At 70.5% G+C, this 57,671-nt stretch carries 46 protein-coding genes and 1 tRNA gene (1 of these 47 running past the window's edge); 26 read left to right on the plus strand and 21 right to left on the minus strand.

From position 1 onward, the window contains the following. The first annotated feature begins 396 nt into the window (after positions 1-396). The gene (locus tag KDK95_RS07705; protein WP_212517337.1) at positions 397-888 is read left to right on the plus strand and encodes a YajQ family cyclic di-GMP-binding protein; all 492 of its coding nucleotides are present in this window, start codon (positions 397-399) and stop codon (positions 886-888) included. Positions 889-956: 68 nt separating this feature from the next. Here the strand turns inward: KDK95_RS07705 and KDK95_RS07710 are convergent, their stop codons facing one another. Next, positions 957-2,591 carry a hypothetical protein gene (locus tag KDK95_RS07710; protein ID WP_212517338.1) on the minus strand — a complete coding sequence of 545 codons (1,635 nt, stop codon included), beginning with the start codon at positions 2,589-2,591 and terminating at the stop codon, positions 957-959. Between the two features lie 128 nt (positions 2,592-2,719). Here KDK95_RS07710 and KDK95_RS07715 point away from each other — a divergent pair, with 128 nt between their 5' ends. Genes KDK95_RS07715 through KDK95_RS07725 form a run of 3 tightly spaced genes read left to right on the plus strand, consistent with a single transcriptional unit; the run spans position 2,720 to position 5,740 of the window. Then, on the plus strand, positions 2,720-3,949 hold the full coding sequence (locus KDK95_RS07715; RefSeq protein ID WP_212517339.1) for a LolA family protein: 1,230 nt from the start codon (positions 2,720-2,722) through the stop codon (positions 3,947-3,949). Then, on the plus strand, positions 3,946-4,890 hold the full coding sequence (locus tag KDK95_RS07720; protein ID WP_212517340.1) for an ABC transporter ATP-binding protein: 945 nt from the start codon (positions 3,946-3,948) through the stop codon (positions 4,888-4,890). Before KDK95_RS07715 ends, KDK95_RS07720 begins: the two co-directional genes overlap by 4 nt. Next, the gene (locus KDK95_RS07725; protein ID WP_212517341.1) at positions 4,877-5,740 is read left to right on the plus strand and encodes a DUF2705 family protein; all 864 of its coding nucleotides are present in this window, start codon (positions 4,877-4,879) and stop codon (positions 5,738-5,740) included. The genes KDK95_RS07720 and KDK95_RS07725 overlap by 14 nt, the downstream gene beginning before the upstream one ends. 19 nt (positions 5,741-5,759) lie before the next feature. Here the strand turns inward: KDK95_RS07725 and KDK95_RS07730 are convergent, their stop codons facing one another. The 3 genes from KDK95_RS07730 to KDK95_RS07740 form a co-directional block, all read right to left on the minus strand. Further along, the gene (locus tag KDK95_RS07730; RefSeq protein ID WP_372463282.1) at positions 5,760-6,674 is read right to left on the minus strand and encodes a M48 family metalloprotease; all 915 of its coding nucleotides are present in this window, start codon (positions 6,672-6,674) and stop codon (positions 5,760-5,762) included. Positions 6,675-6,800: 126 nt separating this feature from the next. Continuing rightward, on the minus strand, positions 6,801-7,727 hold the full coding sequence (locus KDK95_RS07735; protein WP_212517343.1) for a hypothetical protein: 927 nt from the start codon (positions 7,725-7,727) through the stop codon (positions 6,801-6,803). 69 nt (positions 7,728-7,796) lie between these two features. Beyond that, entirely contained in the window at positions 7,797-9,479 is a 1,683-nt protein-coding gene (locus KDK95_RS07740) for a serine/threonine-protein kinase (protein WP_307844251.1), read from the minus strand. Between the two features lie 163 nt (positions 9,480-9,642). Here KDK95_RS07740 and KDK95_RS07745 point away from each other — a divergent pair, with 163 nt between their 5' ends. Continuing rightward, the gene (locus tag KDK95_RS07745) at positions 9,643-10,437 is read left to right on the plus strand and encodes an FHA domain-containing protein (protein WP_212517344.1); all 795 of its coding nucleotides are present in this window, start codon (positions 9,643-9,645) and stop codon (positions 10,435-10,437) included. Between the two features lie 120 nt (positions 10,438-10,557). On the opposite strand, the gene KDK95_RS07750 is transcribed toward KDK95_RS07745, so the two are convergent. Together KDK95_RS07750 and KDK95_RS07755 are read right to left on the minus strand one after the other, a co-directional pair. Next, positions 10,558-11,508, minus strand: a complete 951-nt coding sequence (locus KDK95_RS07750; RefSeq protein ID WP_212517345.1) for a protein phosphatase 2C domain-containing protein — start codon at positions 11,506-11,508, stop codon at positions 10,558-10,560. A gap of 1 nt (position 11,509) precedes the next feature. Further along, the gene (locus tag KDK95_RS07755) at positions 11,510-12,187 is read right to left on the minus strand and encodes a vWA domain-containing protein (RefSeq protein ID WP_212517346.1); all 678 of its coding nucleotides are present in this window, start codon (positions 12,185-12,187) and stop codon (positions 11,510-11,512) included. 148 nt (positions 12,188-12,335) lie between these two features. Here KDK95_RS07755 and KDK95_RS07760 point away from each other — a divergent pair, with 148 nt between their 5' ends. Further along, positions 12,336-13,460 carry an RAD23 family protein gene (locus KDK95_RS07760; protein ID WP_212517347.1) on the plus strand — a complete coding sequence of 375 codons (1,125 nt, stop codon included), beginning with the start codon at positions 12,336-12,338 and terminating at the stop codon, positions 13,458-13,460. Here the strand turns inward: KDK95_RS07760 and KDK95_RS07765 are convergent, their stop codons facing one another. Both KDK95_RS07765 and KDK95_RS07770 read right to left on the minus strand, forming a co-directional pair. Continuing rightward, positions 13,461-14,507, minus strand: coding sequence for an aldo/keto reductase (locus KDK95_RS07765; protein ID WP_249160609.1), 1,047 nt, complete (start codon positions 14,505-14,507; stop codon positions 13,461-13,463). It abuts the gene before it with no gap. Next, positions 14,504-15,406: a helix-turn-helix domain-containing protein gene (locus KDK95_RS07770; RefSeq protein ID WP_212517348.1), complete on the minus strand. Its 903-nt coding sequence runs from the start codon at positions 15,404-15,406 to the stop codon at positions 14,504-14,506. The genes KDK95_RS07765 and KDK95_RS07770 overlap by 4 nt, the downstream gene beginning before the upstream one ends. 218 nt (positions 15,407-15,624) lie before the next feature. Between KDK95_RS07770 and KDK95_RS07775 the strand changes: the two genes are divergently transcribed. Continuing rightward, a complete protein-coding gene (locus KDK95_RS07775; RefSeq protein ID WP_212517349.1) occupies positions 15,625-15,843 on the plus strand; it encodes a hypothetical protein in 219 nt (72 codons plus the stop codon). A 183-nt stretch (positions 15,844-16,026) separates the two neighbouring features. Beyond that, positions 16,027-19,293, plus strand: a complete 3,267-nt coding sequence (locus KDK95_RS07780) for a tectonin domain-containing protein (RefSeq protein ID WP_212517350.1) — start codon at positions 16,027-16,029, stop codon at positions 19,291-19,293. A 110-nt stretch (positions 19,294-19,403) separates the two neighbouring features. Here the strand turns inward: KDK95_RS07780 and KDK95_RS07785 are convergent. After that, positions 19,404-19,479: transfer RNA gene (locus KDK95_RS07785), tRNA-Arg, on the minus strand. A gap of 218 nt (positions 19,480-19,697) precedes the next feature. Here KDK95_RS07785 and KDK95_RS07790 point away from each other — a divergent pair. From KDK95_RS07790 to KDK95_RS07810, 5 genes are all read left to right on the plus strand, one after another. Continuing rightward, positions 19,698-21,398 carry a GTPase family protein gene (locus tag KDK95_RS07790; protein WP_212517351.1) on the plus strand — a complete coding sequence of 567 codons (1,701 nt, stop codon included), beginning with the start codon at positions 19,698-19,700 and terminating at the stop codon, positions 21,396-21,398. Positions 21,399-21,461: 63 nt separating this feature from the next. After that, complete coding sequence (locus KDK95_RS36760) at positions 21,462-23,078, plus strand: GTPase (protein ID WP_212517352.1); 1,617 nt, start codon at positions 21,462-21,464, stop codon at positions 23,076-23,078. Between the two features lie 102 nt (positions 23,079-23,180). Next, positions 23,181-24,845 carry an energy-dependent translational throttle protein EttA gene (ettA, locus tag KDK95_RS07800; protein WP_212517353.1) on the plus strand — a complete coding sequence of 555 codons (1,665 nt, stop codon included), beginning with the start codon at positions 23,181-23,183 and terminating at the stop codon, positions 24,843-24,845. Beyond that, positions 24,838-25,281, plus strand: coding sequence for an acyl-CoA thioesterase (locus KDK95_RS07805; RefSeq protein WP_307844254.1), 444 nt, complete (start codon positions 24,838-24,840; stop codon positions 25,279-25,281). Before ettA ends, KDK95_RS07805 begins: the two co-directional genes overlap by 8 nt. Positions 25,282-25,296: 15 nt before the next feature. Further along, positions 25,297-25,938, plus strand: coding sequence for a DUF8185 domain-containing protein (locus KDK95_RS07810; protein WP_212517354.1), 642 nt, complete (start codon positions 25,297-25,299; stop codon positions 25,936-25,938). Between the two features lie 89 nt (positions 25,939-26,027). Here KDK95_RS07810 and KDK95_RS07815 read toward each other — a convergent pair whose 3' ends face one another. After that, positions 26,028-27,830, minus strand: a complete 1,803-nt coding sequence (locus KDK95_RS07815) for a glycosyl hydrolase family 28-related protein (RefSeq protein WP_212517355.1) — start codon at positions 27,828-27,830, stop codon at positions 26,028-26,030. A gap of 49 nt (positions 27,831-27,879) precedes the next feature. Next, entirely contained in the window at positions 27,880-29,517 is a 1,638-nt protein-coding gene (locus KDK95_RS07820; RefSeq protein ID WP_307844255.1) for a glycoside hydrolase family 13 protein, read from the minus strand. Positions 29,518-29,854: 337 nt separating this feature from the next. On the opposite strand from KDK95_RS07820, the gene KDK95_RS07825 reads away from it, so the two are divergent. The 3 genes from KDK95_RS07825 to KDK95_RS07835 all read left to right on the plus strand — a co-directional run bounded on the left by KDK95_RS07825 (position 29,855) and on the right by KDK95_RS07835 (position 33,214). After that, positions 29,855-31,255 (plus strand): ABC transporter substrate-binding protein, encoded by a 1,401-nt coding sequence (locus tag KDK95_RS07825; RefSeq protein ID WP_212517357.1) that lies wholly within the window; start codon positions 29,855-29,857, stop codon positions 31,253-31,255. 91 nt (positions 31,256-31,346) lie between these two features. Then, entirely contained in the window at positions 31,347-32,312 is a 966-nt protein-coding gene (locus tag KDK95_RS07830) for a carbohydrate ABC transporter permease (RefSeq protein ID WP_212517358.1), read from the plus strand. 8 nt (positions 32,313-32,320) lie between these two features. Then, positions 32,321-33,214, plus strand: a complete 894-nt coding sequence (locus KDK95_RS07835) for a carbohydrate ABC transporter permease (RefSeq protein ID WP_212517359.1) — start codon at positions 32,321-32,323, stop codon at positions 33,212-33,214. Positions 33,215-33,307: 93 nt separating this feature from the next. Here the strand turns inward: KDK95_RS07835 and KDK95_RS07840 are convergent, their stop codons facing one another. Next, positions 33,308-34,321 (minus strand): LacI family DNA-binding transcriptional regulator, encoded by a 1,014-nt coding sequence (locus KDK95_RS07840; protein ID WP_212517360.1) that lies wholly within the window; start codon positions 34,319-34,321, stop codon positions 33,308-33,310. Positions 34,322-34,629: 308 nt separating this feature from the next. Between KDK95_RS07840 and KDK95_RS07845 the strand changes: the two genes are divergently transcribed. The 7 genes from KDK95_RS07845 (at position 34,630) to KDK95_RS07875 (ending at position 42,892) form a co-directional block, all read left to right on the plus strand. Continuing rightward, positions 34,630-35,661 carry a LacI family DNA-binding transcriptional regulator gene (locus KDK95_RS07845; RefSeq protein WP_212517361.1) on the plus strand — a complete coding sequence of 344 codons (1,032 nt, stop codon included), beginning with the start codon at positions 34,630-34,632 and terminating at the stop codon, positions 35,659-35,661. A 122-nt stretch (positions 35,662-35,783) separates the two neighbouring features. Then, positions 35,784-37,451 carry an ABC transporter substrate-binding protein gene (locus KDK95_RS07850; protein WP_212517362.1) on the plus strand — a complete coding sequence of 556 codons (1,668 nt, stop codon included), beginning with the start codon at positions 35,784-35,786 and terminating at the stop codon, positions 37,449-37,451. Continuing rightward, positions 37,451-38,491, plus strand: a complete 1,041-nt coding sequence (locus tag KDK95_RS07855; RefSeq protein WP_212517363.1) for an ABC transporter ATP-binding protein — start codon at positions 37,451-37,453, stop codon at positions 38,489-38,491. Before KDK95_RS07850 ends, KDK95_RS07855 begins: the two co-directional genes overlap by 1 nt. Beyond that, complete coding sequence (locus KDK95_RS07860; protein WP_212517364.1) at positions 38,488-39,468, plus strand: ABC transporter permease; 981 nt, start codon at positions 38,488-38,490, stop codon at positions 39,466-39,468. The genes KDK95_RS07855 and KDK95_RS07860 overlap by 4 nt, the downstream gene beginning before the upstream one ends. 3 nt (positions 39,469-39,471) lie before the next feature. Continuing rightward, positions 39,472-40,407, plus strand: coding sequence for an ABC transporter permease (locus tag KDK95_RS07865; protein ID WP_212517365.1), 936 nt, complete (start codon positions 39,472-39,474; stop codon positions 40,405-40,407). Then, the gene (locus KDK95_RS07870; RefSeq protein ID WP_307844258.1) at positions 40,404-41,399 is read left to right on the plus strand and encodes an ABC transporter ATP-binding protein; all 996 of its coding nucleotides are present in this window, start codon (positions 40,404-40,406) and stop codon (positions 41,397-41,399) included. Before KDK95_RS07865 ends, KDK95_RS07870 begins: the two co-directional genes overlap by 4 nt. A 122-nt stretch (positions 41,400-41,521) precedes the next feature. After that, positions 41,522-42,892 carry a GH1 family beta-glucosidase gene (locus KDK95_RS07875; protein WP_372463283.1) on the plus strand — a complete coding sequence of 457 codons (1,371 nt, stop codon included), beginning with the start codon at positions 41,522-41,524 and terminating at the stop codon, positions 42,890-42,892. A 304-nt stretch (positions 42,893-43,196) separates the two neighbouring features. Here the strand turns inward: KDK95_RS07875 and KDK95_RS07880 are convergent, their stop codons facing one another. From KDK95_RS07880 to KDK95_RS07890, 3 genes are all read right to left on the minus strand, one after another. Then, the gene (locus KDK95_RS07880; protein WP_212517366.1) at positions 43,197-43,442 is read right to left on the minus strand and encodes a hypothetical protein; all 246 of its coding nucleotides are present in this window, start codon (positions 43,440-43,442) and stop codon (positions 43,197-43,199) included. A gap of 76 nt (positions 43,443-43,518) precedes the next feature. Beyond that, positions 43,519-43,881, minus strand: a complete 363-nt coding sequence (locus tag KDK95_RS07885) for a chorismate mutase (RefSeq protein WP_212517367.1) — start codon at positions 43,879-43,881, stop codon at positions 43,519-43,521. 129 nt (positions 43,882-44,010) lie between these two features. After that, positions 44,011-44,586 carry a TetR/AcrR family transcriptional regulator gene (locus KDK95_RS07890; RefSeq protein ID WP_212517368.1) on the minus strand — a complete coding sequence of 192 codons (576 nt, stop codon included), beginning with the start codon at positions 44,584-44,586 and terminating at the stop codon, positions 44,011-44,013. 89 nt (positions 44,587-44,675) lie between these two features. Here KDK95_RS07890 and KDK95_RS07895 point away from each other — a divergent pair, with 89 nt between their 5' ends. Next, positions 44,676-45,560 (plus strand): SDR family oxidoreductase, encoded by an 885-nt coding sequence (locus tag KDK95_RS07895; protein ID WP_212517369.1) that lies wholly within the window; start codon positions 44,676-44,678, stop codon positions 45,558-45,560. 33 nt (positions 45,561-45,593) lie between these two features. Here KDK95_RS07895 and KDK95_RS07900 read toward each other — a convergent pair whose 3' ends face one another. The 6 genes from KDK95_RS07900 to KDK95_RS07925 form a co-directional block, all read right to left on the minus strand. Next, the gene (locus KDK95_RS07900) at positions 45,594-47,537 is read right to left on the minus strand and encodes a tetratricopeptide repeat protein (protein WP_212517370.1); all 1,944 of its coding nucleotides are present in this window, start codon (positions 47,535-47,537) and stop codon (positions 45,594-45,596) included. 92 nt (positions 47,538-47,629) lie between these two features. Next, positions 47,630-48,625 (minus strand): ribonucleotide-diphosphate reductase subunit beta, encoded by a 996-nt coding sequence (locus KDK95_RS07905; RefSeq protein WP_212517371.1) that lies wholly within the window; start codon positions 48,623-48,625, stop codon positions 47,630-47,632. A 38-nt stretch (positions 48,626-48,663) separates the two neighbouring features. Beyond that, the gene (locus KDK95_RS07910; RefSeq protein WP_372463284.1) at positions 48,664-50,988 is read right to left on the minus strand and encodes a ribonucleoside-diphosphate reductase subunit alpha; all 2,325 of its coding nucleotides are present in this window, start codon (positions 50,986-50,988) and stop codon (positions 48,664-48,666) included. Positions 50,989-51,105: 117 nt separating this feature from the next. After that, complete coding sequence (locus tag KDK95_RS07915) at positions 51,106-52,467, minus strand: NsdA family TPR-like regulatory protein (RefSeq protein WP_212517372.1); 1,362 nt, start codon at positions 52,465-52,467, stop codon at positions 51,106-51,108. A 99-nt stretch (positions 52,468-52,566) separates the two neighbouring features. Continuing rightward, entirely contained in the window at positions 52,567-53,643 is a 1,077-nt protein-coding gene (locus KDK95_RS07920; protein ID WP_212517373.1) for a family 2 encapsulin nanocompartment cargo protein terpene cyclase, read from the minus strand. Then, entirely contained in the window at positions 53,640-55,034 is a 1,395-nt protein-coding gene (locus tag KDK95_RS07925; protein WP_212517374.1) for a family 2B encapsulin nanocompartment shell protein, read from the minus strand. Before KDK95_RS07925 ends, KDK95_RS07920 begins: the two co-directional genes overlap by 4 nt. Positions 55,035-55,335: 301 nt before the next feature. On the opposite strand from KDK95_RS07925, the gene KDK95_RS07930 reads away from it, so the two are divergent. After that, the gene (locus KDK95_RS07930; RefSeq protein ID WP_212517375.1) at positions 55,336-56,196 is read left to right on the plus strand and encodes a geranyl diphosphate 2-C-methyltransferase; all 861 of its coding nucleotides are present in this window, start codon (positions 55,336-55,338) and stop codon (positions 56,194-56,196) included. Between the two features lie 220 nt (positions 56,197-56,416). Next, positions 56,417-57,671, plus strand: the 5' portion of a protein-coding gene (locus KDK95_RS07935; protein WP_212517376.1) for a discoidin domain-containing protein. It continues 536 nt past the right edge of the window; 1,255 of the gene's 1,791 nt are visible here — the first part of the coding sequence; it begins with the start codon at positions 56,417-56,419; its stop codon lies off the right edge, out of view.

The following is a 57,671-nucleotide window of genomic DNA, read 5'->3' on the forward strand; positions in this document are numbered from 1 at the left end:
GAACGTGGTTGCGGGGATCGGCGCTGCATGACGTGACCGGGTATGACGACGCCACGGGGCGGGGTACGTCGGGAGGGGTTTGTTGATGAGCCGCGGCTGCGCGCTAACGGCCGGAGGCGAGAGATGCGGGGAGGGCGGCGACGGGCCGGCGGCGACTATTGAGTGCGGCAAGTGAGTGAGGCGAGCGAGCCGAATGCGTAGCAGGGCGAGCCAGCCGAACGTATAGGACCAAATACGTCGCGCGCGCCGAGTCCGTCGACGAGCGCGTAGCGGGGCGTAGCAGGCGCGGCTAGGCGGGTGGGAAGTCAGCGGTTGCTCCGAGGGTTCCGTCAGGGATAGTCGATAGAGTTCGGTGGATAACGGACGTGACTTCGGACGGGAACGAGGAGGGTCGAGATGGCGAGCGAGTCCAGTTTCGACGTGGTCAGCAAGGTTGACCGGCAGGAGGTGGACAACGCGCTGGGCCAGACCGGCCGGGAGCTGTCCCAGCGCTTCGACTTCAAGAACACCGGCGCGACGATCGCCTGGAGCGGCGAGAAGATCGAGATGCGCGCGGGCACCGAGGAGCGGGTCAAGGCCGTGCTCGACGTGTTCAAGGACAAGCTGATCAAGCGCGGCATCTCGCTCAAGACGCTGGAGGCGTCGGAGCCGGCTGCATCGGGCAAGGAGTACAAGATCAGCGCCGAGGTGACCGAGGGCATCTCGCAGGACAACGCGAAGAAGGTCGCCAAGCTGATCCGGGACGAGGGCCCGAAGGGCGTCAAGGCCCAGATCCAGGGCGACGAGCTGCGGGTGTCCTCGAAGTCGCGGGACGACCTGCAGGCGGTCATCGCGCTGCTCAAGGGGCAGGACTTCGACTTCGCGGTGCAGTTCACCAACTACCGGTGAGCGGACACGGTCGGAGCTGACCGGTCACCGCGGTAGCGGGCATCGCCCCGGCCCGTCCCCCTCACCTCTCAGAGAGCGGAGGGGGACGGGCCGTCCATGTAGGCGGAGCAGAGGGCTGAGACCAGGCCGATGGCCAGGACGATGCCCTGCTGCAGCCGCGGACGGTCGTCGAGCTTGCGCAGCCAGATCGCGGGGGCGACGCTGAGGGCGACGCAGGGGATCAGGAAGCGCGGCTTACTGCCCCAGGGGCCGGAGTTCGTGAGGATGACGGCGAAGGTCACAAGGCTGAAGACGGTCAGCTCCCAGGGGACCGGGGGGCGGTCGGCCGCGAGCAGCGGTTGGCTGGAGGGCGACGGCGAGGACCTGTTGGGGGCGACTGGCGCGGCGGACCGCGCCAAGGCATCCAGGGGCGGCCGCAACGCCGAGGCGGCCGGCGACGGGGACGGCGACTGCGACTGCGACTGCGACGGCGAGGGGGACGGCTGCAGCGCCGGCGTGCGGTGGTAGCGCGCAAGCCACGACGAGGACCTGCCGGGGCCGAATGGCGCGGCGGACCCGGGTGGCGCGGCGGACCCGAGCGCCTCGGCGGACCGCGCTGAGGCGTCCGGCAACGGGGACAGCTGCGGCACCGAGGCGTCCAGGGACGGCTGCAACGCCGAGGCGTCCAGGGCGTCCGGCGACTGCGACTGGGACTGCGACGGAGACGGCGACTGCGACTGGGACTGCGACGGAGACGGCAACGGAGACGGAGACGGCGCCGGCGACGGCCGCAGCGCCGCCAACTTACGGCGGTAGCGTTCGGGCCACCAGCCCTGGTCGCGTAGGAGCCAGAGGGTGATGCCGAGGCCGGGGACGATCCAGAGGCTGGCCACGAGGTGCGGCACGCCGTTGGCCGCGAACCAGTCGGTGGTGTCCAGCTGGCCGAGCAGGGTGCGGAGGGTGTACTTGCCGAAGTCGAACTCGGAGCTCCAGCCGGGCGCGGATTCGGCGAGGAACCAGGCGTCCAGGCGGTGGAAGCGGAGTGCCAGGAAGGCGATGTAGCCCAGAAGGCCCATCGGGGCCAGGACGAAGGCGGCGGCGGGGGCCAGTGCGGCTCGCCATTCCTTCTTGCGGGCGGCTTCGCGGATGAGGAGTGCGGACCCTGCCATCGCAACGACGACCATGCCTAGGCCGGTCGAGTGGCTCAGGCCGGCTCCGATGGCGCAGGCGGCAGCTAGGAGCGGTCTGCGCCTGCGCACGGCGATCGCGCCCCAGACGGCGAACGCGGCGATCAGCGGCTGCGCGTACAGCATCGACTGGACGATGGCCTCGACGCCCACGGCCCAGATCGTGACCGTCAGCATTGCCGTACGGCGGCCGAAGAGCGGTTCGAGGAGCACGCCGATGCCCACGGCTGTTGCGAGCGAGGCGGCGAGCGAGAGGACTAGGCCGCAGATCTCCATCGGCATTCGGGTGACCGCGTGCAGGGCGGCCATCAGCATCGGGTATAGCGGGTAGAACGCGATGTTCATCCGCTCGGGCTTGCCGTCCGGGAGGAACGTCAGCTTGTGGACGTAGCCCGAGGAGGCGATCTGGATGTAGTGCTGCCCGTCGAAGCGCGCGAGCGCCTGACCGGGCGTCAGCCCGTACCAGGCGAGCAGCGAGAGCACGACGGCCAGGTAGGCGCCGTGGACCAGCAGGTAACGCCGAATGTATGCGCTCATACTCGCGCAGACGGTAGAGGGCTTCGATGTACTAAGCATGAGGATCTTCACAGTCCGCCGTGAGGATGAGCCGAAGTCCCGTCCGTGGACGGATACCGGAAGCGCCGATCGGTGATGGAATCGAAGGTATGAACGAGCAGCCGAGCAAGTCGAACAAGCCGTGGTACCGCCGGGGTGCCGTACGCGCACTCGTGCCGCTGTCCGTGGTCGCCGTGATCGCCGGCGGCGCCGCGCTCGCGCCGGGCCTGGCCTCGGCCACCCCGAGCCTGCCCGCGGTCACCGCGCAGCAACTGCTGGCGAAGATCGCCGATTCGAAGGTCGACGCCTTCTCGGGCACCATGAGCCTGAGCACCAATCTCGGTCTGTCGGGGCTGACCGAGCTGTCGAGCACCGCGAGCCCCATCTCTCTGCTGAGTGGCACGCACACGCTGGAGGTGGCGGCCAACGGGCCGGCCCAGCAGCGTATCGCGTTGCTCGATCAACTCTCGGAATACGACTTTATCCACAACGGCACCAAATACTGGACTTACGACAGCGAGACGAACGCGGTCGAGGAGGGGACGGCTGTCGCGCATGACGACGCCAAGTCGAAGTCCGGTTCCACGGGGCACGCGCAGAAGCAGTACCCCGAGCTGACCCCGCAGGCGGCCGCGCAGCAGCTGCTCGACGGCCTGTCGCCGACCACGAAGGTCAGCGTCGGCACGCCGCGCACGGTGGCCGGCCGGTCCGCATACCTGCTGGTCCTGGAGCCGAAGCAGTCGGGCTCGCTGATCGGGCAGGCGGAGATCTCCGTCGACTCGGCGACGGGGACGGTGCTCGGTGTGGCGGCCTATCCGGTCGGTTCGAGCACGCCGCTGTTCGACGTCTCCTTCACTTCGGTGTCGCTGACCGCGCCGGATGCCTCGCGCTTCGATTTCACCGCGCCGAAGGGCGCGACGGTCACTCCGTTCTCGGGCAACGAGAAGAGCGGCGGCACGGCCAAGGGCAACGAGCCGACGCGGCAGAGCCTGAACCCCGAGGTGCTCGGCAGCAGCTGGCTCTCGGTCCTCGAGCTGCACGGCGTGAGCCTCGCCGAGCTCCAGCAGACGCTGAGCGGCGCCGGCTCGGCCGCGGCGAAGGACTCCGGGAACTCGGCGAGTTCCGACGGCGGCAGCTCGCAGCTGCTCAGTGGCGGCGTCAGCGGGTACCTGAACAGCCTGCTCGGCGGCGGGACGGCGGTGAGCGGCAGGTTCGGCAGCGGCAAGGTCTACACGACCGACTTCGTCTCCCTGCTGATCACGAACGACGGCCGGGTCTTCCTCGGCGCGGTCACGCCGTCCGTGCTGGAGAACGACGCGAACGCGCAAGGCGCGAAGTGACCGGCGAGACGCCGGCGATCGCCACCAGCGGGCTGTCCAAGCGCTATCGCGGCGGACAGCTCGCGGTGGACGGCCTGGACCTGCGGGTGCCGCAGGGCTCGGTGTTCGGCTTCCTCGGGCCGAACGGCTCGGGCAAGACGACCACGATCCGGATGCTGCTCGGCCTGATCTCGCCGAGCGCGGGCGGGTCCGAGCTGTTCGGCGAGCCGGTGGACGCCGGGCACGTCGGCACGCTGACCCGGGTCGGCGCGCTGATCGAGGGCCCGGCGCACTATCCGTACCTGAGCGGCCGGGCCAACCTGGCCAGGTACGACGCGGCCGACCGGACCGCGGATCCGCGCACCAGGGCGGCCCGGATCGAGCACGCGCTCGAGCAGGTCGGCCTGTCGAACGCGGCGGAGAAGAAGGCGAAGGCCTACTCGCTCGGCATGAAGCAGCGGCTCGGTCTGGCCTGCGCGCTGCTCCAGCCGCGCGACCTGCTGATCCTGGACGAGCCGACGAACGGCCTCGACCCGCAGGGCATGCGGGAGATCCGCGGGCTGATCACCTCGCTCGCGTCGCAGGGCACCACGATCTTCCTCTCCTCGCACCTGCTCGACGAGATCGAGCAGGTCTGCACGGACGTGGCGATCATGAGCCGCGGCCGGCTGGTGAGCGAGGGCACGGTCGCCGGGCTGCGCGAAGGGCTCAAGGCGCGGCTGGTGGTGACGACGCCGGATCCCGCCGAGGCCGCGACCGTGCTGAAGGAGCAGGGCGGGCAGGACGTGCGGGCCGAGGGCCGGCGCGTGGACTGCGACGCGCACGAGGACCTGGCACCCGACGCGGTGTGCGCGGCCCTCGTCGGCGCGGGCGTGCGGGTGCTGTCTTTCGGAGTCGAGCGGCCCTCGCTGGAGGACGCGTTCGTGGCGCTGACCGGGGAGGGTTTCGATGTCGCAGAGTAGCGTGGCGCTGCCGGCGCTCCGGCCGCGCGCACGGCGCACGCTGGGCGGTTCGCTGTTGGTCAACGAGCTGGTGACGATGTTCCGGAGGAACCGGAACCTGGCGCTGCTGGCCGCGCTGGCGCTGATCCCAGTCGCGCTCGGCGTGGCGATCAAGCTCAGCACCCATCGCGGCCGCAACGGCGGCGGCTTCATCGCCGAGGTCTCGAACAACGGGCTCTTCCTGGTGTTCGCGGCGCTCTCGCTGACGCTGCCGATCTTCCTGCCGATGGCGCTCGGCGTGGTGTCGGGGGACGCGATCTCCGGGGAGGCCGCGCAGGGCACACTGCGCTACCTTCTGGTGGCCCCGGCCGGGCGGGTGCGGCTGCTGGCGGTCAAGGGCTTCTCGCTCGTGGTCTTCTCGCTGGTGTCCACCGCCGTGGTCTCGGCCGCGGCGCTGCTGACCGGCCTCGCGCTGTTTCCGGGCGGCCAGGTGACGCTGCTGTCCGGCGATTCGATCGGGATGGGCGCGGCGCTGGTCAAGGCGGTGTGGATCACGCTGCTGGTGGCCGCCTCGCTGCTCGGCCTGGCCGCGCTCGGGCTGTTCGTCTCCACGCTCACCGACACGCCGATCGCCGCGATGGCGGTGGCGACGGGACTGACGATCGCGGCCGGGATCATGCAGGCGATCCCGCAGCTCTCGGCGATCCAGCCCTGGCTCTACACCTACCAGTGGTCCTCGTACGCGGACCTGCTGCGGGATCCGGTCTACCTGAGCAACATCGAGCACAACCTGCTGATCCAGCTCGGCTACGTGGTCGTGTTCGCCAGCGCGGCCTGGGCCAGGCTCACCACCCGGGACGTGACGAGCTGAGTGACCGGTCGACCCGGGCTCACTCCCCCGCGCGGTCCGCGGCGGTGTCCCTGAGGCCGGCGAGGCGCTCGAGGCGCTCGATCCGCTCGTGCACCGGCGGGTGGGTCGAGCAGAGCCGGCCGGCCCAGCCGGGGCGCTCCTCGTCCCCGGCGAAGGGGTTGACGATCATCAGGTGGCCGATGCCGGCGAGGCCGCGCCCGCCGCGCAGCGGCCTGCGCCGGGAGCCGGCGTCGATCTTGCGCAGCGCGGTGGCCAGCGAGAGCGGGTCGCCGGTGAGCCGGGAGGCGCAGGCGTCCGCCTGGTACTCGCGGGAGCGGCTGACCGCGCTGCGGACCAGGATCGCCGCGAGCGGGCCGAGCAGCACCGCGCCGAGCAGGCCGGCCAGGCCCTCGTCGTCGTCGCCGCCGTCGTCCAGGCCGGGCAGCAGCCACAGCAGGCTGGCCGACCACATGACCACGGCGGCGAGCGCTCCGGCGACCGAGGAGACCAGCACGTCGCGGTTGTAGACGTGCGCCAGCTCGTGCGCGATCACCGCGCGCAGCTCGTGCTCGTCGAGGGTGCGCAGCAGGCCTACCGTGCAGCACACGGAGGCGGTGCGCGGGTCCCGGCCGGCCGCGAAGGCGTTCGGCGACTCGGTGGGCGATACGTAGATCCGCGGCATCGGGCGGCGCGCCTCGTAGGACAGCTCGCGCACGATGCGGTAGAGCACCGGGGCGCCGGCCTCGCCGATCGGCTGCGCGTTCATCGCCCGCAGCGCGAGGGTGTCCGCGCTGTAGTAGGCGTAGCCGAGGACCACCAGCAGCACGATCGCCGCGAGCAGCAGCCCCTCGCGGCCGCCGCACAGTTCGCCGACGACGAGCACGAGTACGCCGAACGCCGAGATCAGCACCGCGGTCCGCACCCGTGCCGATTTGAGGTGTCCAGTGCGCCGCATAGTTACGTCCCGCTCGCCTTTCTCAGCTCGACCCCGCGCCCGCAGCGGCGCCGTTCGCCCGACACTTCATCCAACGATCACAATCCCGGCCGGGTTCCCCCGTTTTCCCGGGCGGCCGCGGCCGGCTCAGAAGGGCAGCAGGGCCGCGAGGTCGACGTCGCCGGTGCCGGCGGCCACCGTCGAGGTGCCGGGCGGCACCGAGGCGGTGCCGGTGGGTGTCGGCGAGGGCGAGGGGGTGGCGCTGCTGAAGCCCGACATGTCCACCTCGTAGCCGGCCGAGCTCTTGGCGGTGGCCGTGGCGTCGATCTGCACCGGCAGCCCGAACTTGTACGTCACGCGCACCAGGTCGCCGCTGCCCATCGCGGTGTAGACGTCCACCTCGACCTTGGAGGTGCCCGCCTTCTTGAACGGCTCCGAGTCCAGCAGCGTCGCCGGGATGCCCTTGACGCTCGAAAGGTCGATGAACGCGCTGAACATGTCGACGGTCGTGCCCTCCAGCGAGGTGACGCCGTCGGCCTGCACCGCCTTGACCGAGTTGAGCGCCGTCCACCAGCCGGAGAGCCGCTCGCCGGCCGCCCAGGTGTCGCGGACCGGCGCGGCCTCCCAGGACTTGCCGAGCCGGTCGCCGGTCTGCAGCGTGGCCGGGATCGAGGTGTAGACCTTCTCGTCGTACTCGAGCGCGCTGGAGGCGCCCTGCGTCGTCGAGCCGGAGCCCAGCGTCTCGATCGAGCCGGTCAGCGTCGCGGTGCCGGCCGGGTCGAAGGGGCCGGACAGGATCGTCATCGCGTTGATCGAGCCGCCGCTGGTGATCTGGATCGTGTTGTACGTCATCGTCCCCGGCTGCGGATCGGCGAGCCAGCCCTGCAGCTGGTACACGGCGTTCTTCTCGGACGCCGCGGTGGCGGAGGTCGCCGTGGCGGTGGCCGTCGCCGTGGCCTTCACGGACGCGGAGGTCTCCGGGGACGTGAAGACCTGCTTCGTGGTCCCGCACGCGGCGGTACCGCCCAGGATCAGCGCCGCGAGCGCCGCCGCGAGCACTCGTCTGCTGGCCACTTTTCCCGATCCCTCCGTAGACTCGCCGAGCAATCCTATCTCACGGCTGACCTGGGAGGACGGGCACCGTCACTGCTCTACGGGAGTGGTGCCGCTCATGGTGAACTTGTGCCCGCAGCTGACGGTCGAGGTGTCGCTCTTGTCCCACACGCAGATGTACATCGTGTAGCCCTCGTCCGAGATGAAGTTCGTCTTCGCGGCTCCGGTCGACTGCTCGAACTCGAAGTGGATGCCGTCGCTCCGGTAGAGCTCCGCGCCGCAGGCCTGGAAGCCCGAGGTGTTGAGCACTCCGGCGAGGTTGCCGGTGCCGTTGGTGTCCAGCCACGCGGAGCAGCCCGCGGCGTTGCCCGCGTAGTAGTCCACGTCCCCCTCGGAGCCGCTGACGTGTTCCGGGTCGTCGTTGCCGCTGACGCCGGAGATCGAGGCCGCGGTCACGACGGTGGCGGCCCTGGTCGTGGCGGCTGTCGTCGCGGGGGCGGAGGCCGGAGTCGTGGTCGGGCTGCCGGCGCCCGCATCTGCGGTGGTCTCGCCGGCGACCGTGAGCGTGACGGTCGACGTCGAGGTGGCCGAGGCGGAGTGACTCGGATGCGGCGAGGACGACGCGGTGTCCGACTTCGTGGATGCGACGAGCTGATTGCCCGTCGTCGTCGCGGTCCCCTGCGCACCGGCGCGCGCGGACGAGGTGGACGGGACGAGTACGTACGCGATCACGGCGCCGACGACGAGCACGACGGCGATCGGCAGGGTGACGAGCCTCCACCGCTTCCGGTGCTCGGGATCATTCTTCCCCGGCTGCCCGACTCGCGGCGCTGGGAACGGCGCCGGCGGCGGCTCGGTCTCCTCGTCCGGCGGCGGCAGCGTCTCGAGCTTGCCGACCGGCGTCGCGGCGAACTCCCGCCGCGCCTCGATCCGCGCCTCGACGGCCTCGGGCCACGACGGGTCGGCCGGGGCGTGCATCCGGGCCAGTTCCTCGAGCGCGGCGGCGGTCGGCCGCTCGTCCGGTCGCTCGGCGAAGCAGGACGCGACGAGCTCCGCGAGATCGGCGTCCACGGCGCGCATGGCCTCGATGTCCGGCACGACGCCGGGGGTCCGCCCGGACGCCGCGTACACCAGCAGGGCGCCGAGCGCGAAGACGTCGGCCGGAGCGGCCACGTTCTCGTCCCCGGCCTCCTGCTCGGGCGCCGTGAACCCGCGGGTGCCGTAGCTGCCGCCGCTGCGGGTCAGCCTCTCCTGGTCGGCGGCGCGCGCGATGCCGAAGTCGATCAGCTTCACGCCGTCGCGCACGAGCATCACGTTGGCGGGCTTGAGATCGCGGTGCACGATGCCGATCTCGTGCACCCTGCGCAGTTGCGCCGCGGTCTCGGCCAGCAGCAACCAGAGCGTCTCGGCGGACAGCGGGCCGTGCAACCGCACCGCCTCGTCCACGGTGAGTCCGGGCACGTATTCGGCGGCGAACCAGGGCTGTGCGACGGTCCCGTCGGTGGCCAGCACGCTCGGCGCGACGCCGACCGGCACCCGGAACAGGATGCCGACCTCCCGCTTGAAGCGCTCGCCGGAGACCAGCCGCGGCCGGACGCGCTTGACGGCGACGTACTCCTCGCCGGTCGTGCCGAGGTAGACCTCCCCCATGCCGCCGGCGCCCAGCAGGCCGATGATGGTGAACTGGCCGATCTCGCGGGGGTCGTCAGGCCCGAGCGGCTCGGCTATGGTGCGATCCATGGGCACGTCGCCCGACTCCCCGTCAGCACTCACCCGCGAGAGGGTATCGAGCGTGATTGAGGGGCGCAATTCCGGCTCGCGGCGTGGGCAAACGGTTTTTCGGCGTACGTGCCCTGCGACGGTCTACCGCAGCCGGCGGGGACCGGTCCCGGCGGGGGCTTCCTAGACTGCCGGAAGCTGAACGGAGGTACGCCAGATGCCGTACGCGAACTTTCCCCCGCAGATGCTGCCGCCGGGCAGCCCGGCCGACAAGGTGCCCTCGGCGCCGCCGGGGACGATCTTCGTGCTGGGACCGGAGGGCGGATACGCGGTCCCGGCGACCCGCTACACGCTGCTGTTCGGGCGCGACCGCGAGGACGTGCACGTGCCGGTCGGCGTCGACGATCCGACCGTCAGCCGCCGGCACGGGGTATTCACCTGCACCGGCGCGGACGGCGACTGGTGGCTGCGCAACACCGGCAGGCTGCCGATCGAGATGCCCGACGGCGCCCTGATGCTGGCCGGCCACAAGCGGATCATCGAGCCCGGATACACCCCGCTGGTGATCAACTCGTCCCCGCACCGCTCGCACCTGGTCGAGGTCCGGCTGGTCGCCTCGGAGGACCGGCGGCCGCGCTCGACGACGACGGAGCTGACCGTGGACCCGGAGACGGTCTACGAGCTCTCCGCGCAGGAGCGGCTGGTGCTCACCGCGCTGGCCAAGCGCTACCTGGACGGCGACGACGGCTACCCGCTGCCGCTGACCTGGGAGGAGACCGCGCGGATCGTCAACGCCTCGCCGTACTCCTCGAAGCGCTGGACGAACCGGACCGTCGCCAACGCCGTCGAGGACGTGCGCGAGCGGCTGCACCGCCGCGGCATCCGCGGCCTGCGCCGCGAGGAGGTCGGCGAGAACGTCGGCGCGACGCTGAGCGTGAACCTGATCAGGGAGCTGCTGAAGACCGCGACGCTGAGCAGCCAGGACCTGGCTCTGCTCATCGACGCCGACTGAAGGCGCAGCGGGCCACCGGCACCGTGAGGCCGCCGTCCCGGGGGGACGGCGGCCTCACGGCTTTCGGAAGTGGTGCGTGATCGAGGGTGTCGAACTGAACGTTCCGCGCACCCTCGACGGTCACCGCTGTCCGCGCAGCGGCCAGACGGCCAGCAGCGTCCGGTCGTCGTCGAAGGTCTCCCGGGAGAAGTCCAGGACGTGCGCGAACCAGAGCGGCGCCGGCGGCGTGTGCAGCTGCTCCGCGAACATCGCGCCGAACTCGCCGTCGCCGTCGCCGAGCGGATCGCCGAAGCCGTCCGTGCCGATCAGCAGCGTCTCCCGTTCGGCCAGCTGCGTCTGGACCCTCTCCAGTTCGGCGGGCAGCTGCGGCAGCGCGGCGACGCGGTTCGAGACGAACTTCTTGCCCGCGCCCGTCTTCGTGGCGAACAGCGGCGTGTAGAGCTCCGCGTCGTACGGGGCGCGCGAACGATCCAGCACCCAGGCGCCGGAGTCCCCGACGCGGCACAGGTCGACGAAGCAGTCGCCGTCCTGCGTCGGCTGGACGATGCCGGTGACCAGCGTCGTCGCGAACAGGTCCGAGACCTCCTTGAGGGTCGGCGCCTCCTCCGGCTGCCGACCGAGGCGCCACTGCGCGAGCTCGACCAGCCGACCGACCGCGTTCTGCACGGTGGCTGCGAGGTCGATCTCGCCGCCGCGCGCCAGCTGTTCGACGAGCGTCTCGACCGCGGTCCGGCACGCCTCGCGCGAGCCGTACTCCGAGTGCACTGCCCCCGACACGCCGTCGGCCACGGCGAACACGAGCGTGCCGGTCCGCTCGTACACCGTGGCCCGCCCGCAGTCCTGCCGCGGCTTCGAGCGCCGCGGCCAGCGGTGGCTGTCGCCGCGCACCGAGGCCGCGCGCATCGTGAACCGGTCGGTGGACCAGCCCTCGCACTCGGTGTCCAGGACGTCGTACGCGCTCTGCTTCGGCGGCCCGGGCTCGAACGGCATCGACGGCGGCTGCACGGTCATCCGCTCCCAGGCCGCCGCGGACAGCGCGGCCCCCCGGCTGGAGATCTGCTTCGGCGCCATTTCAGACCTCGTCGATCGCCATGGTGAACTGGTCCGGCCGGTTGATCACCAGGGTCGGGTTCGCCGAGTTCAGCGCCTGGCCCGACTCGACCAGGCTGGAGACGAGGGCCGCGAAGAACTCCGAGATGGCCGCGCCGATGTTCACTCCGGGCCTGGCCACGAACGCGAACTGCTCACTGGTGGCCACGTCGATCATCGTCGCCGGCTTCGCGTCGCCGATCCCGCAGGAGATGATGTTCGGCGCCGCGGGGGTCTGCGCCCTGTCGACGAGCGTGGCGTGGGTGGTGCGCCAGCCGTTGCCGTCGGTCGGCTGGCCGTCGCTGAGGAAGAAGACCACGGGCCGGTGCACCTTGTAGCCCTGCCCGCGCAGCCACTGCACGTCGGCCGGGATGCGGTAGAGCAGGTCGTTGAAGACGGCGCCGTAGTTGGTGACGCCGCGGATGATGACCTGCGGGACGGTCGTCTCCGTGCGCATGTCGGCGATGGCGAGGCGCACCTGCACGTCCTCGGAGAAGCCGAGCACGGCCAGCCGCAGCTTCGCCGCGATCATCGGCTCCGCGCGCAGCGCCTCGCACAGGGACAGCAGCCCGTCGGACAGTTCCCTGCGGTACGGGCCCATCGAACCCGACTCGTCGGCGAGCACGTAAGCGGGCAGCAGCACGCCTTTGACGTCCGGCATCGGTCCGCCTCCATTCCTGGTCTTCCACCCATCTGTGGTCTCTCGCCACGGAGATTAGGCCGCGGCACCGAGGACCGGTCCCCGATTCAGGGCTCTAACGTCCGTGACGGTTGGACCGCCCGGCTGAAGCAGAGTTCTAGGAGTCCCGATGGTCAGAAGGCAGGCGAGCGACCGGGCGCCGCTGCCCGATTTCCCGCTCTGGCACGGCATCCCGCGCATGGTGCCGCCGCAGTTCGGGCCGCCCAAGCTGCCGCTCGTGGCCCCGGCGCCGCCGGCCGCCACATTGACGCGAGCGCCGGCGTCCAGTGCGTCACCGGCTCTGCCGGGTCCGCCCACGGCGATGGTCTCTGGTGCGACCTACGGCACGTCGCGGCTGACGCCCGCGAGCTCGAGTTCGGTCGGCTGGCACCACCCGGCCACTCCGTACTCCGACGCGGATTACCGTCCGCCGCCGCGGTACACGCGCCCGGTCGCGTCACGACCGAAGCCCGCGCAAGGCGCCCCGTTGGGGCGCATAGCGCTTCTCGTGGCGGTCGGAATACTCACCGCCGCGGCCACCTACACCGTGCTGAACCGGACGTCGTACTCCAACCCGTCACCGACTCCGGCTCCCACCACGCCCCGGAGCGGCCTGCACTCCCCCACCCCGACGCGCCACAGCCACTCGCCCACGCCGTCGCCGTCCGCGACGGTGAGTCCGTCGCCGACGGTGACGCCGCTGGAAACCGGGGCCGGCGGCACGTTCCCCGACGCCGTATCCGCGATCGAGTCGACCTCGATGATCCACTACGTGGGCCAGCAGGCAGGACCGGAGTCGGAGGCGTCGAGCTGGGACGTCTACGTCACCGCTGCCGGCAGCCTCATCGGCACGGAGACCGTAGCCGGCGAGCAGTACAACGTCATGGTCGTGGACGGCGACGTGTACTTCCAGAACCCGGACCACCCAATCGGCTGGTCCTACGACAGCTCGCTGGAGGAGGCGCTTCCCAGCGGCCTCGACACGCCGTCCGCACTCGCCGCCGAGCTCCGCGCACTGCTGCCGGGCATCCAGGAGCAGTCGGCGACCTTCGACGGCTCTTCCGCGATCGCCGTCCAGACCAGGACCGGCGTGCTGTTCTTCTCCACGAACTCGCCGGACAGCCTGATCGGCATCGACTCGGTCAACGCCGCAGGCGGCTCGGTGGAGACGGCCATCGAGCCGACGACCCCGGACGAACGCAGGCAGCAGGAGCGGATCCTGGACGCGGACGCCCGGGAGGTCGGCGCCGGTTGATCAGGGCTCGAGGCTCATGAAGGTCATCGCCTCGGGCGAGTTGCGTTCGCCGGCCACCGCCTTCGGCTGGAACACCGTTTCGAGCACTTCCATGTGCTGAGCCGTGAGGCGGTCGCGGACGGCGCATGCACCCGCGTTCTCCTCCAGATGGCTGATCCTCCGGGTCCCGGGGATCGGCACGATGTCCTCGCCTTTGCGCAGCAGCCAGGCCAGCGCGAGCTGCGCGAGGGAGCACTCCAGCTCGGCGGCCAGCGGCTTCACCCGGGCGACGAGGTCGAGGTTGCTGCGCAGATTCGACTGCCGGAAGCGCGGGATCGTGAAGCGCACGTCGCGCGGATCGTCGACCCGTACGCGCGACCATTCGTTCGTCAGCAGCGCCCGGCCGAGCGGCGCATAGGCGACGAGGCCGACGCCCCAGGCCCGGGCCACTTCGAGAAGATCGTCCTCGATGTGCCGGCTCATCAGGGAGTATTCGCACTGCACCGCAGAGATCTGATAGACCTTGCAGGCCTTGCGCAGCGTGTCGCCGGCGACCTCGGAGAGCCCGAGGTGCCTGACCTTGCCGGCGGTGACCAGTTCGGACATGACCCCGACCGTCTCCTCGATCGGCACGAGCGGGTCGCGGCGGTGCATGTAGTAGAGGTCGATGTACTCGGTGCCGAGCCGACGGAGCGACGCGTCGATCGAATCGCGGATGTGGACGGCCGAGTTGTCGGCGATCCGGTCGCCCCCGACCCGGCGTACGCCGAACTTCGTGGCGAGCACGACGTCGTCGCGGCGCCCGCGCAGGGCTCGGCCGAGCAGATCCTCGTTGGCGGACTCCCCGTAGGACTCCGATCCGTACGCGGAGGCGGTGTCGATGAACGTGACGCCGAGTTCGACGGCCCGGCGGACCGCCTGCTCGCACGCCTTCTCGTCGGCGGGGCCGTAGAACTCCGACATCGGCATGAAGCCCAGGCCGATCTCCGACACCTCGAGTCCGTCGATGCCGAGTCTGCGCTTCGGAACCATCAGCTGCGACGCGGGCAGGCTGGTGGTCGTCGTCAACTGCGGCCTCCTCGGCACAGGTCCAGTGCCGCCTCCAGGCGGGCGACCGACTCCGCCGCGCTCAGGGCCATCGCGCCCAGCCGCTCGAAATCCTGGGCATAGCTTTGCACCTCGCCCTCCTCGCTGATGAAGAAGGCGCGCGATTTGTTCTCGAAGCACACCAGATCCGGTGATGCGCCGGTGAACGGAGTGAGCAGCGTGAAGGCCCCCGAGGAGATCGGCGGCGGGCCCGAGGCCAGGCCGAGGACCCGGATCTCGACGGTGGGATGCGAGGTCAGCGCGATCAGGTGCTCAAGCTGACCGGCGGCCACCTCGTAGTCCCCAGATGCCTCAGCCGACGCCGTGATCCGCAGTATCACGCTCTCGTCCAGCACCGCCGCGAGCCGGATCGGCTCCCGGTCCGCGGAGTCCGCGTCGAGCGCGTCCTGCCGACGCCGGACGATGTCCAGTCTCCGCTCGACCTCCTTCGAGGGCGGCGGCAGCGTGCTGGCGAGGATGACCGCGCGGCTGTACTCGATCGTCTGGAGCAGGGCATGGGGAACGACGGCGCAGTAGCAGTGCACTGCCGAGGAATCGGCCTCGGCCTTCAGCAGGGTGGTGTAGCCGGGCGGGACGGCGTCGGCGAACGCGTCCCACCAGCCCTTGGCGCTCACCTGCTTGGAGAGCGTCTGCAGCCAGTCGGCCCGCTCCTGCGGCAGCCCGTAGAGCTCGACGAGCCGGCCGAGGTCGCCCGGGGAGACCGGGATGCGGCCGGTCTCGATGCGCGAGATCTTGGAGGCCGACCAGCCGAGCCGGGACGCGACCTCCTCGCCGAGCAGGCCGGAGGCCTCCCGGAGCAGGCGCAGCTCCCGGGCGAACTGGCGCACCCGGGGATCGGAGGCGGCGGTGCCGTCGGCCATCGTCAGGCCTCCCGGCTCGGGTGGCGGAGTGCTGACAAGATCGGATATCCACCTTCGATCAACGGACCCTGGGTTCCCGACCCTCATCCTAGCCGACGCATGCAGATTTCTGTGCAATTTTGCAGGGAAGCTTGCCTTCATCCTCCCGCCGTCGCACCATGACGGTATAGCCGAACACTGAGCTCCCCGGCAATTCGCCGCGGAGGGAAGGGAGCGAGATGGAGGACCACCGTCCGCACCGTCGTCGCCCCAAGGTGACCTGCCCCGCCTGCCAGGGCCTCGGCCGCAACGGACCGGAGGGGAGCGTGTGCCGGGTCTGCTGGCTGACGGGCGTGATCGACTCGGGCAAGTACGAGAAGCTCAAGTCGCGGCCCGAGCGCCGCGGCGAGCCCTCCGACGCCGCCGACGACCCCTCCGCATTCCCGCTGCGTGTCTAGGCCGGCGACCACGGAGGGGGAGCTCCGCGGCTCTGCCGGTTTCTGCCGGTAGCCGGTATCCAGACGGTTCCGGCCCTGGTCAGAGCACACCGTCCCCTACAGCGACGTTGCCCCGCACGGTCCCTACCGTGGCAGGACCGGCACGCGGAACCCCGCGTGCGGTTCTCGGGAAGCATCACTGCGATGCGCGGAGACAAGGGGACGGACATGCAGGAATTCGCGGGTGCGGCCGCACCCCCGCCGGCTCTCATGCGGATCAGCGCCGCGGCCGACGGGTCGGTCTGGGCGCTGGACCACGCCGGGGCGCTGCTGACCACCACCGACGACGAGGTCGCCTGGCAGGCCCGGCCGTTCCCGGCCCCGAACCGGCTGGTGAGCGTGGGCGCGGGATCCGACGGCGCCGTCTTCGGAACCGCTGAGGACGGGCTCGTATATACCTATACCGACACGTGGAAGCCGACCGCTCAGCCCGGCGTGCGGCTGGCGTCGGTGTCCGTGGGCGGGGCGGGCACCGTGTGGGGCGTGGACGCTCAAGGCGGCCTTCAGACGTTCGACGCGTCCGCCGACGCGTGGAAGCCGGTTACGCCGCCGGCGGGTTCGTCCGGCGCGCGGGTCGCGGCCGCGGCCGATGGCAGCGTGTTCTGCCTGACCACAAAGGGCATCGCGTACGCGCTCTCCGGCACGACGTGGCAGCCGCTCGCCTCCGCCGCGGCGCTGATCGACATCGCCGCGGGCGCGGCGGGTTGGGTGTGGTCCGTTTCGTCGGACGGTTCTCTGGCGCAGTACGACGGGCAGCAGTGGCAGCCCGTCGGCACCCCGGGCGGTGAGGCGGTGGCCCACGTCGCGTGCGGCGCGGATCTGACCGTATGGGTGATCGACGCGGCGGGTCGCCTGTACGAGTTCGACGCGAAGAACGACGCCTGGCTACCGATCGCGGCCCCCGCCGCCCTCGGCGCAATCGCCCTCGGCGGCGTGCAGGCCGCCTGGGCCCTGGGCAAGGACGGGACCGCATATCAGTACACGGAGGCGGCCGACATCTGGATCGCGTCCGGAGCGCCGGGTAGCTTCACCCAGCTCGCCGCCGTCGACAACAGCACGGTCTGGACGATCGACGCGCACGGCGCGGTGCAGCGCCTGTCCCGCTCGGGCCAGGAGTGGTCCGCCGCGGCCGAGCCGGCCGGTCCGGTGTGGATCGCCGCGGGCCACGACGGCTCCATCTGGGGCGCCGGCAAGGACGGCGCGGTGCTCGGGCTCGACCAGGTGCACGGGGAGTGGCAGCCGTTGCCCGCGCCGCCGGCCGCCGCGGTCCGGGTGAGCGCGGGCGACGCGGCCTCCGTCACCGCTCTCGACGCCGCGGGCGCCGTCCACCAGTACGACTCCGCTGCCAAGAGCTGGGCGACGCTCGACCAGCAGGCCCCCGAAGGCGGTTTCACCGACATCAGTGCCCTGCCGGGTGGAGCCGTCTTCGCGGTCGCCGCCGACACGGTGCGGCTCTACCTCGGGGAGTGGGTGCCGACAGGAACGCCGGCCGTCGCGGTCGCCGCGGCAAGCGCGACGGATGCCTGGGCCATCGACCCCTCCGGCCACCCCGCGCACTTCCTGCGGTCCTCCGCCGAGGCTACGCAGTCCTCCCGGCCCGACCTGCCCGGCTGGGACGCCGAGGACGTCTTCGACGAGACCCGCAGCACCCACCTGTACATCGTCAACCGCGCCATCAGGCTGTGCGCCGCGCAGGGCGGCCCCGTCGGCGCGTGGCTCGCCGCGAAGCTGCAGCCGGGGGCGGGCCGACTGCCCGACAACCCGCTGCACAACCAGATGTGCCAGGGCCTCTACGACGCCGATTTCGTCGACCCGTACAACGATCCGGTGCTGATCTTCGTCCCGACCTACCAGTCGCACTTCTACGACCCGCGGACCGGCGAGAACTGGCTCGGCAAGACCAGCCCGACCGCGCTGACGCAGGGCACCGAGTACTTCGACAAATCGGTCGCGGCCTACCGCGACGGGCGGATCGACGGCAGTCGCGGCGCCGGGTACCGGCTCGGGCTCGCCCTGCACTACATGACCGACGCCACCCAGCCGATGCACTCCTCGAACTTCACGAACCTGAGCTCGGGTCCGATCGTGGGCTTCCACTCCGCCTACGAGGGCTGCGTCCTGGCCTACCAGTCGGCGCCCCGGTTCCAGCCGACGCCGTTCCCGATCCCGCGCTTCGGCGGCGACCCGGGCGAGTACATCACCGCCGCGGCGAAGCACTCCCGGCCCAACGTGATCAGGATCCTGCCGCCCAACGTGTTCACCGACTACCACGGCTACCTCACCTCCGAGGACCTCGCCCGGATCGAGCGATCGGCCCCGGACCTGATCGGCTACGCGATCGCCGCCACCGCCGGACTGCTCTTTGCCTGGGGCAACCTGCTGTACACCAGGCCGAAGGACTGGGAGGACATGGGGCAGCCGGCGCCGGATGTGACCGCCGTGGCCGGGATCGGCGCGACGATGACCGCCGACGGGCGCCCGTACCTGTTCGCCAAGGGCTCGGACGGCAATCTCTGGGTGCGCTGGGACTACGGGGCCAACAACTTCAGGTGGACCAACCAGCACGCGCCCGACGGCCGCGCGATCGCCTCCGGGATCGGCGCCGGCAACTCGTCGTACGGGCCGGCCGCGTTCATGCTCGACGAGACCGGCGGCGTGCTCGCCAACTGGTGGACCGGCTCCGACTGGGACTGGAACGACCTGGGCGCGCCGCCCTCCAACGGCTCGGCGCCCGCGCGGATCACCGGCACCGCCGTCGCCGCCCTGCCCGAGGTCGACGCCGCCGTGTTCGTCGTCACCGACCAGGGCACGCTGTTCAAGAACCAGGTGCCGGCCAGCCAGTGGGAGCAGGTTCAGCCCCCGCCGGGACTGAAGGCCGTCTCGCTGCTGGGTGCGACGATCGCCAACCGCGGGCCCGGCCAGGACAAGCGCTGCGTCCTGGCGATCATGTCCGACCGGGACCTGTGGCTGTGGGAGGAGGACGCGTACGCCGACGGCTCCTGGTCGCGGATCGGCCAGCCGCCCGGCACCACGATCGCCGCCTCACTCGGCGTGGCATCCCTGCAAAGTTTCGCACTCGGCGCGGACGGCCAGGTGTGGTTCTGCCAGTGGGACACCGGATACGGCAGCTGGACGCCGGTCGGCCAGCCCCCGGACGATCTCGACATCGTCAGCGGCCTGACACTCAACCCGGCGCAGTATCCGTACTACGCGCCGCTGGTCATGGGCGTGGCCGCGAAGGGGCCGGTCGCGCTCGGCCAGCAGTTGCTGGAGGACGACACGCCCGTGTGGCTCTGGGAGGACCGCGGCACCCCCGGGGAGACCTCCATCGCCTCGACCGTCGGCTTCGTGCCCTACCAGGGGGACTATCTCACCGCGGTGATCGGCGCGGACGGCCACCTCTGGGCCTGACCGCGGAGCCCTCGCCGAGGCCTGACACCGAGATCCGCCGGGCGCGGCCCCGTCCCATCCGGGCGGCGCCGGGCCCGGCGGCGGAGCGCGGCCGCCGCGCACCCGGGCCCTGGTGCCCCGAGCAGGGATCGAACCTGCGACCAAGTGCTTAGAAGGCACCTGCTCTATCCGCTGAGCTATCGGGGCTCGCTCGGCTCGCCTTTCGGCAGGCTTACGGCACATCAGGGTACCGGAATGCCTCTGGAGATGGCCGGTGACGAGCGGGTTGAACCGGACAGATCCCCGTTCAACGGGCCGCACACGCCGGTCTGGCACCGTTCCGCATTGAATTCGCAATGGAGAAGTTACCGAAGTGAGGTGACCGGGGTGTTCCCTTGCCCCGGCGGTTAAGGCAGGGTGACCCTGTGACGATCACAGGCCCGCACGCGGACCTGCTCAGCGCGGTCGGCGCTCTGCGCACCCATGTGGCCGCACCCCGCTTCCCCCTCGCCGCGGAGGGGGTCGACGACGTGCGCGCACTTCGGCTCGAGCTGCTGCAGCGGATCGACGACTACCTCATACCCAGGCTCCGCGAGCCCGGCGGGCCGCTGCACCTGGTCATCGGGGGTTCGACCGGCGTCGGCAAGTCCACGCTGGTCAACTCGCTGGTGCGCTACGACCTGACCCGGGCCGGGGTGCTGCGGCCGACCACGCGCGGGGCGGTGCTCTGCGTGAACCCGGCGGACGTGGCGGCGGCGACCGGGCCGCACCGGCTGCTGCCCGCGTTCGCGCGGCACGGCAGCGACCGGCCGCACGGCGCCGGGGGCGCGGTCGCCACCCCGGCGATCGAGCCGCGGCTCGGCAACCGGCACGAGGGCTTCACCCTGGCCGCGCATCCGGCGATCCCCTACGGCCTGGCGCTGATCGACGCGCCGGACGTGAACTCCGTCTCGCGCGCCAACCGGGAGACCGGGCGGCGGCTGCTCGGGGCGGCGGACAGCTGGCTGCTGGTCACCACGGCCGAGCGGTACGCCGACTCGGTGCCGTGGGAGCTGCTGCAGGAGGCCTGGCGGCGGCGGATGAACGTGGCCGTGGTGCTCAACCGGGTGCCCGCGGAGGCCGCCGCCGAGGTCAACCAGGCCTTCGCCGAGATGCTGGACACCTACCTGCCGCAGGCCGGCGCCGAGATCCCGGTCTTCACCGTGCCGGAGACCGCGCTGACCGCCGGTCTCATCCCGGAGTACCTGCTCGACCAGCTCGCCACCTGGCTGCGCGCGATCAGCCAGCAGCCAGAGGCGCGCCTCGCGGCCGTGCGAAGGACCATCCTCGGGCTGCTCGACGACCTGCCGCAGCAGATCTCAGTGCTCTACGAGGCGCTCACCGCGCAGGGCGAGGTGGCGAACCGGCTGCGGGTGCAGGCGGACCTCGCCTACTCCGGCGAGCGGGCCGCGCTGCACGACGCGGTGGCCGCGGGAGAGCTGATCGGCGGCACGGCGATGGTCGAGTGGCAGTCGCTGATCGGGCCCGGGCGGGTGGAGACGCTGCTCGACCCGGCCTCCGGCGTCGGCTCGAGCGCGCGCCGGCTGCTGCTGTCCGCCATCGCCGACCAGGTCTCGGCCGCGATCGCCCGCGCGACCGAGCAGGTCACGCAGGAGTGGCGCGGCACCGTCCCGGCCGAGGCCGAGGAGGAGATCGCGGCCACGGCGTGGAAGCAAGCCGGCGGCATCGCCCCGGAGCTCGGCGAGTGGGCGAACCGGCTCGGCGACCAGATCGCGCGCACCCGGCTGCAGCCGGACGGCGCCGAGGGCGAGCCCGACTTCCGGATCGCGGTGCTGATCGCGACGGTGCTGTGCGGGCGGGAGCTGCCGCGGCAGCGTCGCCGGCGCAAGGCGGAGCCGCCCACTCCGGCCGTCGCGGCGACCCGGCGGCTGGCCGACCAGATCTTCCCCGGCGGACTCGCGGAACGGCTGGCCGAGCAGGCGGCGGCGGCCCTGGACGCGGCGCTCGGGGCGCTGTTCGACCGGTACGCGTTCCGGCACCAGCGGATGCTGGCCGAGCTCGGGGTGGACCCGGACGCGGCGAAGAACCTGCTCGAGGCGGGCTACGCGGTGCAGCGGGCGCGCTAGGCGCCCGGCCGGCGCGCGAGGACGCGGGCGCGGACGAAGAACGACCAGAGGGAGATCAGGGCTGTGACACGGGCGGACGGGAACGGGCCGGGCGTCGGCGCGCGGCTCGACGCGCTCGGGCGCGTCGTGGAGCTGGCGAAGGGCCGGATCGACGACGCGGCGCTCGAGCCGGCCCGCACGGTGCTCGAGCGGGCGGCCGGACGCTACGCGCTGTCCGCCGAGCACACCCTCGTGGTGCTCGCCGGCGCCACCGGCGTCGGCAAGTCCTCGCTGTTCAACACCCTCGTCGGGATCGGCCTGTCCCCCGTCGCGGTGCGCCGGCCGACCACCTCGGAGCCGCTGGCCTGCGTCTGGGAGGCCGAGGGCCTGGAGGAGGCGCGGCCGCTGCTGGACCGGCTCGGGGTCTCGCGGCGCAAGCAGCTGTGCCGGGAGTCGCCGCTGGACCTGGCCCCGGGCCGCCGCGGCGCCCCGGCTCCGGCGCGCGACCCGCTGGCCGGCCTGGTGCTGGTCGACCTGCCGGACCACGACTCGCTGCGCACCGACCACCGGGAGATCGTGGACCACGCCGTCCAGTTCGCCGACCTGCTGATCTGGGTGACCGACCCGCAGAAGTACGCCGACGCCGACTGGCACGACGAGTATCTCAAGCCTCTGTCGGCGCACGGCGGGGTGACGCTGATCCTGCTCAACCAGGTGGACAAGCTGCCGGCCGGAGCGCTGCCGGAATGCCTCGGCGACCTGCGCCGGCTGGTGGACGCGGACGGGCTCGAGGGCGCGACCCTGCTGCCGGTCTCCGCGCGCACCGGCGACGGCATCGCCGAGCTGCGCGCCGAACTGGCCGAGCTGGTCGCCGGGCGCCGCGCGGCCTCGGACCGGCTCGGCGCCGACGTGGACCAGGCGGCGGCCGAGCTCGCCCCGCTGATCGGCCTGGTGCCGGACGCGGACCAGATCGCCGACAGCGACCGGGAGCGCGCGCTGGCCGGCCTGCGGGCCGCCGCCGGCGTCTCCAGCCTGGCCGACGCGGTCGCCGCCCGGGCCGCCGCGCACGCGCTGCCGCTCGTCTCCAGCCCGCTGCGCGCGCTGGGCCGGCTCGGCCGCAAGGAGAACGTGACGGCGACCCGGACCGCGGGCCCCGACGTCCCCGCGGCCGTCCCGGTGGACCGCGGCGGCCTCGACCAGGTGCTCGGCCAGTTCGCCAACGCGATCACGCAGAAGCTGCCCGACGAGTGGGGCCGCTCGCTGCGCACCCGGCTCACCGGCTCGCGCCGCGAGGTCGCCGAGCAGCTGGACGCGGCGCTCGGCCAGTGCGAGCTGACGGCGATCGGCGGCGCCCGGCAGGGCACCACCGGCCCGCGGGTCGGGCACGTGCTCCTGCTCCTGCTCGCCCTCGCCGGAGCGATCGGCGCGATCGCCGGCGCCGCGGGCGCGACGCGGAACGGCCCGGCGCTGGCGGGCGCGGGCGTCGGCGCGCTGGTCGTCGGGCTGCTCGGCACCCTGCTGCTGGACGTGCGGGCCCGCGCCTCGGCCCGCGGCCGCGCGATCAAGGCGGGGCAGGTCGCGGCCGGATCGCTCGCGGTGGAGCTCGCCGCCGTCGCCCAGGACGGCCTGTTCGCCGTCGCGGAGGCGGAACTGGACCGGCACCGGCGCGCCTACGAGGCGTTCCGCACGGTCTACGGCTGATCGGCGACCTGTCGCGGACGCTGCGGCGTCCCGTCGGCGGTTCGCCGCCGAGGGCGGGAAGTGCGTCGAGGGCGGCCCGCCGCGCCCGATAGACTGGGCTGCATGGCTGAGTTCATCTACACCCTGCGCAAGGCCCGTAAGGCCCACGGCGACAAGGTCATCCTCGACGACGTGACGCTGAGCTTCCTGCCGGGTGCGAAGATCGGCGTGGTCGGTCCGAACGGCGCCGGCAAGTCCACCGTCCTGAAGATCATGGCCGGCCTGGAGCAGCCGTCGAACGGCGAGGCGACGCTCAGCCCCGGGTACTCGGTCGGCATCCTCATGCAGGAGCCGAAGCTCAACGAGGACAAGGACGTGCTCGGCAACATCCAGGAGGGTGTCGCCGAGACGAAGGCCATGCTCGACCGGTTCAACGAGGTCGCCGAGCTGATGGCCACCGACTACTCGGACGAGCTGCTCGCCGAGATGGGCACGCTGCAGGAGCACCTCGACCACCGCAACGCCTGGGACCTCGACGCCCAGCTCGAGCAGGCGATGGACGCGCTGCGCTGCCCGCCGCCGGACGCCGACGTGAAGGTGCTCTCCGGCGGTGAGAAGCGCCGCGTCGCGCTGTGCAAGCTGCTGCTGCAGGCGCCGGACCTGCTGCTGCTCGACGAGCCCACCAACCACCTGGACGCCGAGTCGGTGCTCTGGCTGGAGCAGCACCTGGCCGGCTACTCGGGCACCGTCGTGGCGATCACCCACGACCGGTACTTCCTGGACAACGTGGCGCAGTGGATCCTCGAGCTCGACCGCGGCCGCGCGTACCCCTACGAGGGCAACTACTCGACCTACCTGGAGACCAAGGCCGCGCGCCTGAAGGTCGAGGGCCAGAAGGACGCGAAGCGCGCCAAGCGCCTCAAGGAAGAGCTCGAGTGGGTCCGCTCGAACGCCAAGGGCCGGCAGGCGAAGTCCAAGGCGCGCCTGGCCCGCTACGAGGAGATGGCGGCCGAGGCGGAGAAGACCAGGAAGCTGGACTTCGAGGAGATCCAGATCCCGCCGGGCCCGCGCCTGGGCAGCGTGGTCGTCGAGGTCGAGCACCTGAACAAGGGCTTCGGCGAGCGGGTGCTGATCGACGACCTGTCCTTCACCCTGCCGCGCAACGGCATCGTCGGCGTCGTCGGCCCGAACGGCGCGGGCAAGACCACGCTGTTCAAGACGATCGTCGGCATGGAGGAGGCGGACGCGGGCAAGGTCAAGGTCGGCGAGACCGTCAAGATCTCGTACGTGGACCAGAACCGCGGCGGCATCGACCCGAAGAAGACGCTCTGGGAGGTCGTCTCGGACGGCCTCGACTTCATCCAGGTCGGCCAGGTCGAGATGCCCTCGCGCGCGTACGTCTCGGCCTTCGGCTTCAAGGGCCCGGACCAGCAGAAGCCGGCCGGCATCCTGTCCGGCGGCGAGCGCAACCGGCTGAACCTGGCGCTGACCCTCAAGCTCGGCGGCAACCTGCTGCTGCTCGACGAGCCGACCAACGACCTGGACGTCGAGACGCTCTCCTCGCTGGAGAACGCGCTGCTCGACTTCCCGGGCTGCGCGGTGGTCGTCTCGCACGACCGGTGGTTCCTGGACCGCGTGGCGACCCACATCCTGGCCTACGAGGGCGACTCGAAGTGGTTCTGGTTCGAGGGCAACTTCGAGTCCTACGAGAAGAACAAGGTCGAGCGGCTCGGCCCGGAGGCGGCGCGCCCGCACCGGGTCACCTACCGGAAGCTCACCCGTGACTGATCTGGCGGAAGGCTCGTCCGTGACCGCTCGGCGGCACGTCTATCTCTGCCCCCTTCGCTGGGCGGACATGGACTCCTTCGGCCACGTGAACAACGTGGTGTACCTGCGCTACCTGGAGCAGGCCCGAGTGGACTGGATGTTCGAGACCGCGCGGGAGGCCGGGGTCGAGAAGTTCAGCCTCGGCACGGTCGTCGCGCGGCACGAGATCGAGTACAAGCGGCCGCTGGTCTACCGGGCCGAGCCGGTGCGGGTGGAGATCTGGGTGACGAAGATCGGCGTCGCGTCCTTCGTCTGCAACTACGAGGTGCGCGACGAGGACGTGGTGTACGCGACCGCGAACACCACGCTGGTGCCCTACGACCTGGCCGAGCAGCGGCCGCGGCGGATCGCTCCGGAGGAGCGGTTCTACCTGGAGCAGTACCTGCAGGCGAAGTAGGAGTTGGTCCGAAACGTGTTGATCAGGTTCATGGGCGCGCGGGACGGAGCGGCCCTCGGGGCGTATCTGGAGCGCCTGCTGCACTTCGACAAGGGCGCGGTCGTGCGCTGCGTCGGGGTCGGCCCGGCGGTGGCCGCGTACAGCGGGCCGCCGTTCGGCGGCAGGCCGGTGCTCGCGGTGCGGCTGTCCGCGCTGCAGCAGGGCACCGAGCCCTTCGACGTGACCGTGCTGGCCGGGAAGCTGCTGGACGGGCTTTCCCGCGACGACACGGAGATCCTGGTCCCGGACACGATGGTCGGCGGCCCCGCCTGGGCCGGCCTGCTGCCGCCGCGCACCGGCTGGACCCGGGTCGGCATGATCAGCGTGCGCGAGCTCGGCCGGGCCGCGGCGCAGGGCAACGCGGACTTCCGCTTCCGCGCGCTGGGCCTGGACCGCGCGGGCCTGGACGCGCTCGGCGAGGAGATCTGGAGCCGGCCGGTCGAGGCCGCCGCGGACACCGACGGCGCCCCGCTGACGCTGCGCACCGCGCACGCCGCGCAGGCCCTCGGTTTCCTCGGCCCCGATGCCGAGCAGACCGACGAACTCGCCGCGCTCGCCCGGATCGGCCGCTGGCTGCGCGTCGACGCTCCGTACGGGACCGTGCTGCAGCGGGACTGAGGCTCCGCGGGAAACGTGGTTCGGGGTCGGGAGCCCGCCACCCTCAAACGGACTCCCGGCCCCTGCTCTTCGCCCCGCTGCGGACTCTTCTAGCTCGCCGGCGCCGGGAAGTAGTCCAGCGTCGGCGTGAGGCTCCAGCCGGTGTTGCCGGACCCTAGCTGGAACTGGAACTGCGGGGTCGCCGGCGGGTACTGGTCCTGCACGGTTCCCGCGACGCCGACGCCGGTGGCGTGCACGCCCGCGACGTATGCCGAGCCCTGCGTCTCGCCCTGGAAGACGACCGTGCCCACGCCGGCGATGTTCACGTTCGTGATGCGCAGGCCGGTGATCGGCAGGCCGGTTCCGTCGCCGGATACGAGCTCGAAGACGCTGTACGGGGTGTCGTAGACGTTGAGCGCGTCCAGGTTCAGCGCGACGCCGCTGATCGCGTAGTCGTAGGCGTCGATCTGGATGGCGCTCATCGGGTGGCCCCAGTTCGGGTTCATCGCGCCGGACCGGATCACGGTGTCGTGGCTGACGTCGATGGTGCCCGCGAGGGTTGTGAAGCCGGGGCTCGCGAACTGCTCGTTGGAGATCGTCAGGCCGCTGCCCAGGGCGTTGGAGTCGGTGATCACGTCGTGGGTGATCGTGTTGTCCGTGCCGCCGTATTCGGCGATGCCGTTGGCCAGGTTCGGCTGCTCGACGGTGTCCCAGGCGAACACGTCGTGCGAGTCCACGGCCGGGTACGACCAGATCGCGAGCCCGTCGTCTCCCGTGTTGCGGATGAAGTCGTCGCGCACGACGACGCCGGTCGCGTTGCCGTTGAGGTTCAGGCCGTCCGCGTCGGTGTCGAGGATGACGGAGTTCTTCACCACGTCGCCGGTGTTGCCGTACTGCAGCCACAGGCCGACGTTCGCATTCTGTATCCACAGGCTGTTGACGACGGAGCCGGTGCCGAGCGAGCCGTTGATCGCGTTGGCGGTGCTGTCGTCGTGGCGGCCCACGGTGTCGCCGAGGATCGCGAAGTCACGCAGGTTCACCGGGCCCGGGACCGCGCTGGCGTTGTCGATGAACTCGTTGGAGCGCACGCGCGAGTACCAGTTTCCGGCGCCCTCGATGCTCGCGCGGTCGACCTGGAGCGGCGTGTCGATCGCGAAGTCGCCGGCCGGGATCCAGACTGTCTCGTGCCTGGCGTCCGCGGCGGCGATCGTCGCGGCGAAGGCGGCGGAGGAGTCCGTCGCGCCGGTCGGGTCGGCGCCCTCGCTGAGCACTGATATCGAGTTCGGCGGCTGCTGCGCGGGTGCGGCGACCTGGTAGAAGTCGGCCAGATTCACGGTGTACGGCAGCGCGGTGTCGTTCGCGTCGGCTTGCAGGCGTACCGTGTCGCCGCGGTGCAGTTCGCGGCCGATGAGCACGCGCACATCGTCATAGAAGTGGCGCGTCTTGCTGCCGTAGATCTGCGGGGTGTCGATGTAGCTGTAGGCCGACGTGAGCTGCAGGTCGGTGACCTTCCGTCCGTCGACGTAGAGCGCGAGCGATCCGCTGCTCCCCTGCGGCAGCGCATAGTCCACATCGACGGCGTTCGCGTTGCCCGACAACGTGAACTGCACATACTGGCCCGGCGCCGTGAGCTGCACGGCCTCGCGGCCGACCGCTTCGGAGGCGAGCGTGCCCTGCGTGTAGTCGGGGCCGATCACGGTGCCGTTCGTCACGGCGTTCGGACCGGTCGCGAGGTATTCGCCGACCAGACCGGGGACGCGCGCGCCGCCGTCGTACGAAGCGTTGAAGGCGGAGCGCGGCGCGGTCGCGGGAGACGTGGCGGCGGTGGCGCCGGCCGCGCCGAGGCAGACCACTCCGGATGTGGTTATCGCGAGCGCACCAAGGAAACCAAGTCGTGCTCGTAGCTGTGGCAAGGACGGTTCCTCTCTCGATTCAGTGCCGTGGATTTCGTGCCCCTGCTCTTCAGTTCAGGCGGAGCCACACCGCGGTGTCGGACGGCAGCCGTCCGTCCTGCGCGAGCGGGCCGCTGCCGAGCAGGACCTCTTCGTACTCGGGCAGCGGAGCGTCGTGCGGCCCGAAGTTGACCACGCAGGCGAAGTCGTCGCCGCGCCGGTACGCCAGCACCTCGGGATCCGCGGGCAGCCAGCGCAGCGCCTCCCGGTCCGTGCGCAGGCCCGCCGTGGCGCGGCGGATCCGCAGTGCGCTGCGATAGAGCTCGAGCATCGAGGCCGGATCGCCGGTCTGCGCCTCGACGGTCATCCGGCGCCAGTCGGCCGGCTGCTCGGCGAGCCAGGGCTGCGCGCTCGCGCCGGCCGGGCTGAAGCCGAAGGGCGGCTGGTCGCCGGACCACGGCAGCGGCACCCGGCAGCCGTCGCGGCCGGGGTCGGCGCCGTTGGTGCGGAAGAACATCTGGTCGTGCTTGTGGCCGTCCGGGATGTCCTCGACCTCCCACAGGCCGAGCTCCTCGCCCTGGTAGATGTACGCGGATCCGGGCAGCGACAGGCTGAGCAGCGCGGCCGCGCGGGCGCGGCGGGTGCCGAGCTCCAGGTCCACCGGCGTCTCGAAGCTGCGGGTGGCGAAGGCGAAGCTGGTGTCGTCCCGGCCGTAGCGCGAGACGTGCCTGGTCACGTCGTGGTTCGAGAGCACCCAGGTCGCGGGCGCGCCGACCGGCTGGTGCGCGGCGATCGTCTCGTCGATGACCTTGCGCAGCTCGGCCGGATCCCACGGGCAGCACAGGAAGGAGAGGTTGAACGCGGTGTGGATCTCGTTGGGCCGCAGGTACATCGCGAAGCGCTGCGGGTCCGGCATCCACACCTCGCCGATCAGCGCCTTGGGCTCCGGGTAGGAGTCCGCGACCCGGCGCCACTCCTGGTAGATCTCGTGGATGCCGTCGCGGTCGGTGTACGGATGAGGCGCGTCCTGCGGCGCCTCGGGGTCGAGGTCGGCCAGGAACGGGTCCTTGACCAGGATCGCGGCGGAGTCGATGCGGATCCCGTCGGCGCCGCGGTCGAACCAGAAGCGCAGGATGCTGAGGTGCTCCTCGCGCACCTCGGGCTGCTCCCAGTTGAGGTCGGGCTGCGCGTCCGCGAACAGGTGCAGGTACCACTGCCCCGGGCTGCCGTCCGGTTCGACGACCCGTGACCAGGCCGGCCCGCCGAAGTGCGAGACCCAGTTGTTCGGCGGCTCGTCGCCGCCCGGGCCGCGTCCCGGCCGGAACCAGAAGCGCGAGCGCTCGGGCGAGCGCGGGCCGGCCTTGAGCGCCGCCTGGAACCACGCGTGCTGGTCCGAGACGTGGTTCGGCACGATGTCGATGATGATCCGGATGCCCAGCGCGTGCGCCTCGGCGATCAGCGCGTCGGCCTCGGCGAGCGTGCCGAAGTCCGGGTCGATGTCCCGGTAGTCCGAGACGTCGTAGCCGCCGTCGGCCATCGGCGAGGGATACCAGGGATTGAGCCAGATCGCGTCGATCCCGAGATCGGCCAGGTACGCCAGGCGAGAGCGGATCCCGCCGAGGTCGCCCACGCCGTCGCCGTTCCCGTCCGCGAAGCTGCGCACGTACACCTGGTAGGTGACCGCGTCGCGCCACCACTGGAGAGCCACGGATTTCCGCCCCTTCGTTGTTCGCCTGCCGGTTGCGCACAACGTACATGGCCGCACTCAGGCCCGCAAGAGATCTGCACTTGTGCTGCAAAAACTCGATCTCGCCTTTCCGGGTCGGCCCCACCGAAGATCGCCGTACAGAGATTGAGTCTCGACGCGGAGTCAGCGCAACGGCGCTGGGTACGCCGTTTTCCGTTGCTGCGGCTTGATCGTCGTAATCAAGTCGTGTCATTGCGAGTTTTCATCGCTATCTTGCGAAGCGATGTCCGGGTCAGTACGGTGAACGCACCCGGGGCAAGACCACAGTCGCTCGTGTCCAGTGAGGGAAGGCAGATCTATGAAAAGCACGGTCCGCCGAGGTGCCGGCATCCGCCGCACGGTGGCGATCGCCACGGCCGCGGCATTGGCTCTACCGGTCGCCGCGTGCTCGAGCAGCAGCAGCGGCTCATCGTCGAACAATGCGTCAGGGCCGGTGACGATCACCGTCGGGTGCGAGCCGCCGACCACGCAGAAGGCGCAGCGGCAGTTCTTCCTCGACGACATCGCCGCCTTCGAGAAGGCGAACCCGAACATCACGGTCAAGGGCGACGACGCGAACCCCTGCGAGGTCCCGGCGAAGTTCACCGCGCAGCTGGCCGCCGGCACCGAGGACAACGTCTTCTACACGGCGTTCACCGACCCCGCGAACGTGATCGCGGCCGGCCAGGCCGCCGACATCCAGTCGTACGTCGGGCAGATCGCGAACGAGAGCAGCATCCTGCCGCAACTTCTGAACGTGTACCGGCAGGGCGAGACCACCTCCGGCGACCTGTACGGCATCCCGGTCAACAACTACTCCGAGGGCCTGGTCTACAACACGACCCTGTTCAAGCAGGCCGGGATCGCCAGCCCGCCCGCCACCTGGGCCGAGGTCGAGGCGGACGCCAAGAAGATCAGCGCACTCGGTTCCGGGTACGTCGGCTACGTCGACCTGAGCGCGCAGAACACCGGCGGCTGGCACTTCGCGGCCGAGCTCTACTCGCGCGGCGGGCAGATGGTGACCGGCAGCGGCAGCAACGCGAAGGCCGCGTTCGACACGTCCGCCGGGCTCGCCGTGCTGCAGACGCTGCACCAGATGCGCTTCGTGGACAACGACATGGGCACCAAGCAGGGTCTGGCCTGGCAGGACCCGCAGCAGCTCATGAGCACCGGCAAGCTCGGCATGTACGTCGGCGCGCCGGACACGGTGACCAACATGCACGCCACGTACAACACGCCGTACACCAACATCGCGATGGCACCGCTGCCGGGCGTGAGCAGCCCGACCGCGACGCTGCTCGGCGGCGACGGCTACATGTTCAACAAGAAGGACACCCCCGCGCAGATCGTCGCCGGCATCAAGTTCCTCAACTTCGAGTTCCTGACGCCGAACGACGGCCAGTTCAACTACACGCGCACCGCGAAGGCCGGGCAGCCGGTCGGCCTGCCGGAGCCGGACCTGTTCACCGCGGGCTCGGCGGCCGACCAGCAGGCGAGCGCGGATGAGAAGGCCTCGGCCAACGTGCCCTCGGCGAACTTCTCCGCCTACACGAACGCGCTCTCGACCATGCAGCTCGTCATCGAACCGCCGCAGGCGCAGGCGATCTACGCGCAGGGCGACAAGGCGATGTACGCCGCGCTGACCAACCCGAACGCGAACCTGCAGCAACTGCTCGACACGTTCAGCTCCGCGGCGAACGAGATCCTGCAGAACCAGTAACCGGCCGGTCCTCGACGCCGTTCCCGCCGGAAGCACCCATTCCGGCGGGGGCGGCGCCCGGCGTCCTCACGAGAGCGGAAGTGCAGCTTCGATGGCCACGATCAACGTTTCCCGCGCGCGGGCGCGCGGCCTGCCGAAAGCGACCGACGGACCGCCGGACCGCGGGCGGCGGGGTCCCACGCTGGGCCGCCGGGTACGGCGCAACCTGACCGGATACGTCTTCCTCGCGGGCGCGATCATCTGCTTCGCGCTGTGGTCGTGGTATCCGATGATCCACGAGATCCTGCTCAGCTTCCAGCACCTGAACCTCGTCGGCCAGAGCGAGGGCTGGGGCGGCTGGCGCAACTACGAGCACATGCTCAACGACCCGAACTTCTGGACCTCCGTCCGGGTCACGCTCGTGTTCACCGGCCTGGCGCTCATCTTCGGCTACGCGGTGCCCTTCGTACTCGCGGTCGGCCTCAACGAGTTCCGGCACGCCGCGTGGTACTTCCGACTGCTGGTCTACCTGCCCGTGATGCTGCCGCCGGTGGCCGCGGCGTACCTGTGGAAGTGGTTCTACACGCCGGACGACAGCGGCCTTTTCAACGCGGTGCTGCACGATCTGCACCTGCCGACCTCCGCCTGGCTGCAGTCCTCGAACAACACCTTCGTGATCCTGTGCATGGTGATCTTCTCCACGTGGAGCAACATGGGCAGCGGCGTGCTGATCTACCTCGCGGCCCTGCAGGGCATCCCGGGCGAGCTCTACGAGGCGGCCGAACTGGACGGCGCGGGCATCCTCAAGCGCGTCTGGCACGTGACCATCCCGCAGACCCGGCTGATCCTGTCGCTGATGCTGCTGCTGCAGATCGTCGCGACGATGCAGACGTTCACCGAGTCGCTGGTCCTCACCGGCGGCGCGAACGGCACCGGGACGCTCGTCTACCTCGTGTACCAGGACGCGACGAACTTCAACAACTTCGGCGGATCCGCGGCGATCGGAACGGTGCTGCTGCTCGTGCTCGGCCTGTTCTCCGGGGCGTACCTGTGGCTCAACCGGCGAGGAGAGGACTGAGGACGCCGATGTCGGCCTTCGACGCGCAAACGAGAACCCTGATATCCAGGGCGCAGCTCAACCGGCCGCTGGCCCGCCGGATCTACTGGGTGCTGCTGGTGGCGACCATCGCCGTGTTCACGCTGGTGTTCCTGTTCCCGCTCTACTGGGTCTTCAGCAGCGGCCTGAAATCGGCGTCCGAGGTGCTGCAGAGCCCGCCGACGCTGATCCCGCACTCGGTGAGCCCGCACAACTACGCGACCGCCTGGTCCGACTTCAACCTGGGCCGGTACATCCTCAACACCACGTACTACGCGGTCGGCGCCCTGCTGCTGCAGCTGGTGTTCGACGTAGCGGCGGCTTACGCGCTCTCCAAGCTGCGCCCGGTGCTGGGCAACGTGGTGCTGGCGCTGATGCTGGCCACACTGATGATCCCGGCCACGGTCCTGGTGATCCCGAACTACCTGACCGCGATCAACGTCCCGGTGCTGCACCTGAACCTGGTCAACTCGCCGATGGCGATCTGGCTGCCCGCGGTCGCCAACGGCTTCAACATCTTCCTGCTCAAGCGCTTCTTCGACTCCATCCCGGAGGAGCTGCTGGCAGCCGCGGCGATCGACGGCGCCGGCCCCCTGCGCGCACTCTGGTCGATCGTGCTCCCGATGTCCCGCCCGATCCTCGGCGTGGTCTCCATCTTCGGCACGGTGGCCGTGTGGAAGGACGTCCTGTGGCCGCTGCTGGTGCTGACCGACCCCACGAAGATGACCGTCAACACCGGCCTGCTGAACCTCACCGGCGACGGCATCCCGGAGAACATCCTGATGGCCTCGCTGGCGATCGCGTCCGTGCCGACGATCGTGTTCTTCCTGGTCTTCCAGCGGAGCATCATGTCCGGCCTGACGACGGGCAGCCTGAAGGGCTGATCCCCGCGGCACCGCCTGGCGCCGTGCAGCCCCTTGCCGGGCCCCGATCCGATCGGGGCCCGGCAAGGGGCTGTCCTGGATTTATCCGCGGCCTCAGGCACCCGCCGGCGCCGGGCCCGTCGAGCCTCGGACGACCAGTTCGGGCTCGAAGAGGAGTTCCTCCGCGGTGACCGGGATGCCGTCGATCTGGCCGACGAGCATGGCCACGGCGGCGCGGCCGATGGCCTCCAGGGGCTGCCGGACGGTGGTCAGGGGCGGGTCGGTGCAGTTCATGAAGGCGGAGTCGTCGTAGCCGACCACCGAGACGTCCTGGGGGACCTTCAGGCCCGCGCGGCGCACGGCGCGGATCGCGCCGAGCGCTATCGGGTCGCTGGCGCAGACGATGCCGGTGACGCCCTGCTTGAGCAGCCTCGACGCGGCGACCTGGCCACCCTCGATGGAGAACATGGTGTGCTCGACGTGCGCGGTCTGGACCGTGACGGCGGCCTTGGCGGCGGCGGCCTCGAAGGCCTCCTGCTTGCGGCGGCTGGGCATGTGGTCGGGCGGGCCGAGGATCAGGCCGATCCGTTCGTGGCCGAGCGAGGCGAGGTGGCCGAAGGCCTGCTCGACGGCGACGGCGTCGTCCGTGGAGACGCGGGGGAAGTCGAGGTTCTCGCTGGCGGCGTTGACCAGGACGACCGGCAGCCGCAGTTCGAGCAGCCGGAGGTAGTGGCCGTGCGGGGCGTCGGCCTCGGCGTACTGGCCGCCGCCGAAGACCATGCCGGAGACCTGCCGCTCCAGCAGCATGTCGACGTAGTCGGCCTCTGACATGCCGCCGGTGGTCCTGGTGCACAGCACCGCGGTGAAACCGCGCTGGGCGAGCGCGCCGCCGACGACCTCGGCGAGCGCCGGGAAGATCGGGTTCTGCAACTCGGGCAGCACCAGGCCGATCAGCCTGGCCCGCTCCCCGCGCAGCTGGGTGGGCCGTTCGTAGCCCATCACGTCCAGTGCCGTGAGCACCGCGGCCCTGGTGGACGCGGAGATCCCGGGCTTGTCGTTGAGCACGCGCGAGACCGTGGCCTCGCTGACCCCGGCCTTCTTCGCGACATCGGAGAGTTTGCCTGGCATGCTGCAAGTGTACGGCATGACAGTGCAAGAAACCATGCAAAGCTGTCGAGGTCTTGCGGTACGGACCACGGTAGACCGCAAGGGGCCTGGACATGCGGGATTGTTCACGCGAACAACCCTCGGATCGTGCCCTTATGCCGCTTTCGCCGGGGTCCCGGAACAGGACTCGATGATCAAAAGGCTGCGACCTGCGCTGTTCGATTCGTTACGGACAGCGCATTGACGAGCGTCGGGCCCCGGGCTTTACTTCCTCCAACGGTACCGGTTACGGAACCGGTACCGGGCGGTTTGTGGAGAGTGAGGCAGCGTTGCCGATCACCATCACCGACGTGGCCACGCGGGCCGGCGTCAGCAAGACCACGGTCTCGCGCGTGCTCAACGGAAAGGGCGAGCTCGACGCGGCGACCGCGGCGCGGGTCCGGCAGGTCATCGCCGAGCTCGGATACGTGCCGAAGGCCGGCGCGGTGGGCCTGGCGCGCGGGCGCACCCGGGTGATCGGGATGCTCGTCCCCTCGCTCACCTGGCCGTGGATAGGAGAGGTGCTGCAGGGCACGATCGACGTGGTGGAGTCCGCGGGCTACGGCCTGATGGTCTTCACCTGCACCCAGGGCGACCAGTCGATGCGGCGCTTCGCCGGGCAGGTCTCGGCGAAGTCGTTCGACGGCCTCGTGGTGATCGAGCCCGAGGGCACCCTCGACTACATCAACTCGCTGCACGAGCAGGGCCTGCCGGTCGTGCTCATCGACGACCGCGAGCACCGGCCGCGGTTTCCGTCGGTCGCGACAACGAATCGGGCCGGCGGCGAGGCCGCGGCGGAGCATCTGCTCTCGCTCGGCCGCTCCCGCGCGGCGGTGATCACCGGAGAGCTGCGCTTCGGCTGCTCGCGGGAGCGCCTCGCCGGATTCCGCTCCCGGATGGCCGAATCCGGCCATCCGATCAGCCCGAAGCTGGTCGAGGGCGCGGACTTCACCTTCGAGGGCGGCCTGCGCGCGATGACCCGGCTGCTGCACTCGGACATCTCCTTCGACGCCGTCTTCGCGCACAACGACCTCTCGGCCGCCGGAGCGCTGCAGGCCCTGGCCGAGGCGAAGCTCCGGGTTCCGCAGGACGTGGCCGTCGTCGGGTTCGACGATGTGCCGATGGCCGCGTACACGAACCCGCCGCTGAGCACGGTCCGCCAGCCGATGCGCGGGATGGGCGAGGCGGCGGCGCGGCTGCTGATGTCGCACCTCGACGGCGGCGAGCAGCTGCTCGACGAACCGCACATCGTGCCCACCGAGCTGGTGGTGCGCGGCTCCTCGCACCCGCAGGCGAGGAGCTCGGAGCCCGGCGGCGCCTGAAAATGCCGTCCGGCCCGCCGTTTGCCGACGACGGGCCGGGTCGAACGGGATCGGTCGTACGTTGCCGCGTACTGCCGTCCATCGCACGTCATCCGTGAGTTAGGGACTCAAGTGAGGGATACATGCGTACAACAAAGACTATAGCCGCGCTCGCCGCCGCACTCCTGGCAGCGGGCACGCTGAGCGCCTGCGGTGGCTCCGGCGCGAGCACCTCGAGCTCGGCCGCGGGATCCGGGGTGCTGAACATCGGCATGCCCAACGGCGCCCAGTCAGACAACAACAACCCCTTCCTGAGCTCATCCGCCGCCAACAGCCTCGGCTACAAGAACGTCATCTACGAACCCCTCGTGATGACGAACATCGTGCAGCCGACGCAGGCCGGCACGCCGTGGCTGGCGACCGCCTGGAAGTGGTCAGGCAACTACACCACGCTCGAGCTGACCATCCGCAACGGCGTGACCTGGTCGGACGGCCAGCCGCTGACCGCCGCGGACGTCGCGTACACCTTCAACCTGGTGAAGTCGAACACCGCGCTCAACCAGTACGCGATCCAGTTCGGCTCGATCTCCAGCAGCGGCAACACGGTCACGCTGACCTTCGCGAAGTCGCAGTACGTGTACCAGACGCACATCCTGAACCAGTTCATCGTGCCCGAGCACATCTGGTCGAAGATCTCGAACCCGGCGACGAACGCGGTCACCGACCCGGTCGGCACCGGCCCGTACACGCTGACCTCGTTCTCCGGCAACACCGCGACGCTCACCCGGCGCAGCTCGTACTGGCAGGCGCTGCCGCAGGTCAAGACCCTGCACTACACCTCGTACCTGTCGAACACGACGCAGACCCAGGCGCTGACCGACGGCGAGGCGGACTGGAGCTTCGTCTTCATCCCGAACCCCTCGGTCACCTACACCGCGAAGGACCCGTCGCACCTCAAGCTGTGGTTCCCGGCCGTGCTCGGCGACCACGGCCTGTGGCTGAACACGACGGTCAAGCCGTTCGACAACGCCAACCTGCGGGTGGCGATGAACGACGTGATCAACCGCCAGACGATCGTCAAGACCGGCGAGGACGGGTACTTCTACCCCGAGGTCACCAGCAACACCGGCATCCCGACCCCGGCCGGCACCTCGTTCATCAGCAGCCAGTTCTCCAGCAGCAACACCGCGGTCGACGTGAGCGCGGCCAAGGCGCTGCTGACCTCGACGCCGGGCTTCAGCTACAGCGGCCAGAACCTGATGTACAACGGCAAGCAGGTCGCCATCCAGCTGTCCGACCCGGCCGGCTGGTCCGACTACGACACGGACCTGACGCTGATCCAGAACGACCTCAAGACGATCGGCATCGACGCGACCGTCTCCCAGCCGAACGCCAACACGTGGACGACGAACGTGGCGGACGGCGACTTCCAGGGCGTGCTGCACTGGACCAACAGCGGCGCGACCCCGTACGACCTGTACGCGACGATCCTGGACGGCTACACGCCGATCGGGCAGACCGCGAACGGCGACTTCGGCCGCTTCCAGAGCTCCGCCGCGACCGCCGCGCTGGAGCAGTACGCCACCGCGAGCACCGACGCCGAGCGCAGCGCGGCGATGGAGACGATCGAGAACATCATGGTGACGCAGATGCCGATGATCCCGATCATGGCGGCGAACGCGGGCGGCGAGTACAGCACCAAGCACTGGACCGGATGGCCGGACGAGACGAACCCGTACGCGCCCGCGCAGCCCACGCTGATCAACTCGCTGCAGATCATCCTCGATCTGAAGCCGGCCTCGGGATCCTGATGGCACCGGAACAGACCACGGCGGTCCTCGAGGCCGAGGGCCTGACCAAGCACTTCCCCGTACGCGGCGCAGGACGCGACGTCCTGCGCCGCGGCGCGGCGGTCCACGCGGTGGACGACGTGGCCCTGAGCCTGCACCGCGGCCGGGTCACCGCGCTGGTCGGCGAGTCCGGCAGCGGCAAGTCCACCGTCGCGCGGCTGCTCGCGCAGCTGCAGACCCGCACCGGCGGCGCGGTGCGGCTGCACGGGAAGGACGTGACGGTGCACGGCGGACGCAGGTTCCGCGCGTACTGCCGGTCCGTGCAGCTGATCTTCCAGGACCCGTTCGCCTCGCTCAATCCCGTGCACACCGTGCGCTACCACCTGACCAGGGCCCTGCGCGTCCACGGCCACGCCGGGCGCACCGCGCGGGAACTGGAGGAGGCGCTCACCGACCTGCTCGGCCGGGTGCGGCTGACCCCGGCCGAGCAGTACCTCGCGAAGTTCCCGCACGAGCTGTCCGGCGGGCAGCGCCAGCGGGTCGCCATCGCGCGCGCCCTCGCGGCGCGGCCGGAGGTGCTGCTGGCCGACGAGCCGGTCTCGATGCTCGACGTCTCGATCAGGCTCGGCGTGCTGAACCTGCTGCGGGACCTCAAGGAGCAGCTCAGCCTGGCCGTGCTCTACATCACCCACGACATCGCCTCGGCCCGCTACTTCGCGGACGAGACGCTGGTGATGTACGCGGGCCGGCTGGTCGAGGGCGGGGAGAGCGAGACGGTCACCCAGTCCCCCGCGCATCCGTACACCCGGCTGCTGATCGACTCGGCGCCGGATCCGGAGCGCATCGGGAGCGCGCAGCGCGCGGAGCTCGACGAGGACGACCTCGGCGAGCCGCCGAGCCTGGTCACCCCGCCGGCCGGCTGCCGGTTCCACCCGCGCTGCCCGCACGCGATGGAGCGCTGCACGACCGAGCTGCCGCCGCGCTTCGAGGTGAGCGGGAAGCAGTGGGCCGCGTGCTGGCTCTACGACAACGGATCCCCGGCCCCGGCAGGTGAATCGTGAAGCGCCTGCTCACCCGGCTCGCGTTCTACCTGTTCACCGCGTGGGCCGCGATCACCATCAACTTCTTCATCGCGCGGACGCTGCCGGGCAACCCGGTCAGCGCCCTGCTGACGAAGTTCCAGGGCCAGATCGACTCCAGCGCGATCGCCTCGCTGACCGCGCTGTTCGGGCTGGACAAGCACCAGAGCCTGTGGGACCAGTACGTCGCCTACTGGGGCCAGCTCGCACACGGCGACCTCGGGATCTCGTTCTCGCAGTTCCCGGTCCCCGTCAGCACACTGATCGGGTCCTACCTGCCGTGGACGCTGTTCCTGGTGGGCACGGCGACGGTGCTGAGCTTCCTGATCGGCACCGCCCTCGGCGTGCTCTCCGGCTGGCGGCGCGGCTCCTGGACGGACGCGCTGCTTCCGGCGACCGCGTTCCTGTCCTCGATCCCGTACTTCTGGCTCGGCCTGATCGCGATCAGCGTGCTGGCCGGCCCGGCCAGCTTCTTCCCCGGCTCGTTCAGCTACGACCAGGGCCTGACGCCGGTCTGGACGCCGTCCTTCGTGGCCAACGCGGTCCAGCACGCGATCCTGCCCGCGGCGACGATCGTCATCTCCTCGATGAGCGGCTGGCTGCTCGGCATGCGCAACATGATGGTGACGGTCTCGTCAGAGGACTACATCACCGTCGCGCACGCCAAGGGCCTGTCCGATCGCCGCGTGATGTTCAGCTACGCGGCGCGCAACGCGATGCTGCCGAGCGTCTCGGGCTTCGCGCTCTCGCTCGGCTTCATCGTCAGCGGCACGTTCCTGGTCGAGATCGTCTTCAGCTACCAGGGTGTCGGCACCCTGCTGCTCCAGGCGATCGGAGCGGACGACTACCCGCTGATGGAGGGCATCTTCCTGGTCATCACGCTCGCCGTGCTGGCCGCGAACTTCCTCGCCGACCTGGCCTATCTGCTCCTCGACCCGCGCACCCGCAAGGAGGGCTGACCCGTGGCCAGACTGCGCAGACCGAAGTTCCTCCGCAACGGCAAGGCCACCGCGGGCGCGCTGATCCTGCTGTTCTTCTTCATCCTCGCGGTGATCGGCTCCTGGATCGCGCCCTACAGCCCGGACGCGACGGGACCGGACGCCGTGGTCGGCCCGTCCGGCGCCCACTGGTTCGGCACCGACCAGCTCGGCCGGGACATCTACAGCCAGCTGCTCGTCGGCACCCGCGGCGTCATCGTCGTCGGATTCGCGGCGGGCGTCATCGCGACGGTTCTCTCGCTGGTGATCGGCATCGCGTCGGGCTACCTGCCCGGGCGCGGCGGCGAGGCGCTGTCCGTGATCTCGAACGTGTTCCTGGTGCTGCCCGCGCTGCCGCTGCTGATCATCATCACCTCGGCCACGCCGAAGGACGGCGGCTGGATCGTGATCCTGACGATCGGGCTCACGTCCTGGGCGTGGAACGCGCGGCTGCTGCGGGCGCAGACGCTCTCGCTGCGGCGGCGCGACTACGTCGAGGCGGCGCGCGCCACCGGCGAGTCCACCTGGCGCATCATCGCGTTCGAGATCCTGCCGAACCTGACCGCGATCATCGCCTCGGGCTTCGTGGGCACGGTCGTGTTCACCATCCTGTCCGAGATCACGCTCGCGTTCGTCGGCATCAACGTCTCCGAGTGGAACTGGGGCACGGTGCTCTACTGGGCGCAGAGCCAGGACGCGCTGGCGCAGAACGCCTGGTGGTGGTTCGTTCCGGCCGGTATGGCCATCGCGCTGCTCGGCACGGGCCTGGCACTGCTGAACTTCGGCATCGACGAGTTCGTCAACCCGCGGCTGCGCTCCGGCGGCCGGGCCCGCGTACGGACCCGGGCCGGCCGCAGGCTCCGGATGCGCGTCGGATTCACCCCGGTGCTCGCCACCGTCGAGGAAGGAGAAGCGCGGTGAGCGACGCAGTGCTCGAACTGAAGGACCTCAGCGTGGACTACGGCGTGGGCGAGTCCGCCGTGCACGCCGTGCGCAACGTGGACCTGACGCTGCACCGCGGCGAGGTGCTTGGCCTCGCCGGGGAGAGCGGCAGCGGGAAGTCGACGCTGGCCTACGGCATGACCCGGCTGCTCGCACCGCCCGGCGTCGTCGCCGGGGGCAGCGTCCTCTACAACGCCGCGGGCGAGGAGCCGGTGGACGTGCTGCGGCTGACCGACGCCGAACTGCGCCGCTTCCGCTGGGCGCAGACGGCGATCGTCTTCCAGGGCGCGATGAACTCGCTCAACCCGGTGCACCGGATCCGCACCCAGCTGACCGACGTCATCCGCGCGCACGAGCCGGACACCCGGCCGGCCGAGCGGCTGGACCGGGCCAGAGAGCTGATGTCGCTGGTCGGCATCCCGGAGGACCGGCTCGAGTCGTACCCGCACCAGCTGTCCGGCGGCATGCGGCAGCGCGTGATGATCGGCATGGCGCTGGCGCTGCGGCCGCAGATCGTGGTGATGGACGAGCCGACCACGGCCCTGGACGTCGTCATGCAGCGGCAGATCCTCTCCCGCCTGGTCAAGCTGCGCGAGCGGTTCGACTTCGCGGTCCTGTTCATCACGCACGACCTGTCGCTGCTGGCCGAGTTCTCGGACCGGATCGCGATCATGTACGGCGGCCGGATCGTGGAGAGCTCGCCGAGCGCCGACCTGTACCGCGATCCGCTGCACCCCTACAGCAGGGGCCTGCTCGGCTCGTTCCCCGCGCTGCGCGGGGCGCGCCGGGAGCTGACCGGCATCCCCGGTTCGCCGCCGGACCTGCGCGCGATGCCGGCCGGCTGCACCTTCCACCCCCGCTGCCCGCTCGCCTTCGACCCCTGCGCCCGCCGGCGTCCCCCGCTCGCGGCGACCTCGCCGGCCCGAGATGTCGCCTGCTGGCTGCACGCGACCCCCGACACAGAGGACTGACATTGGACACCACCGTAGCCTCCGACCACCCCGCGCCCACCTCCGGAACCGGTTCCGCAACCGATTCCGCCCGCGTCGCGGAGCGGGGCCCCCAGCCCTTCGCGGAGCCCTCCGAACAGCTGATCCGCGGCCTGCCCTCCTCGTTCCTGTGGGGAGCGGCGACCTCCGCGTACCAGATCGAGGGAGCCGTCGCCGAGGACGGGCGCACGGACTCGGTCTGGGACACGTTCTGCCGCGTGCCGGGCGCGATCGACGGCGGGGACGTGGGCGAGACGGCCTGCGACCACTACCACCGGATGCCCGAGGACGTCGCGCTGATGAAGGGCATCGGCCTCGACGTCTACCGCTTCTCGCTGGCCTGGCCGCGGATCCAGCCGGGCGGCCGCGGCCCGGCGAACGAGCGCGGTCTCGACTTCTACGACCGCCTCATCGACGAGCTGCTCGCGGCGGGGATCGACCCGTGGCCGACGCTCTACCACTGGGACCTGCCGCAGGAACTCGAGGACGCGGGCGGCTGGCCGAACCGCGACACCGCCCACCGCTTCGCCGATTACGCCGAACTGGCCTATGCGCGGCTCGGCGACCGGGTGAAGACGTGGACGACGCTCAACGAGCCGTCGGTCGTGACCACGCACGGCTACCTCAGCGGCGTCCACGCGCCGGGCCGCCGGAGCCTGGCCGACGCCGCGGCCGCCGCGCACCACCAGATGCTCGGCCACGGCCTGGCCGGCGCCCGGCTGCGCGAGCTCGCCGAGCAGGCGGGCAACCCCTTCGCGCTGGCCATCACGCTGAATCTCGGCCCCTCCACCCCGGAGACCGACGCACCCGAGGACCACGAGGCCGTGCGCCGCGCCGACGGCTTCAACAACCGGCTGTACCTGGATCCCCTGTGGCACAAGCGGTACCCGGCCGACGTCGTCGAGGACCTGGCCGCGCAGGGCGTGACGATCCCGGTCCAGGACGGCGACCTGGAGCTGATCGGCGCGCCGATCGACGCGCTGGGCATCAACTTCTACTTCGGCATGCAGCTCAGCGGCCGCGCCGAGGACGGCTCCATCCTCGACGCGAACGGCGCCCCGGTCTCCCGCCACGTGCTCCAGGGCCGCCCGCAGACCGCGATGGACTGGGAGATCATGCCCGACGACTTCGCCGCCCTGCTCACCCGCGTCGGCCGCGAGTACCCCGGCGTCCCGCTGTACGTGACCGAGAACGGCGCGGCCTTCGCCGATACGCCGAACGAGGAGGACTTCGTCCACGACGTAGACCGTGCGGGTTACCTCGCGGACCACATCGCCGCCGTCGCCGTAGCCCGAAAGGAGGGCGCCGACCTGCGCGGGTACTTCGTCTGGTCGCTCTTCGACAACTTCGAATGGGCCTACGGCTACGACAAGCGCTTCGGCATCGTCCGCGTCGACTTCGACACCCTGCGCCGCACGCCCAAGCACAGCGCCCGCTGGTACGCCGAGACCATCCGCACGGTCCGCGGCTACTGACGCCGCGGCGGGAAAAACGGCGCACGCGCGGAACCTGCCGGTTCCGAGCTGCGGGTTCTGCGCGTGCTGCGCATGACATAAGGGTGCCCCGGCCGATGATCCTCCGTCGGCCGGGGCACCCGCGCTGCCCCCTGCGAATTCACTCACTTCCGCGACGTCACCCGACTGCCGTAACCGGGCCGGCCGGTGCGCGCCACGTCGTTCGGACAGCGGGCCTCAGGGAGCAGAGAAACGCAAGACTTCGTCCGCAGTCACCCTGCTGGTCTTGCTCCCCCTGCTCACCCTGCTGGTCCTGCTCGCCCTGCTAGTCCTTCTTGAACAGGCCCTTGACCTTGTTCACGGCGTCCTCGCCCATCTTCTTGACGTCGTCGTCGTCGAAGTTGCCGTCGCCGTTCGCGTCCATCCGCTTCTTGCCCTCGTCCATGGCCTTGCCCATGGCCTTGTCCTTCATGGACTGGCCCTGCTGGTCCTGGCCCTGGCCCTGCTGTGCCTGCTGAGCCTGCTGAGCGGCTTCCTCGGCCTTGTTCTTCATCTCTTCGACATCGGACACGGGGTTGTTCACATCCTTCTGCGGTGATGGGTGTCGTCAAGCCGCGGGTCCGCGGCTCCCCCCGCCACCGGAAACGCTAACCCGCAGTGTCCGCTTTTGCACCTTTTGTCGCCGCGGCGATGAGCTTGTGGTGCCGCACGACCTCCTCGACGATGAAGTTCAGGAACTTCTCCGCGAACTGCGGTTCGAGCTGCGACTCCTCGGCCAGCCGGCGCAGCCGCCTGATCTGCTCGGCCTCGCGATCCGGGTCGGCCGGCGGCAGGCTGTGCGCGGCCTTGAGCTCGCCGACCTTCTGCGTGCACTTGAACCGCTCGGCGAGCAGATGCACCAATGCGGCATCCAGGTTGTCGATGCTCGCCCGCAGCGTCCTCAACTCCGCCAGCACCTCGCCGTCGGCCTGCGCGGCGTGCGCGGCCTGCCCCGTGCCGAGCTCGGTCACCGTCGATCACTCCTCGCTGAGTAGCGGTCACGGCTGGTGGCCCGCGACCTGCCCACCGAAACTACCGCCACTGCCCCCGCGCACCGCCGACCGTCTCAATCAGCGGTCTCTCGGGCAGCCGACGCTTTCTCATTCGAGCTCTGACATCGCGGCCCTCAGCTCGCCGAAGGCCTGCCGCGCGTGCTCGACGAGCGTGCGCGGATCCTCGGCCACCGCCCAGCGGCCGAACGCACCGTAGAACGCGCGCGTCCCCAACTCGGCGGCGAGTTCGGCGACCAACTCCGGCACGCGCCGTTCCCGCAGCGCCGCCGTCATCGCACCGACGAGCGCGGCTCGCTTGAAGGCCGCCCGCTCCTGCAGTTCCGCGCTCTCGGCGATGACCTTGCGCAGCTTGCCGGCCATCTCCCGCCGGTCCTCCGTGAACACCGCCGCGAGCTCGTCGACGGCCGACGCGACCATCTGCAGCGGCGTGGCCGAGTCGGGGGCCCCGCCGATCGCGTCGGACACGATCCGTCCGTGCAGTTCCTGGCCGGCGTAGAGCACCTCGCGCTTGTCGGAGAAGTGCCGGAAGAAGGTGGTCTTCGTCAGACCGCCGGCGCGCTCGGCGATCTCGTTGACCGTCGTCGCGTCGTATCCCTGCTCGGCGAACAGGTCGATCGCGGCGCGCACCAGCCGTTCCCGCGCATTCGGTTCCCATCGAGCCATGCAGACCAGGATAGGTGACGTGACTTGGTAACGTCACCCGTGCTAGCGTGATGTTACCAAGTCACATCACCACTTCGAGGAGTGCTCCCATGCGCGTCTTCGTCACCGGCGCCAGCGGCCACATCGGCTCGGCCGTCGTCACCGAACTCATCCACGCAGGTCACGAGGTCACCGGCCTCGCCCGCTCCGACGCGTCGGCCGAAAGGATCACGGCGCTGGGTGCCGATGTCGCCCGCGGAGACCTCGGCGACCTCGACTCCCTGCGCAAGGCCGCGAGCGAGTCCGACGCCGTCATCCACCTCGCCTTCGACCACGCGAGCATCCCGGTCGGCGGCTTCGCCGAAGCCGCCGAGGCCGACCGCAGGGCCGTCGAGGCCATGTGCGAAGCGCTCGTCGGCACGGGGAAGGCGTTCATCGCCGTCGGCGTCAAGGCGCAGGGCGACGACGCCAAGCGTGCCGCCGGCCCCAGCGCCAACCCGCGCACGATCGTCTGGCGGACGATCGAGGAGTTCACCGACCGCGGCGTCCGCACCGTCCTCGTCGCCGTGCCGAACGTGACCCACAGCGACCGCGACACCGGCGGCTTCGTCCCCCAGCTGATCCGCATCGCCCGCCGGACCGGCGTATCAGGCTACGTAGGCGAGGGCGCCAACACCTGGGCCGCGGGCCACACCCTCGACGTCGCCCGCGTCTTCGCCCTCGCGGTCGACAAAGCCCCCGCCGGCTCCCATCTCGTGGCGGCCGCCGAGCCCGGCGTCCCCGTCCGCACCATCGCCGAGTCCATCGCCCGCCACCTCGGCATCGAGGCCGTCAGCATCCCGGCGGAGCGGGCCGCGGAGCACTTCGCCGGCTTCCCGTTCATCACGATGGACATCACCATGCCCGACGCGGGCACCCGCGAGCTCCTCGGCTGGCAGCCCACCCACGCCGACCTGCTCGCAGACCTCGACGAGGGCCACTACTGGGAACTGTAGGCGGCGCATTCGCCTGGGCCGGCCGTGATTCCGCTACTCGGCGGCGAGCTGGGTGAGCAGCCGGTTGGCCCAGGCCAGGGCCTCTGCGTCGGTGAGGGACTTCGGGTTGGCGGGCCGGTCGCGGTCGGCGGCGCGTTTGAGGGCGAGCATTTCGTGGGCGTAGGCGATGAGGCGGGGGTCCATGGCTGAGCAGGCCAGCACGACGTGGGCCATCGGCTCCTGGAGTTCGGTCGGGCGGGAGCCGAAGGCTACGGTGGCGTTCAGGTATCGGGCGGCGATGGCGGCGGCTGTGTCGGGGCGCTGGTCTTCGTGGAGCAGGGCACTGACGTACAGGGCGAAGGCGGCGGCATCGACGCTCCAGTCCTCGTTGCCGAAGAGCAGGCGCAGCAGCATTGCTCTGCGGCGTGAGCGGCGCCATGGCTCCTCGGCGCGGAAGTGCAGGATGCCGAGGCAGGTCCACGCCTGGGCCATGCGGGCCCAGTAGGCGGGGGCGGCGTGCCAGCGGCTGTTCCAGGAATCGTCGTCGGGGTGCGGGATGTGGGCGACGAGGCCGAGGAGGTCCAGCTCGGAGAGCTTGCCGAGTTCGGCGGAGCCGTCGTAGGCGGTGATCGGGTCGCTCCAGCTGCCCGGGCCTGCCACGGCGCGGAGCACTGCGACTGCTGTCGCGCTGGGCTCGGCGACGGTCGGGACCTCGGTGACGTCGCCGCCGGGGTACGACCAGATGGGTGTGCCGAATGCGGTGCTGACCGGGACGCGGATGTCGGGCGGGGGAATGTCGCCCGCGCTGACGGTCAGGTCCGGGAAGTAGCTGCGGACGACGGCGTTGGGGCTCGGGGCCTCGAGGCTCGTGATGCTCAGGTGCGGGGCGAAGTCGAACGGGGCGTCGCTCGGCAGTCTGCCGTCGAGCATCTGGGCGAGCAGGCCCGACGTGGCCTCCGTCGGCCAGGGCACGGAGCCGATCCAGGGGCGGTTCTGGCGGGCGAGGTTCAGCAGGTGCCTGGGGTACGGGTGCTCGGGGTTCTCGCGTGCGAGCTGCTGGAGGGCGGCGAGTGCGGCGCCGTCGGTGTAGTCGGACTGCGTGTACAGCGCGGACAGGCGTACGGCGCGCGGCTTCACGTGGTCGGGGTCGTACCGCATCGCGCGGTCGGCCCATTGGATCGCCTGGGCGTGGTCGTCCTGCTGCATGCAGGTCTCGGCCATGTCTATGTAGAGGTCGATGTTGTACGGGTCCAGCGCGAGCGCGCGCTCCCAGGCTTCGAGGGCCTCGGTCGGACGGCCGGCGCTGCGGTAGGCGAAGCCGAGCATCAGCGCGCCGACCTGGTTCTCGCCCTCCGCCGCGCCGCTTCGGTCCATCATCTCGGCGCGCGTGCACCACGCGATCGCCTCGCCGACTCCGCCTATTCGGCGGGCGAGCGTGGAGAGGATCGCGAGCGACTGTGCCGTGGTCTCGGGTTGCGCGGCGACCGCGCGGGCGAATTCGAGCCAGGGGGCTTGGATCCTCGCCAGGTCCTCGGGCGCCGGGTCCGGCAGGCCGCCGGCGAAGTGGCCGATCGCGACGGCGGCTTCCCTGCCGGTCACCAGCCGGGCCAGGTACGGTCCGAACCAGGGCGCGGCGCACCACGGCAGATCGGGTCGCATCGCGGTGATCCGACCGATGATCTCCAGCGCCATCGAGTGCTGGCCGGCCCTGGCCCGCAGCGCGGCCAGGGCGATCGCGCCGCCGAGGTACATCGGCTCGCCGATTGTGAACCAGTGGGCCAGCTCCTCCAGCCCCGCGGCGTACCCGGCGAGCTCGTCGATCATCGCGTACGACTGCTCGAACGCCGGGTCGTGGTGCAGTGCCTGGGCGACGTGGACGGCGGCGTGCTCCGCATCCCCGCTGTCCATGTGCAGTCGCGCGATGGCGAGCTCACCTTCGGCCTCGACGCGCGGCTCACCCTCACCGTCCGACGGCGTTCGGCATGCCTCGTTGTGCATCGGCCACGATTCCCTTCGCTCTGAGTCGTGAAGAGCTTAGGGAACCGTGGCCGATGCGCGAACCGGTCATTCACAACTGCATCAGAACTGCATCAGAATTCATCGTCGAACGAGACGCTTCCGCCAACCGCCACCTGGTACGCGGAGACGCGGCGCTCGAAGAAATTAGAGAGTTCCTGGACGTCCTGGAGTTCCATGAAGGCGAGCGGGTTGGCGGAGCCGTAGACCGGCTCGATGCCGAGCTGGGCCAGGCGCCGGTCGGCGACGTGCTCGAGGTAGGCGCGCATGTCGGCGAGCGGGAGGCCGGGCACGCCTTGGTCGAGGAGGTCTTCGGCGAACTGGGTTTCGCAGTCGACGGCCTCGGACAGCATCTCGCGGACCTGCGCGGCCATCTTGTCGTCGAACAGGTCGGGTTCCTCGGACCGGACGGTGTCGACGACGTCGAAGGCGAACGCCATGTGCATGGATTCGTCGCGGAACACCCAGTTGGTGCCGGAGGCGAGTCCGTGCAGCAGTCCGCGCGAGCGCAGGAAATACACGTAAGCGAATGCGCCGTAGAAGAAAAGCCCCTCGATGCACGTCGCGAAGCAGATCAGATTGAGCAGGAAGGCGCGGCGGTCCTCTTTGGTGCTGAGGGCTCGCAGGTCGTGCAGGGAGTCGATCCAGCGGAAGCAGAATTCCGCCTTGCGACGGATCGAGGGGATGTTCTCGACGGCCGCGAATGCGGCGGCGCGCTCGTCGTCGTCGGGGACGTAGGTGTCCAGCAGATTCAGGTAGAACTGGACGTGGACCGCCTCCTCGAACAGCTGCCGGGAGAGGTAGAGGCGTCCCTCGGGGCTGTTGACGTGCTGGTAGAGGTTCAGCACGAGGTTGTTGGCGACGATCGTGTCGCCGGTGGCGAAGAACGCGACCAGGCGCGAGACGAGGTGGCGCTCGGCCGCCGAGAGCTTGTCGAGGTCGGCCAGGTCGGCGTGCAGGTCGACCTCCTCGACTGTCCACGTGTTCTTGATCGCGTCCTTGAAGCGGTCGAAGAAGTGCGGGTAGCGCATCGGGCGCAGGGTCAGGTCCATACCCGGGTCGAGCAGCATGTCGGGGAACTCCTTGCGAGGGGGCGGGTACGGACGGGCTACTGGCAGGCTTCGCAGGACTCGGGGTTCTCCAGCGAGCACGCGACGGCGTCGGCCTGCTCGATCGCGGGGGCCGCGGCCTGGGCGCCGACGGTGGCCTGCTGGATGCGGGTCGCCGGGCGCGAGCGCAGGTAGTAGGTCGACTTCAGGCCGGCCTTCCACGCGTACATGTACATCGAGGAGAGCTTGCCGATGGTCGGGGCCGAGAGGAACAGGTTCAGCGACTGGGACTGGTCGATGAACGGGCCGCGCGCGACCGCGAGGTCGATCAGGGCGCGCTGCGGCAGCTCCCACGCGGTGCGGTACAGGGCCTTGACCTCGTCAGGCAGCACCGGGATGTCCTGGACCGAGCCCTCGGCGCGCTTGATCGCGTCGCGGATCTCCGGGATCCACAGGCCGAGCTCCTTGAGCTCGTTGACCAGCGCGGTGTTGATCTGCAGGAACTCGCCCGACAGGGTCTCGCGCTTGAACAGGTTCGAGACCTGCGGCTCGATGCACTCGTAGCATCCCGCGATCGAGGCGATGGTCGCGGTCGGGGCGATGGCGATCAGCAGGGAGTTGCGCACGCCCGTGGACGCGATACGGGCGCGCACGGCGCTCCAGCGGCCGGCGAGCTCCGGGGAGGTGGCCACGCCCCACAGATCGGGCTGAAGGGCGCCGGAGGCGGCGCGCGTGTCCGCGTAGGCGGGGTGCGGGCCGTGCGCCTCGGCGAGCGTGGCGGAGGTCTCCAGGGCGGTGAGGTAGATCTCCTCGGAGATGCGGGTGGAGATCTCCTTCGCCCTCGCGTCGTCGAAGGGCAGGCGCAGCGCGAAGAAAACGTCCTGCAGACCCATGATGCCGAGTCCGACGGGCCGCCAGCGCGGGTTGGAGGCGGCGGTCTGCTCGCTCGGGTAGTAGTTGATGTCGATCACCCGGTCGAGGAAGACGACCGCGGTGCGCACCGTCTCGCGCAGCTTCACCCAGTCGATCTCGTCGTGGGCCTCGGTGAGGTGCGCCGCGAGGTTGACCGAGCCGAGGTTGCAGACCGCGGTCTCCGCGTCGGAGGAGACTTCGATGATCTCGGTGCACAGGTTCGACAGGTGCACGACGTTCTCGGGCCTCGCGGTCTGGTTCGCCAGCCGGTTGGACGCGTCCTTGAACGTCATCCAGCCGTTGCCGGTCTGCGCGAGCGTGCGCATCATCCGGCCGTAGAGCTCGCGGGCCTGGACCTGGCGCACGTAGCGGCCCTCGGCCTCGGCCTTCCGGTAGGCGGCGTCGAACGCCTCGCCCCACAGGTCCGGCAGCTCGGGGACCTGGTCGGGGTCGATCAGCGACCACATGCCGTCGGCCTCGACCCGGCGCATGAACTCGTCCGGGATCCAGTTGGCCAGGTTCAGGTTGTGCGTGCGGCGGGCGTCCTCGCCGGTGTTGTCGCGCAGCTGCAGGAATTCCTCGATGTCCGGGTGCCACGGCTCGAGGTACACGCACGCGGCGCCCTTTCGGCGACCGCCCTGGTTCACCGCAGCCACCGAGGAGTCGAGCGTGCGCAGGAACGGGACGATGCCGTTCGACTTGCCGTTCGTGCTGCGGATCAGGGCGCCGCGCGAGCGGACCCGGGAGAAGCCGATGCCGATCCCGCCGGCGAACTTCGACAGGCGCGCGACCTGGTGGTAGCGGTCGTAGATCGAGTCCAGCTCGTCGCGCGGGGAGTCGACCAGGTAGCACGAGGACATCTGGGTGTGCCGGGTGCCCGAGTTGAACAGGGTCGGCGAGCTCGGCAGGTAGGCGAGCGAGGACATCAGCCGGTAGAAGCCGACCGCCTCGTCCGGGGTCTGGGACAGGCCGCAGGCCACGCGCAGCAGGAAGTACTGCGGGGTCTCGATCACGTCGCGGGCCACCGGGTGGCGCAGCAGGTACCGGTCGTAGACCGTGCGCAGGCCGAAGTACTCGAACCGCAGGTCGCCGTCGCGGTCGATCGCCGCGTCGAAGGCCTCTGCGTTCGCCGTGACGAACGCGAACGTCTCGTCGCCGATCAGGCCCTCGGCGTGGCCGAGCGCGATCGATGTGCTGAAGGTGACGGCGCCGTGGCCGGCGGCCTCGGCGGCGATCACTGAGGACAGCAGGCGGGCGGCGAGCTTCGAGTACTGCGGCTCCTCGCCGATCAGCTCGGCCGCGCTCTGCACCGAGAGACGGGCCGCCTCGGAGGCGGTGGCGCCCTCGTGCAGACCGCCGACGGTCTTGCGGGCGACGCGCAGGGGGTCGACGTCCGGGAGGTCGGCGGCACACCGCGCCACCTCGTGCTCGACCTGCTCGACCGAGTACCCGACCCCGACTCCCAGACCGATCTGAGTGACAGTCACAAACCTCTCCTCCCGCGCCGCCAACGACGCGGGACACCATATCTAGTGATCCTTGAAAAGTCACACCCGACATGTAGTGGGCGCGTCGTCGCTGAGCGCTTTCTAGCCAGGTCGCGAGACGGCCGCCGCGCGGACCAGCAGCTGGCGGGCACCGTGGTTCGCGGCGTGCGGGCGCAGGCGTGCCGTGAGGTGATGCAGGGCGGTCCGGGCACGGCTGGAGTGCAGCGGCGGGTAGTCGTCGATGAAGGCGTGGCAGGCCGCGATCGACTCCTCCAGGTGGCCTTGGTCGAGGTGGAGCTCGGCCAGACTGGCCAGGGTGATCGCGCGCGATCGACGCTCGTCGGCCGGGCGGCGGCGTACCGATTCCGACAGGACCCTGATGGCGCCGGACCGGTCGCCGAGCAACGAGCGCACGGCAGCCTCCTGGTACGCGTGGGAGGCGGCGCGGTACTGGCAGATCCGGCGGTCGTCGGCCGCGGCAAAGCCCGTCGGCGATCCCGCTCCCAGCCGCTGTGCGCGGGTCAGCGCGGCGAGCGCGGCGTCCCGGTCGCCGTGCGCCGCGGCGGCGACCGCGAGCGGGCCGTAGAGCGACGCGCGTTGAGCGTCCGAGACGGCCGATGCCGTGCCTTCGACGCTCGCGACGGCAGCCTTGGCCAGGGTGAGCGCTTCCCGGGCGTGGCCGAGCGCACGTGCCTGCACAGACATCGCCCGCAGTGCGACCGCGTAGCCGACCGGATCCTCGTTCTCGACGCTGAGCTTCAGCGACACCAGGTAATACCGCTGGGCTATGGCGTTCTGCTCGTCGTCGAAACACATGAAACCGCACAGATAAGCGAGTTCCGTGGCGACCGAAAGCATCCGGCTGCGCGTTTCCCGGCGCGCGGGTGCACGCAGGCGCGGTGCTATGTCATAAGCCAGATAACGTGCGAGCGCTGCCCGGGCGTATCCGCCCCCGAATACGCTGTCGGCGCCCATGAAGACCTGCGCCATCTGCTCCGCGGCGACGACGTGCTCGGGTTCGAGGCGGGCGCCGGCCGGCTCGCGCAACGGCGGCCGGTACAGTTCGCCGCCCGCTGGCCAGGCGGGCACGTTCGCGAGGTCGGCCAGGCTGTAGACGCCGCCCTGATCCGACTCGCGGCCGGATTCGGCGAGTCTGCAGAGGAATTCGAGCGTGTCGAGCGGATCGGCGTTCGGGTCTTCCGGGAACGGAGAGTCCGGCGAGGTCAGTCCGATGTCAGAGACGGAGACCGGCTGCCCGAGACGGCGTGCGAAGGCCTCCGCGATCAGCTCGGGCAGCGGGGAGCGCGGGTGGCGGCCGGCGAGCCAATGGCTCACCGACCGCCGGTCGAGGCGGATGAGCAGGCCGATCTCCGCGGCGAGCGCGTTGACCTGCTTGGCCAGCGCGTCCCCCGTCCAGCGTGCCTCATTGAGCAGTCCGCGCAGCGTCTCATTCGTCGTTCGCACGTGATTCAGTATTGATCGACGGCGTTCATTGCCGTCAACACTGTGCGGCGCCGTGTGGATGTCACTTCCGCGATCAATACGCTCCGGTGGGGAACCTTCTCAGGACCCTCCGTTGTATCGCGGGCTCGTCGCGTGCCATTCCTTGCTGCCGCCCATCCAGTTCCACAAACCCTTGACGTAGCGCGAGAGTTGCGGCGAGCCGATCTCCGCCAGGACGGCACACTCGGCCTCGACGGTGTGCATCATCTCGTCGTGGATCGCGGCGGCGCGGTAGATCGCCTCCTGCAGCGAGCACTTCTCCTCGGCCGCGATGACGGTCGGCAGGTTCGTGTCGGCCGGGTCCTCCTTGTGCATCGAGTAGAGGTCGTTGAGCAGCACGTTCGCCACGCCCGCGTACAGGTACACGCGCCGGACCCGCGGGTCGGCGAACTCATGCGCGGGCAGCTCGTATCCGTCGACGGGGTCGATGAGCACCATGCACGGGTAGAACGCGTTCTCGTACCGGTGCAACAGGTACTCCCAGACCGCCGGCCACCTGCCGCTCGCCCGCCACTCGGCCTCCTGGCCGTAGCCGACGAACATCACGGCGAGTTCGTGCCGCAGCCGCGCGACCTGCGTCGGCGAGGCGATCGTGCCGAGGTGTCCGAGAGCTGATCGGAAGGCGCGCAGCACCGGCTCGTCCTGCACGACCTTCTCGAAGTTCGCCATGTACGCGGGCGGCAGCCGGACCGGGTCCACGACGGCGTGCGCCATCGCGAGCCGCGCGCCGAGCAGCTGCGGATCGGTGTTCTCGCCCTCGTCCACCCAGTGGTCGTCCACGGACCACTCCGCGAGACCGCAGCGTGCCGCGACCAGTAGCCGCTCCGGGTCGTCGCAGCCGGGATGCGCGAGCATGAACAGGCGGCCGAAGTTGTGGCTGCGCAGGCGTTCCAGCCGCCCTTGGAAGATGCCGACCTCGGCCGCCCACTCCACCAGCCGCCTGTTGACCTCCTCCCCCAGCGCCGCGTCGTCGCGCTCGGCGTCGGGGCAGTAGAGCGGCGGGACGTGCAGGGACGCGGATTCGGCCGACGCGGCGGGCGGCGGCTGCGGCGCGGCGTCCTGCGCGTCGGCCGCGAGGGCGAGCCGCAGCGAGCTCGTGCCGAGCCCGGTCGGGCCCGCGAGCGCGAATCGGGTCACGAGGCGATGTCCACGTTCTCCAGCACGCCGATCGCGTCCGGCACCAGGATCGCCGTCGAGTAGTACGCGGTGACCAGGTAGGACAGGATCGCCTTCTCGTCGATGCCCATGAAGCGCACGTTCAGGCCCGGCGAGTACTCGTCCGGGATGCCGGTCTGGTGCAGCCCGACGACGCCCTGGTTGTCCTCGCCGGTGCGCAGCGCGAGGATCGAGCTGGTGAAGGTGTCGGAGATCGGGATCTTGCCGCACGGGTAGATCGGCACGCCGCGCCAGGCCGGGATCCGGTGGTCGTCGATGTTCACCGCGTCCACGTACAGCCCGCGGCTGTTGCACTCGCGGAAGAACGCCGCGATCGTCTTGGGGTGCGCCAGGAACAGCTTCGTGGACCGGCGCATGCTCAGCAGGTTGTCCAGGTCGTCCGGAGTCGGCGGGCCCGACTTCGTGTTGATGCGCTGCTCGTAGTCGGCGTTGTGCAGCAGGCCGAAGTCGCGGTTGTTGAGCAGCTCCCACTCCTCGCGCTCGCGGATCGCCTCGACCGTCAGGCGCAGCTGCTCCTCGGTCTGGTTCATCGGGTTGTTGAACAGGTCCGCGACGCGCGTGTGCACCCGCAGCACGGTCTGGGTGAGGCTGAGCTCGTACTCGCGCGGCGCGAGCTCGTAGTCGACGAAGGTGCCGGGCAGCACCGGTTCCCCGGCGTGGCCCGCGCTCAGGTCGATGCTGGCCTGGCCCTTGCCGTCGGCCGGCCGCCGCGCCCTGGCCTGGAAGTCGGCGATCTGCCGCCGCAGCGCTTCGGACCCGTCGTAGAGCCGCTGGAAGCTCGCCCGCGGCAGGACCATGACCGTGCCCGAGGTCGAGGCCTTGAGGGTGTGGCCCCAGACCGGCTCGCCCTCCTGGTCGTGGATCTCGTCGCCGAGCGCGTGCCCGTCCGCGACGACGCGCACCACGCCGGAGGCGCCGTAGCGCAGGTTCCCGATCAGCTCGATCCGGCCGTGCGCGATGATGAAGACCTCTGAGATCGGCTCGCCCTGGGCGGCCAGCACGTCGCCGGCCCGGAACTCGCGGGGCCGGAAGCCGCCGGCGAGCTCGGCGAGCAGCGCGTCGTCCGGGAAGCCGCGCAGGATGGGCAGCTCGCGCAGCGTGTCCGGGATGATCCGCACGTCGTCGGCGCCGTTGACCTCGAAGCCGACCCGGCCGCGGCCGACGGCGAGCGAGAGGCGACGGTTGACCCGGTACGTGCCGCTGGAGACGTTCACCCACGGCAGTTTGCGCAGCAGCCAGCGGGAGCTGATGCCCTGCATCTGCGGGACGGTCTTGGTGGTGGTGGCCAGATTGCGCGCGGCCTGGGTGCTGAGGCTGGAGCGGACGGGCTCTTCCTGATCCGTCGTCGGCATGCTGGGCTCCGATCGGCTCTCGCGAGATGGGCGGGTGTGGGCGCTCGCTCCCCCGCCCCCATCAACTCGCGCCGCGCGCGTCGCGACAAGGCGCCCGCAGGCCCGGATGTGTCGCGCTTCGCCGCTGCCCTACGTCGGCGTCGTGCGCGCGATCCAGCTCCGCGGCCTGCGGATACATCGCGCGGCCGGTGATCCCGGGCGGCCGCGAAGCGCGACACATCCGGCCCGGTGCGTGCCTTGGCTTTTCGCCGGCGGATCGCGCTGAATGGCAATCAGAAGCCACCACTTCAGGAGGAGCCCCATGTCGATCACGGAAACCCGTGACGAGGTCCTGACCACCGAGTACCAGCGCCAGGTCGCCGCCTGGTGGGACACCCGCCGCACGGACCGGGTGAACCTCGCGCTCGGCGAGATCGACGGTTTCTACCATCACCACTACGGGGTCGGCGCGGTCGATCCCTCGGTGCTCGAAGGGCCGGAGGACACCCGCGACGAGCGCACGCTGCGCGAGCTGCACCGGCTCGAGCACGCGCAGGCCGACCTGCTGCTCGACCACCTCGGCCCGCTGAGCGCGGGCGACCGGCTGCTGGACGGCGGCAGCGGGCGCGGCGGCCTGAGCTTCCTGGCCAACCTGCGCTTCGGCGCGCAGGTGGACGGCGTCTCGATCTCGCAGTACCAGGTCGACTTCGCGAACGAGCAGGCGGCGCGGCGCGGCGTGTCCGAGGACGTCCGCTTCCACTTCAGGAACATGCTCAACACCGGATTCGAGGACGGCTCACGGCAGGCGATCTGGACCGACGAGACCACGATGTACGTCGACGTGTTCGACCTGTTCGCCGAGTTCGGCAGGCTGCTGCCGCGCGGCGGCCGGTACGTGTGCATCACCGGCTGCTACAACGACACGCTCGGCGAGCAGTCGGAGGCGGTGCGGACGATCGACGAGCACTACAACTGCCGGGTGCACCCGCGCAGCCGCTACTTCGCCGCGCTGGCCGCGAACAACCTGGTGCCGGTGAACGTCTTCGACCTGACCGACGCGACGATCCCGTACTGGGAGCTGCGCCAGAAGTCCTCGATCGCCACCGGGATCGAGGAGGCGTTCCTGGCCGGCTACCGGGAGCGCAGCTTCCAGTACCTGCTGATCTCGGCCGACCGGGTGTGATCTCCGGCGCGGCGGGCCCTCGCGGCTCCGATCGGTGCTGATCCCCCGAGGAAACCCGGGCCGGTCCCGCCACGTCGGCGGGACCGGCCCCTTCGCCGTACTGGGTTCCGAAACCTGCGGAACTCGTTGACGGGTGCGGATGAGCGGCGTTACACAGGCCGTAGCTCGGAGAGCGCTCTCCGATCCCGACACCCACTTCTCGACGATCGAAGGCGATCGCATGACGCGAAGTCCCCAGCGCAGTCCCCATCGGCCACGACGTATCCAAGCCCTGATCGCGACCCTCTCCGCGGTCGTGCTCTCCGCCGCCGCGCTCGTCGTGGCGGCCGCGCCCGCGCACGCGGCATCGGTCCTGCTCTCGCAGGGCCAGCCCACCACGGCGTCCTCCGAGGAGAGCGCCTCCTTCCCGCCCTCCGCCGCGACCGACGGCAACACCGGCACTCGCTGGTCGAGCGCTTTCAGCGACCCGCAGTGGCTGGAGGTCGACCTCGGCTCGACCGCGCAGATCAGCTCCGTCACCCTGGATTGGGAGGCGGCGTACGCGACGGCGTTCCAGATCCAGGTCTCCACCGACAACTCGACCTGGACGTCGATCTACTCGACGACGGCCGGGACCGGCGGCAACCAGTCGCTGACGGTCTCCGGCACCGGCCGCTACGTCCGCATGTACGGCACCGCCCGAGCCACCCAGTACGGCTACTCCCTCTGGGAATTCCAGGTCTACGGCACGGCGTCGGCCGGCACGACGTGCAGCAGCACAGACGCGGCGCTGAACCAGCCGACCACCGCGTCGTCGCTGGAGAACTCGTCGTTCCCGGCTTCGGCCGCGACCGACGGCAACACCGGCACCCGCTGGTCGAGCGCTTGGAGCGATCCGCAGTGGCTTGAAGTCGATCTCGGCTCCTCGCAGACCGTCTGCGGCGTCGCGCTGGATTGGGAGGCGGCTTACGCGACCGCGTTCCAGATCCAGGTCTCGTCGGACGGATCGACCTGGACGTCGATCTACTCGACGACGACCGGGACCGGCGGCAACCAGTCGCTGACGGTCTCCGGCACCGGCCGCTACGTCCGCATGTACGGCACCGCCCGAGCCACCCAGTACGGCTACTCCCTCTGGGAATTCGACGTCTACACCACCGGCGGCGGCTCCTCGACGGGCGGATCCGGCACCGGTTCCGGCGCGCCGCCCGCGTCGTTCTGGGGCAACACCAGCGCGATTCCGGCCGCGAGCAACGTGCTCGAAGTCGCGGTGACGAACCAGACCAACGGCCAATACCCCGACAGCGAGGTCTACTGGAGCTTCAACGGGCAGGAGGAGTCGATCGCGCAGCAGCCGTACATCGACATGCCCGCGAACTCGGCCGGAAGGATGTACTTCTACCTCGGCTCGCCGAACAGCCAGTACTACGACTTCATCGAGTTCACCGTCGGATCAGCCTCGATCAACGTCGATACGACGCGCGTCGACCGCTTCG

Origin of the sequence: Actinospica acidithermotolerans (assembly GCF_018139625.1) — a bacterium.
GTDB classification, from domain to species: Bacteria; Actinomycetota; Actinomycetes; order Streptomycetales; family Catenulisporaceae; genus Actinospica; species Actinospica acidithermotolerans.

Bases quoted from the DNA above. Each gene is read 5' to 3' on its own strand.
- KDK95_RS07775 (WP_212517349.1), top strand. From the start codon at position 15,625: ATGGAGGACCACCGTCCGCACCGTCGTCGCCCCAAGGTGACCTGCCCC.
- KDK95_RS07930 (WP_212517375.1), top strand. From the start codon at position 55,336: ATGTCGATCACGGAAACCCGTGACGAGGTCCTGACCACCGAGTACCAG.
- KDK95_RS07840 (WP_212517360.1), bottom strand. From the start codon at position 34,321: ATGCCAGGCAAACTCTCCGATGTCGCGAAGAAGGCCGGGGTCAGCGAG.
- KDK95_RS07730 (WP_372463282.1), bottom strand. From the start codon at position 6,674: ATGCGGCGCACTGGACACCTCAAATCGGCACGGGTGCGGACCGCGGTG.
- KDK95_RS07755 (WP_212517346.1), bottom strand. From the start codon at position 12,187: ATGCCGGACGTCAAAGGCGTGCTGCTGCCCGCTTACGTGCTCGCCGAC.
- KDK95_RS07905 (WP_212517371.1), bottom strand. From the start codon at position 48,625: ATGCTGCTCGACCCGGGTATGGACCTGACCCTGCGCCCGATGCGCTAC.
- KDK95_RS07890 (WP_212517368.1), bottom strand. From the start codon at position 44,586: ATGGCTCGATGGGAACCGAATGCGCGGGAACGGCTGGTGCGCGCCGCG.
- KDK95_RS07835 (WP_212517359.1), top strand. From the start codon at position 32,321: ATGTCGGCCTTCGACGCGCAAACGAGAACCCTGATATCCAGGGCGCAG.
- KDK95_RS07750 (WP_212517345.1), bottom strand. From the start codon at position 11,508: ATGGCGCCGAAGCAGATCTCCAGCCGGGGGGCCGCGCTGTCCGCGGCG.
- KDK95_RS07855 (WP_212517363.1), top strand. From the start codon at position 37,451: ATGGCACCGGAACAGACCACGGCGGTCCTCGAGGCCGAGGGCCTGACC.
- KDK95_RS07715 (WP_212517339.1), top strand. From the start codon at position 2,720: ATGAACGAGCAGCCGAGCAAGTCGAACAAGCCGTGGTACCGCCGGGGT.
- KDK95_RS07830 (WP_212517358.1), top strand. From the start codon at position 31,347: ATGGCCACGATCAACGTTTCCCGCGCGCGGGCGCGCGGCCTGCCGAAA.
- KDK95_RS07895 (WP_212517369.1), top strand. From the start codon at position 44,676: ATGCGCGTCTTCGTCACCGGCGCCAGCGGCCACATCGGCTCGGCCGTC.
- KDK95_RS07780 (WP_212517350.1), top strand. From the start codon at position 16,027: ATGCGCGGAGACAAGGGGACGGACATGCAGGAATTCGCGGGTGCGGCC.
- KDK95_RS07725 (WP_212517341.1), top strand. From the start codon at position 4,877: ATGTCGCAGAGTAGCGTGGCGCTGCCGGCGCTCCGGCCGCGCGCACGG.
- KDK95_RS07745 (WP_212517344.1), top strand. From the start codon at position 9,643: ATGCCGTACGCGAACTTTCCCCCGCAGATGCTGCCGCCGGGCAGCCCG.
- KDK95_RS07705 (WP_212517337.1), top strand. From the start codon at position 397: ATGGCGAGCGAGTCCAGTTTCGACGTGGTCAGCAAGGTTGACCGGCAG.
- KDK95_RS07900 (WP_212517370.1), bottom strand. From the start codon at position 47,537: ATGCACAACGAGGCATGCCGAACGCCGTCGGACGGTGAGGGTGAGCCG.
- KDK95_RS07825 (WP_212517357.1), top strand. From the start codon at position 29,855: ATGAAAAGCACGGTCCGCCGAGGTGCCGGCATCCGCCGCACGGTGGCG.
- KDK95_RS07770 (WP_212517348.1), bottom strand. From the start codon at position 15,406: ATGGCCGACGGCACCGCCGCCTCCGATCCCCGGGTGCGCCAGTTCGCC.
- KDK95_RS07710 (WP_212517338.1), bottom strand. From the start codon at position 2,591: ATGAGCGCATACATTCGGCGTTACCTGCTGGTCCACGGCGCCTACCTG.
- KDK95_RS07850 (WP_212517362.1), top strand. From the start codon at position 35,784: ATGCGTACAACAAAGACTATAGCCGCGCTCGCCGCCGCACTCCTGGCA.
- ettA (WP_212517353.1), top strand. From the start codon at position 23,181: ATGGCTGAGTTCATCTACACCCTGCGCAAGGCCCGTAAGGCCCACGGC.
- KDK95_RS07925 (WP_212517374.1), bottom strand. From the start codon at position 55,034: ATGCCGACGACGGATCAGGAAGAGCCCGTCCGCTCCAGCCTCAGCACC.
- KDK95_RS07760 (WP_212517347.1), top strand. From the start codon at position 12,336: ATGGTCAGAAGGCAGGCGAGCGACCGGGCGCCGCTGCCCGATTTCCCG.